The organism is Corynebacterium sp. sy017 (assembly GCF_017918135.1).
Lineage (GTDB): Bacteria > Actinomycetota > Actinomycetes > Mycobacteriales > Mycobacteriaceae > Corynebacterium.
In genome coordinates this window covers 288,358-329,577 of the sequence record NZ_RZUE01000004.1, presented here as the reverse complement: position 1 = coordinate 329,577, position 41,220 = coordinate 288,358, and the positions used below count along the sequence as shown (strand labels likewise).

The following is a 41,220-nucleotide window of genomic DNA, read 5'->3' as shown; positions in this document are numbered from 1 at the left end:
CACCCGGTCCCATTTCGAACCCGGTCGTTAAGTCTGATTGCGCTGATGGTACTGCATCTGGGAGGGTGTGGGAGAGTAGGTCGCTGCCAACATTGGTTTTTTAATATGGTTGTGGGGTGTGTGCCGTTGTGGTGCACACCCCCCTTTTTTTTGTGCTTGTTGTGTGTTGTGTGGCACACAGGGGGTGTGTGCACAAGGGGGGTGCACAGGGGGTGTATGCGTGCGGTGCGCAGGGGGTTTACATTATCCATTGTGGAGTTGATATGAAGTGGTGGGGGTGTTGGGTGAAGGGGTCGTGGAAGGAAATACTGTGGCTGTGTAGGCATAGTCGTTTATTATGGTCCTCACTTTCAGCGATGGTGAGTATGCGTGGATAAGTATCGTCACCAAGCAAGGGGGCACCGGCGGCGTGCATATGCAGCCGGAGTTGGTGAGTTTTCCCAGTTATTGGGTGTAGCTCATACAGGGCTAATTCTTCATGATCGTGTCCGTATTTTTGTTTCAGACTGGCCTGCAGGTCGGAATTAAGGATCTGAACATCATTGACGATTGTTGTGGCATTAGGCGTGCCGTCGACAATGCGTGCTTGCATGATTCCAGGTGTTTTTTCAATTCGATTGTGCCAGCGGTTACCAGGAATAATGTCAGGTCTGTATGGTGCAATGGCGTGATAGACCTTAGAGACTTTGCGGTCAGAAAAAATTTTCTGATATGCACCACGAATTTCCTTGCGTTTGGTAAAGAGAAGAACGCCTGAGGTCATACGGTCGAGACGGTGTGCTGGAGTCAGTTCATTATTTCCAGTAAGTCGACGCATCTGTACTGTTGCCGTCTGGACAATATGCTTAGCTCGTGGCATGGTCGCCATGAAAGGGGGCTTGTTGATTACTAGCAGATCGTCGTCGGAATGGATTATTTCGCAAGAAAAGGGGATGGGCTTTTCCTCGGGGGGAATGCGATAAAACCACAGGTCATTTCCTGCATGAAGAGTGTCATGAGGTGCGAGAATGGTTTTTTCCACACCGCGTACCCTGACTACTTCTGCATCGCGAAAGCGTTTGAGCAAAGCAGCCTCATCATCTTGTGGATGCCTAGAGCGCTGAGTAGCGATAAATTCTTGCAAAACTTCATAGGCACTTTGCCCGTCATACTCTTCAGGAATCCGAATCCTGGTGGGATTGAGCCCATCCTTGATGGGTAAGGGATCTTCACCACGATGGAGTCGAATTATCTTGTTCACAGTGATTTATCTTACTTGAGTGACATATCTGGCAGATAATTGTCAACCATTGGGCTTTTGCCCCTGCACTATGAGGAATAAAATAAAAGTAGAACTTCAATGTGATTGTGAGGTTGAACATGAGCGACTATATTCTCGTTGCAGTTGATGGCTCTGTTGCTTCTCAAAGAGCTGTTCAATGGGCAGCTAACACAGCGCACAAGCGTGGGGTCGTCTTGCGACTAGCAGCAGCGTATTCCATTCCAGAATTTCTCTACGCCGAGGGGCTTGCACCACCAGAGGAAGTCTATGCCGAACTCAAAGATGAGGCCATGGAAAAAATCGAGCAAGCTCGAGAGCTAGCCGTAGAAATCGCCCCTGACCTAGAGATTGACCATATGATTTCTCAACAAAGTCCCATACATATGCTTCTCGACGCCAGCGCAGATGCAAGCATGATTGTCATGGGTTCACGTGGGCTTGGTGGTTTTTCCGGCATGGTGCTTGGTTCGGTATCGGCAGCCGTCGTCAGCCATGCACAATGCCCGGTGGTGGTATTGCGTTCTGATAATGAACTAACAGAAGAAAATAAATATGGACCTGTCGTCGTAGGTATTGACGGTTCAGAAATATCGAAGAAAGCAACGGAATTTGCTTTTGCTGAGGCCAAGGCTCGTGGGGTCAAAGTGATTGCGCTGCACACATGGATAGACACTCATATGCAAGGTGCGCTTTCTGCGATGGCTCTTGGCGCCGATATTTGGGCAGACATTGAAAAAGAACAGCATAAAGTGGTTCGAGAGCAGCTCGCCCCAGCGCTTGAGCATTATCCAGATGTTGAGGTGGAAACGGTTATCACGCATGATCGTCCGGTACATGCCTTAGCGGAGATAGCGAAACAAGCACAATTATTGGTTGTGGGGTCGCATGGTCGTGGTGGCTTTAAGGGGATGCTGCTTGGCTCTACCTCGCGTGCACTTCTGCACTCTGCACCGTGTCCGCTTGTGGTGGTGCGACCAACAGAATAAATACAGATAGACCAATCTGTCGCTATAAACTAGAACACTGTGGATAGTTCATATAAGATTGCTGTGTCCACAGTGTTCTTTTGGGTGCGGCATGAAAGGGATTGAGAAATACAGTGGCTGAGGAAAAGGCAAAAAAGAGTGGTCGATCATCAGGTAATGCTGGTCGCCGTCGGAATCGTCCCAGCCCCAGGCAACGACTTTTAGATAGTGCCACCACCCTTTTCACCACAGAAGGAATACGCGTAGTAGGAATTGATCGCATTTTGCGTGAAGCGGATGTGGCAAAAGCCAGCCTCTACTCACTCTTTGGCTCTAAAGATGCACTGGTCATCGCCTATTTGCAGCAACTCGACGAACAGTGGCGTGCCCGTTACGCAAAGCGCATCGAGGATATGGAGAATCCGAGCGATAAAATCCTTGCTTTCTTCGATCAGTGCATTGAAGAAGAACCGCAAAAAGACTTCCGTGGTTCTCTATTTCGCAGTGCAGTAAATGAATACCCGTGTCCAGAGGCAGATAGTGAGAAAGCAATCGTTGCCACAGCAACCGCTCATCGACAATGGTGCTTGGATACAATTGCACAATTGCTTGAAGAAAAAAATGGTTATCCTGGCACCAGTCAGGCTCAGCAAATACTTATTTTCCTTGATGGTGGATTAGCAGGAGCACAGCTTGCACATTCAATTGAGCCATTAAACATTGCGCGCGACCTCGCCCTCATGTCTTTATCGGCTCCACCGGTCGATTACTCAATCTAATTCCTCAGGTCTACGGTGCCGCCCAGTATAATCTTTGGGTGGTTTTGCCTTGTACTGCTTATATGCAGCTGAATGTTGGCGCTGATACTCTTTGTGCGCCGTTTTAAGCTGCTTTTTGTGTTCCCGCAATTTTTTATAAAACTGGCGATATTCTGCTCGCGCTTGCGGATCGACAATGCCGGCAAGCCCTAAAATACGACGATAACTATTGATTTCCTTCTTTTGCCGCAGATAAGCTGCGCGCTGCTCTTTTGCGGCAGCTTGTGCCTGAAAATGCTCGGAACCATAAGGATATTTAATGCGAATAATGGAATAGAGTGTGATATTTTGCGCGGTTGTCCACAGGTTATTACTCACCCAATACAGAGCAACGGCAATGGGCACTGCACCACCAAGACCAGCACTGAGCAAAAGCAGTGGTGCAGCAATAAGAATACATATCACAATGCGATTGAGGTAGATTGCCACCGGTGATCCATGATCGAGAGCATAAGAATTACGTACTAGAGCAAGCAAGATATTAATAGTGGTAAAAATGCAGGCCAGTATGATTAACGGCAGGAGAAAATGTCGAACCTCAGCGACAGAGGTGCCTAATTCTGCAAGGCGTTCTGTACCCATCCGTGGAAAAGCCGATAAGGGCATTCCACTGAGTTTTGTGGCTAAAAAAGCATTCACATCATTGCTACTGAGCATACCGACGTTTTGCGTCGCGTGAGTATTATCGCTAACAGTAGAAACACGCTTGACGACGCGGTACAATCCCAAAAAAACCGGTATCTGAATGAAAATCGGTAAACAACCGGCGGCAGGGTTGTAGTTATTTTCTGCCTTAATCGTATGCTGCTTATGCTTGAGCAGGCGTAGATTCTTTTCAGTCGGATTGCGTGCATATTCGGCTTGTAATCTTCTCAGCTCTGGGCGCATAAGCACACTAATGCGTCCAGCACGTAGTTGCAGCCAAGATAATGGCGCAATAAGACCACGCACTGTGATGACTAAGCCGAAAATTGACAGCAACCATGCGTGGTTTTCATCGAGATGAAATACATGGAAGAGAAGTAAATGCCACAGTTTCATCACACCTGAGACTGGGTATGCAAATACTTCAAGCATGGTAGCTCATAGATCCTTTCTTCCCTAAGCGATAATAGCGTGCAGCTCACACCATAACAACGTATATAAGATGCAAAATGAAATTCCAAAGCACGTTTTTACCTGGCACATATCCCCAATAGAATAGAGGCAGCATAGTTCGACTTGCCGAGGGAACAGAAAAAACCCAAAAGAAAAGGATAGTCCATGCACATTAGTGTGGCACCACTGCGAAAAGTCACCCAAAATATCGCTGATACTGATATCACAGCGCATAATTATGATGCGCAGCCAGGAGCAGCCAACTTTAAGCGAGCCATGAATATCCTCACCGCTGTGCTGATCATGGCAAGTTTAGGGGCATTGGTGGGCGTCGAACGCTCTGTTGCGCTTCTTGGGGTACTGCTGTGTACCTTATTCATTGCCGCTTATACCAGCTGCATTATCCAGAATAGATATGCATGGCAACCACTGGTCAGCATGGTTATTGTGTTGATTGTTTGGATCATTATGCTGCCGATTATCCCAGTTTCGGTGTATCTCGTGTTCCCGATATTCTTTTTATGCTTGCGACTATGGCCAGATGCGCGTGGAATCATTGGTGTGCTTGGTGCAATGCTGGTGGCAATTATTAGCCAGTGGCCACATTTGACTATCGGTGCAATTATGGGTCCGGCAGTATCTGCCCTGGTGTGCATCGGTATCCACCTGACTTTTAAGGCATTGTGGAAAGCAAGCAGGGAACGCGAAAGCCTGATTGAACAACTATTGCAAACCCAACAACAACTTGCAGAAACTGAACGTGCTGCTGGTATTGCTTCAGAACGTCAACGTATCGCACACGAAATTCATGACACGCTTGCTCAGGGATTATCGAGCATTCAGATGTTATTACGAGTTGCTGAGCAGGAGATTAAGAAATCTTCCTTGAGTCAACAAGAACAAAAAGCACCACTAGAGCGCATGGCATTGGCGCGTCGAACAGCGGCAGATAATCTTTCTGAGGCGCGCGCAATGATTGCAGCTTTGCAACCTGCTGCATTATCTAAAACCTCTTTGGAGGGGGCATTGCATCGTGCTGCAGAGCATATTGTTGGCCCCGAGGTCATTATCGAGGTGGAGGGAGAAGAACAGCAATTGCCAATGCGCACAGAGGCGGCGTTGCTCAGGATTGCTCAGGGGGCATTGGGGAATGTGGCAAAACATTCGCAGGCGAGTTTATGCCATGTGACTCTCAGTTATGCTCAGGATGAAGTGCGGTTGGATGTTGTCGATAATGGGCAGGGGTTTGATCCGGAAAAATTAGCAGCACAACCTGCAGGTTTAGGGCATATCGGTATTTCTGCCATGCGGCAGCGCGCCCAGGAGCAGGGCGGAAATTTGGTGGTGGAGTCCACGCCTGGGGAGGGGACAGCTATTTCGGTTGCATTGCCGGTGGAGGCGTAAAAGTTGCCAGTGCCACAGTCACTAAGTCATTCTTTTGCGACCTAAGTGGCTAAACTAAATAATGATATAGCTAGTGCGAAAGGTGGTACTATAGCAGATGATTAGAGTTTTGCTTGCCGACGACCATGAGATAGTTCGCTTGGGACTGCGTGCGGTATTAGAAAGCGCAGAGGATATCGAGGTCATTGGAGAAGTCGCAACGGCAGAAGCAGCTATTTCTGCAGCACAAGCAGGAGGCATTGATGTTATTCTCATGGATCTACGGTTTGGCGCTGGTGTGGAAGGAACGCGTTTAGCGTCGGGGGCGGATGCCACAGCGGAGATTAAGCGCACTATGCATAAGCCACCTCATGTGCTGGTGGTCACAAACTATGACACCGATGCTGATATTCTGGGGGCAATTGAAGCAGGTGCATTGGGATACCTACTCAAAGATGCACCACCAGAAGAACTATTAGCGGCAGTACGATCTGCCGCTGAAGGCGATTCCACACTCTCACCTACGGTAGCTAACCGCTTGATGACCAGAGTCCGCGCCCCACGAACCTCGTTGACTCCGCGTGAGCTAGAAGTGTTGAAATTGGTTGCCTCAGGTTCATCGAACCGCGATATTGGCAGGCTCCTCTTGCTCTCAGAAGCAACAGTAAAGAGCCATCTGGTACATATTTATGACAAACTAGGCGTGCGTTCACGCACCTCAGCAGTGGCCGCAGCGCGTGAACAAGGCGTGCTCTAGACCCTTGTCGTAAGCCAGTGGCTTATTTAGTGAGTTTATGCTGAATCTCACGAGCGAGCGCATCTAATTCAGCAGCAATACTGCGGTGCGCGCGTTTACGCTGTTCGGTAGTCATATATTCCGCATTATCGACAGCAGCACTAAGCTCATCAAGGCGATCGTGCACATCCTGAATAAAGCCAGGAGCTAACTGAGTAGTTTTGACATGATCACGCATTTTGAGAATACGTGCCTTGAGCGGGGCACCATGCCCAGAGAATTGCCCTAGTTCTTCACTGCTGATTCCCAAACGCTGGGCACGCTTTGCGTCGAGTTGTCCGCGCACAGCAACAACACCACGGTAGAGTAGCGGCAGAATAAACGGTGCTAAGGTACGTGCAGCACCGGAATAGCGCAGCACAGTGTCCTTATTGAATTTTCCTGCTTTGAGTTTTTCTAACTCAGTTTTCGCAAGTCCTTTTTCATGCTTACGCTTTGCTTTTAGCCCTTTTTTCTCTTCTTTGAGTAGGTGCTTTTCCTGTTTAGCAAGCAATTTATCGCGCTTGAGGTCTAATTTTGCAGCTGATTTTACTTCCTGACGTGCACGTGACTTAGCCACTTTTAGCTCTTTCTTAGCCTGCGCGCGCTTTTTACGTGCTTTCTTTAGTAGTCCCATAGAAAAGATCACAACTCCTGAGTTATTTTGCTAAAACCGCAATAGCCACGGGTAGCTAGTACCTAATACCTCATTCATTATATTCATAAATGCTGTGGTCTTCATTAGCTTGGAACCGAGGTAAGCAGTTATGCTAGATAAATTGTGTGCACCGATGACTTTCTGACCCCCGATAATCTAGTAGGGTGTCGCTATCGTTTGGTGCAAAAACAACGCTACCCGCATATAGCGGCAACCACCGCAGCTATCCAGCGCAAACAGCGTCATGCCAGTGCAGCTCAGAGCGTGTTTGATCTTCTTCCTCTCAAACCTCAATTAGGTGATAATCGCCATTTTCTCAGGATAGATTTGGATAAAGAAAAAAGTGCCCAGTTGCGATTCTTTGACACGCTCGAAGCCATTGCCGCAGGGGCACATATCATCACGCACGCAGTGCTAGAGACGCTAGAACCACAGGTTAATAGTGCCTATCAGCAAAAAATGCGAGTAGAGGTAGCTGCCTTGGTGCGTCGCAAAGATGGAAGCTACTATCCAGTGGTTATCTCCCACCATCGGGTTGCGCGCCCTGACCCGACGTCGAAAGTGAAAGTAGTAGCAACTAAGCGATTAGGCTTAGGCAATTCCGCATGGGCGCACTATCGGCTCAAAAACCATGCCATCGACTCATTCCGGCTTGCTATGGCAGACCGTGCCTTAACCGATATGGGGCTGAGCTGCCATCGTGGTGGTCTGATCGGCCAAGACTCCACCTTGGTGTTTTTGCTCAACACTGACTTTTTCCAACAAGGACTAGACCGCGCTCTGGCAATACCAACTCCCACTCGCCCTCACCGAGTACGAGAATGCGCAGGATGTCGGTTCTGGCACCAATGCGAGGCAGAACTGATAGCGGCTGATGATTTGTCCTTATTCCTGAGCGGGGATCTGGCTCGCAAATATCAAAAGCGAGGAATTAACACCGTCGAGGAGCTCATTAGGGCAGATCAGGGTGAAGATTCCGTGCTGGCTTATGCGTGGCGCACTGGCATTGAGGTGCTAAAACGAGATACTTTGACCGACCGCAATAGTATTGCGCAGTTCGACGTAGAAATCGACATTGATGTGGAAGCGTATCTAGATCAAGGCGCCTATTTATGGGGAACTTACGACGGCAACCACTATCGTTGTTTCTCCTTATGGGAGCAGGTGGGCACAGAGGCAGAAGGGCATAATTTTGCCCAATTCTGGCAATGGCTATGTACTCAACGCGCTGAAGCACAGGCGGCGGGAAAAAGTTTTGGGGTTTTTTGCTACTCCGCGCATGGAGAAAATCATTGGCTGAAGTTTAGCGCCAAACGCTTTTATGGCGTAGTGCCTGGAGTGCCACATCCACAGGAGATACAAGAATTTATCAGTTCGAGCCAGTGGATAGATGTGTTTGCCTATGTGAAAAAATATCTTGCCGGCTCGCATGGGCTAGGGCTCAAACAAGTAGCACCTATCGCAGGTTTTCAATGGCGAGAACAGGGCGTTGACGGCGAAGAGAGCATGAATCTTTACCGCCAAGCAATAGGCATGGATATAGGCATGGATAGCACCGTAGCGCCACAGCAAGCTAAGGAAATGCTACTGAGCTACAATGGCGACGATTGCAAAGCAACAAGAGCAGTACGCCATTGGCTCGCCCAAGGCGCGCCTGGTGTACCGCTCTTATCGCAGGTAGAACAAGTGGTGGCTCAGTTATAGTTTTTGACTCGCGCAAAGACCCTATGCCAGGAGGTATCCAGTGCTGTGGCTGCCATACGCATTGCGAAAAAAGATACGCATATTGTGATGATGAGTTCTGCGCCTAGTCCAGCCCAGAGCAAAGCGGAAGAATCCAACTTATAGCCGAAGATAAGCAACGCGATTGCCGGTAATGAGAAGGCGATAATGAGCACGAGTCCTAGGAGAGACGCAAGGTTTTTGCTGCGCCTTGCCTTAAAGAGATTGCTGCCTGGTTTATTCGTTGGTTCTGGGAACTTGACTGCCAGATAACAGCCGAGTGCGGTAGAGAAGAACATAATGCACAGTGCCATGAAAGTGTTAATGCCCCACACGACGTTAAAGCCCTTAAAGGCGCCAACGATACTGGTGAAAACGACGATGGCAATAGTGTTGATTACGATAAGCACTCGTGCACGAGTCTGTAATAAGTCACGAGCGCGTATTCCCGCAGACATATGTACCCAATTTGAGGGACCGTCGAATCCTAGCGTGTTACTGATCATAAGGAAAGCGAATACGCTGGAAAAATAGCAGCCAATCCAGGCGAAGTGCCCAACATCACTAGCGGATAGACCAACACCAATATAAAAAATGATAGCCAATGGGTACACCAGCATGGAGTAGAGCAGGCGCTTATCGCGGACGAGATACCGAATGTATCGTGAGTAGAGTGCACCGCGGGTAGTGGCTGGTAGCGAAGGTAGGAGCAAAGAAGAATTTTTTGCGTCACGACCGCTGTCCTTGCCCTCGGACAAGACCTGAGTCAAACCGCGGCGTAAGTATTCCTTCCATAGGTAGAAAATTGCTGCCACATAAATCACAGTGAGGATTAGCATCGCGACGCCCAGCACAGGTGTTTGCGGTAAATGCGCAGCTGTGGCAACGGCGATGGCCAGCGGTGTCCATTCCCCGATGGTCTTAACTCCGGAAAGAGCCATTGACATTACGTTCTGTGCCCCAGTGCTAATCCCGACATTACTTAAGAAAGCACCACCGAGAATAATGACGATGAATACCACACCCAAAATCAAGTTGAGTGTTTCACGTTTGCCAGAGCCAATGCTGGTAGTCAAAGTGGCGGCTAGTGTTTCGCCAAGGAGAACCGTAATGACCAATTGCACTATGCAACCTAAACACCATAGTAGGGCTGCTAGAGCACCGTGCACGTGAGAAAACCCCAAGGCTCCCATGACCATCATGATGATGGTGTTAATCGTGGCGGTAATGCTGCGGGTTTGGAGGAATAACGCAATGGTATAGCCAGGAAAAATATGCTTTGCGGTCAGTGGTAGTGGTGCAAAAACACTTAGATCGGGTTGGGATTCCCCAGTAGGTAACACGAAAGCTGCAAATAGATATACCAATGTACCTAGTGCCATAACGCTAATGAAAACAGTTATGTTTTTGTCTTCTACAAGGGAGAAGTAGCTAAAAAATCCGAACGCTAGGGTGGTTAAAATGAGAGATCCTGCTTGAAGCAAGGAAAGCAGCAGCATGACTGCTTGGGTAGAGACGGAACGCCACCACAGAATAAGCTGCAGTTTTAATAAAGTGCGTGTGATACTCATGATTATTCCTCGTGTTCTGCTGCTGGTTGTGCATGGTTAAGCCAGCCCAGGCTGCCATCTGCTAGGGTCTTGCCACCAACTGCATTAACGAAACGATCAGTCAATGACATTCCGTTGCGGACTTCGTCGAGAGTGCCGGCAGCGTGTACCGTACCTTTGTTAATAATGGCGACGTGTGAGCAGATATTTTCCACCAATTCCATCACATGAGAGCTAATCACCACAGTGCCGCCAGCGGAAACGAACTGGTGAAGAATCTGGCGAATAATTTGCGCTGATACAGGGTCGACGGCTTCTAGTGGCTCGTCGAGAATCAATACCTCAGGGCTGTGCAATAGAGCAGCAGCAAGCAAAATCTTTTTGGTCATACCTGCGGAATAATCCACAATGTATTTCTTACCTGCATCTTGGAGATCAAGGGCGAGGAGTAATTCTTCCGACCGGGTCTGAATCTCTTTAGTGCCCAGTCCACGCAGATAACCAAGATATTCTAAGTATTCTTTGCCGCTGAGTCGGTCAAAGACGGGCAGACCGTCGGCAAGCAGGCCATAGGATTGTTTTGCTGCCAGGATTTCTTCTTGCGGAGCCTTTTCCCACAGTGGGTGCCCGCATACCCACGCATTTCCCTGTGAAGGTTCGAGCATTCCGGTGCCCATCATCAAGGCGGTGGTTTTGCCAGCTCCATTAGGGCCGACAATGCCATAGAAACTGCCGCGGGGGATGTCGAGGGAAAGGTTATTAACTGCTAAATGCCCGGAATAATTTTTTGTGAGATTACGTAGAGATAGCGCAGCGTTCGGGTGGCTATCCTGAGGGGTATTGAGTGTGTGATTGATCGTCATAACCTCCGATAATATCGGAAGTTCTTGAGGGATATCGGCATTACCCCTGGGGGGGGGGCTTTATTTTTTAGTGCTGCTAAAAGCAGGTTGTCGCAGACAAGAGAAACCCCCAATCTTCATTTTTGTACGAAGATGGGGGTGATAGAAAGTTAGAAATTACTGTGCGGTTGCCGCTGCGAAACGAGCTGCAACATCCTCCCAGTTAAATACATTCCAGACAGCCTTAACATAATCTGCCTTAACATTCTTGTACTGCAAGTAGAAAGCGTGCTCCCACATATCGAGCATAAGAAGTGGAGTGAGATTAACAGAAAGGTTGCCTTGCTGATCAGTCATCTGCTCAATAACGAGGCGGTTAGCAATGTGGTCATAGCCCAATACCGCCCAGCCAGAACCTTGCAAACCTAAAGCAGCAGCGCTGAAGTGATCCTTGAACTGAGCAAAAGAACCAAAATCACGCTCAATAGCTTCAGCGAGTTCACCAGTTGGCTCACCGCCGCCCTGAGGAGAAAGATTCTTCCAGAAAATAGAGTGGTTAGTGTGTCCGCCCAGGTTGAACGCTAAATCTTTAGACAAAGCAGTAACAACGGCAGCGATAGAACCATCTTTACGAGCCTGCTCTAGCTTCTCTAGGGCAGCGTTTGCACCATTAACATAATTCTGGTGGTGCTTGGTGTGGTGCAGCTCCATAATTTCTGCACTGATATGTGGCTCTAGCGCGTCATATGCATAGTCAAGCTGAGGCAATTCATAGGTAGCCATAATGAGGTTTTCCCTTTCCTAAGGTTCATGTATGTTAAGGCTGTGCATGTGTAACTCATGCACAATGATTCCAATGGTAGGGGGGTGCGAAAAAATTGGCAAGGGATATCAAGGGATATGCAGACTAGGTTAGGCAACGATATTAATTCACATTCATGGCAAGGAAATATGTGGAGAGGGTTATATAAGGCGTAGAGTAGCCACATGGGATGGATTTATGGAAAAGCACCAGAATTAGTAAGCGCTGAAGAAGCATTGGCTGGTCGTCGAGAAGCAATAGTGACTGACCCGGCACCCCATGCAGTATTAGGCACACCTATTACCGGGCCGTGGCGTGCAGAGCAGCGACGATTACTCATCGGTATTGGATGCTTTTGGGGCGCGGAAAAAATGCTCTGGGAAATCGAAGGCATAGAAGCCACATCAGTGGGATATGCAGGTGGTATTACCCCTAACCCCACGTATCGGGAAGTCTGTACCGGCAAAACAAACCACGCTGAAGTAGTAGAGGTTGTCTATGATCCAGCGCGTATCAGCTTTGAGGACTTGGTGGTACGCGCCCTTGAAGCTCACGACCCAACCCAGGGGTATCGCCAGGGTAATGACGTGGGTACTCAATATCGTTCAGCTCTGTATACCGACACTGCTGAAGAAGCAGAGCGTGCTCGAGAAATTATCAGTCAGTATGCGCCACAATTGGCTGCGGCTGGTTTTGGCGATATTACGACAGAAGTAGCGGTGCTAGCTGATACCCCGGCAGGCACATATTACCTGGCAGAGGAAGAACATCAGCAATATCTGCACAAAGTGCCTGATGGCTATTGTCCGCATCACTCTACAGGCGTAGCGTGCCGCTTGGCTTAGATGGCATACTCGAAAATAACGAGCATATGCGCGCCAAGCCAGCTGCCCAATAACAGCCATGCAGCGCCTGCAAGAATAAGGCTGCGTCGAGAGGCGTATTTGCCAATGCAAAGCGTGACTGGCAGCAATAAGATAATTGCCGGCAGGAGTAGTCGTGGTCGTGAGTGCATGATGCCATCGGACAGCACGATATTTGCGACGATCCCCGTGCCAAAGATCCATAGCGGCCAGGGGATGCGTCGAAAGCTACTAAAAACAGTGATAATCGCAGCGATAATGCACAAACTGCTCAGTACATACCCGAAGTTTTCTGAGGAACTGAGAGTTTCGCGCAGCCACTTCCAGGTGGCAACTCCAAAATCAAAATGGGAATTCCAGCCTTTGTTCTGAAGTCCGAAATAACCACCAGAGCCACGAGTTTGCGCAGAAGCATAAGCAATAAACGCAACCAAGGGGGCAAGCGCTGCGCAGGCACATGCCCATACGCGCCATTGCGTGCGGGCATAGATAAAAATAACCAGTATAAGTGTCAGCCATAGGTCGATGGCGGTGAGTCTAAAGAAACAGGAAACAAAAACCCACAGACAAGCAGAAAACCACTGGCGACGACACATCGCATAGAGCGCCCACACGCTGCATGCCATAAAAGGTGCTTCGGTATAGACCATGGTGAAAGTCAGGGACATAGGTGCTCCCAACACTAAGAGAGCAGCGCTAAGTTGTGCGGCAGAGGAACCACCAAGATGATCAACTAAAAATAGTATGCCGGCGGTAAGGATAATCCCGAATACAGTGGACAGAATAACTCCTGCCGGAATATAGTCGAGCCCGAAGAAGTGCAATAGGCGGATAAGTGCAGGCAGACCTGGAAAGAATGCAAAGCGTGTTTCCTCTATTGATAAACTGTCGCCTCCTGATTGTGGGGGAGTTACATAGCCAAGTTGGGCTAGTGCAACATAATGTTCACCATCCCACATCTTTAATAAATCCTTGAGGGGCGTGGGATCAACATTGCTGCTGCGGGCGTGACCAGTATTCACCCAAGAAAGGACGAGGAGATGAATGAGGGTGCTGAGCAGGAATAATCCGGCAGCGCTACACCAATACCTGACAGTTTTATTCATCGCGCGCAGATTATCCAGATAGCTCGGCCATGAGCGTGTGGTATGCGATGTAGCTAAACGCGAAGAAGATGAAGGAACTGCGTCTGTGGTGGGCGTATTCGATGTCATAGATGTGTTTTTCATTAAAACAAAGTGCTTTCTCAGCAAATTCTCTCTCGTAAAGTGACCGCACAATATGCGCTCATACAGCGTTTGTAGTCTAATGCCATTGCTTGTGCTTTGCTACTGATATTACGTGTGCATAGAATTATGTGTACTATGTGTCTTATGCATTCCCGCGTGTACTACGGATTACTTCTCCTTAGCTGCCGCGGCGGGTCACAGGTCTAAGATATTTTCACGGCTGGCACCCCGTCGCGGGGTTTTGTGTATGCCGGTCGTGGTTTTCTATAAACTTTTGAGGACTAATCACAATGACCCCTTCTGATTCTTTTATCTCTGCGCCAGCAGATATCACTACTCCAGCCGGAGATCGTGCCCCTGGACAACCTGCATGGAATAAGCAGCGCAATTCTGCTATGCCAGTTAAACGCTATCAAGCCTTTGCCGATGAAGTAGAAGATATTGTATTGCCGGATCGTACCTGGCCAGATAAAAAAATTACTACCGCACCACAGTGGTGTGCAGTAGACTTGCGCGATGGTAATCAGGCATTGATTGACCCAATGAGCCCAGAGCGTAAGCGTCGAATGTTTAATTTGTTGGTCAAAATGGGCTACAAGGAAATTGAAGTTGGGTTTCCTTCGGCTTCTCAAACAGATTTTGATTTTGTTCGTGAGATTATCGAGCAGAATATGATTCCCGATGATGTCACGATTCAGGTTCTAGTGCAGGCTCGTGAGCATTTGATTCGCCGCACCTTTGAGGCGTGCGCAGGTGCCAAGAACGTGATTGTGCATTTCTATAACTCTACGTCGATTTTGCAGCGTCGAGTGGTGTTCCGCAAAGATAAGGACGCTATCAAAAAATTAGCTACCGACGCAGCGGAGTTAATTAAAGAAATCGCCAAGGACTACCCAGAAACCAATTGGCGCTGGGAATACTCGCCAGAATCATACACTGGCACGGAAGTAGCCTATGCCAAAGAAGTATGTGATGCAGTGGTAGAGATCATGGATCCTACTCCAGAAAATCCCATGATTATTAACTTGCCATCCACCGTCGAGATGATCACCCCTAATGTGTACGCCGACTCTATTGAATGGATGCACCGCAATCTTAACCGACGAGACAGTATCATCTTGTCTTTGCACCCACACAATGACCGCGGCACCGGTGTAGCTACTGCAGAGTTGGGTTATCTGGCAGGTGCTGATCGCATTGAGGGTTGTCTTTTCGGTAATGGCGAGCGCACTGGAAATGTGTGTTTGGTGACCTTAGGACTGAATATGCTCACCCAAGGTGTGGACCCTCAGATTGATTTTTCTGATATCGATCAAATTCGTCGCACGGTGGAATACTGCAACCAGTTGCGGGTGCCAGAGCGTCATCCTTATGGTGGTGATTTGGTATTTACCGCGTTCTCTGGTTCGCATCAAGATGCAGTAAATAAGGGTCTAGACGCAATGGCAACCCGAGTGCGTCCAGGAGCAACGCATACCGATGTGAAGTGGGAAGAATTGCGTGAGGAACAATGGGAGGTGCCTTATCTTCCTATTGATCCTAAAGATGTTGGTCGCAGCTATGAGGCGGTGATTCGCGTGAACTCCCAATCAGGTAAGGGCGGTGTTGCCTACATCATGAAAACTGATCATGGTTTGGCTTTGCCACGTCCAATGCAGATTGAGTTCTCTAGCATTGTGCAGGAAGTGACCGACTCTGAGGGTGGCGAAGTAGATTCCAAGAATATGTGGGATATTTTCAGCCAGGCGTATTTGGATCGCACGAGTCCGTTAGAGCAAGTGTCGGTGCAGGTTGAAGCGGCTCGTAATGAAAATGATGAGGCGCATATCAAGGCAGAGCTGATTTATGAAGGCAAAGAGGTTGTTGTTGAGGGTCGGGGCAATGGTCCGGTTGCTGCTTATGCTCATGCGCTTGAATCCTTAGGCATTGCCGTCGACGTGCAGATTTATGAGCAGCACGCTCGTGCAGCAGGTGATGATGCAGAAGCAGCGGCTTATATTTTGGCTGAGGTCAATGGTTCCTTAGCTTGGGGTGTGGGTATTGCTGGTTCTATTACCTATGCGTCGCTTAAGGCGATTACCTCTGCGGTGAATCGTAGCTTGAGCAGCTAGGGTGAGTTTTGTAGCGGGCAGTCTAGAGAGCAGATTAAGGCTCTTGGCTGCCCGCTTGTGTTTTATATGCGCAGGGATTGCTGTCTTAGGGATAACTTTGGGTATCCTGAGGAAGATAAATTAGGTACGATGAAAGTTCAGTAGTACAAGAATGTACAAGAACGAATCGTTGAGAAATCCGAAAGAGGTGTCGCCCGGTGGCACTTGTGGTGCAGAAATATGGAGGTTCTTCGCTAGAGAGCGCGGAACGAATCCGACGAGTGGCGGAACGGATTGTTGCGACCAAAAAGCGTGGGCATGATGTCGTTGTTGTGTGCTCGGCTATGGGAGATACCACCGATGAGCTGCTTGATCTTGCAGCGCAAGTTAATCCGGTGCCGCCAGCTCGTGAGTTAGATATGTTGCTTACCGCAGGCGAGCGCATTTCTAATGCCTTGGTGGCAATGGCAATTGAGTCCTTTGGTGCGCAGGCGCAATCCTTTACGGGTTCGCAGGCGGGGGTGATTACTACAGAACGCCACGGTAATGCGCGTATTGTTGATGTCACTCCAGGTCGTGTGCGCGAAGCTCTCGACGAAGGAAAAATCTGCATTGTTGCTGGTTTTCAGGGGGTTAATCGTGAGTCTAAGGACATCACTACCCTTGGTCGTGGTGGTTCTGATACTACGGCTGTGGCTCTTGCTGCTGCCTTAAAAGCGGATGTGTGTGAAATTTACTCGGATGTTGATGGTGTTTATACTGCTGATCCGCGTATTGTTCCTAAGGCGCGTAAGTTAGAGCAGCTTTCTTTTGAGGAGATGCTTGAGCTTGCGGCTGTGGGCTCAAAAATTCTTGTGTTGCGTAGCGTGGAGTATGCCCGTGCTTTTGGGGTGCCGTTGCGTGTTCGTTCGTCGTATAGCAATGATCCCGGTACGTTGGTGACCGGTTCAATGGAGGATATTCCTGTGGAAGAAGCAGTATTAACTGGTGTGGCAACTGATAAGTCTGAGGCAAAAATTACGGTGTTGGGTATTCCAGACTCGCCCGGTGCTGCTGCGACGGTATTCCGTGCTCTTGCTGATGCCGAGATTAACATTGATATGGTGTTGCAGAATATCTCCTCGTTGGAAGATAATCGCACAGATATTACGTTCACTTGTCCGCGTGCCGACGGTCCGCGCGCTATGGAGTTGCTGACCCCATTAAAAGAAAAAGGTGATTGGCAAAATATCCTTTACGACGATCAAATCGGCAAGGTTTCTTTGGTGGGTGCTGGTATGAAATCGCACCCAGGTGTGACTGCAGTGTTCTGTGAGGCATTGCGCGATAAAGGTATCAACATTGAGTTGATTTCTACTTCTGAGATTCGCATTTCGGTGTTGATTCGAGAGTCTGAATTAGATGAAGCAGCACGAGCTATCCATGATGCTTTTGAGTTGGGCGGCGAGGTAGAAGCTACTGTTTATGCTGGTACCGGTCGCTAGATTCCTATAGAGGCATTCCCATAGAGATACAAGTAGAGATACGAAAAAACTGCTAGAGCCAGAAAGAAGTTTTATACATGGTTACCATTGCAATCGTTGGTGCGACGGGGCAAGTTGGACGAGTAATGCGCGACATACTAGAGGAGCGTGCTTTTCCATGTGAGGCTATTCGTTTTTTTGCCTCTGCGCGTTCTGCTGGTACAACTTTGAGTTTCCGTGGTGAGGACATCGAAGTTGAAGATGTGGCAATTCAAGATGAGCACTCATTGGCTGGTATTGATATTGCATTATTTTCTGCTGGTGGTGCTACGTCTCAGCGCTATGCACCACTTTTTGCTGCGGCAGGTGCAACTGTGGTGGATAATTCCTCTGCATGGCGCAAAGATGAGCAGGTGCCGCTGATTGTTTCCGAGGTGAACCCAGCAGATAAGAATCATTTGCCTAAGGGAATCATCGCTAACCCTAATTGCACCACTATGGCATTGATGCCTGTGGCAAAGGCATTGCATGATGTGGCTGGGTTACGCACTCTTCATGTTGCTTCTTATCAGGCGGTATCTGGTTCTGGGATCGCTGGTGTTGAGACATTGCTCAAGCAGACTGCTCAGATTGGTGATCGTGCTGCTGAGTTGGTGCGTGACGGTAGTGTGTTAGAGCCGGAGGATCTTGGTCCTTATGTGGCACCTATTGCTTTTAATGCGTTGCCTTTTGCGGGGAATCTCGTCGATGATGGTTCTTTAGAGACTGATGAGGAACAAAAACTTCGCAATGAGTCTCGTAAGATTTTGGGTCTGCCAGATCTTAGTGTTGCTGGTACGTGTGTACGTGTTCCAGTGTTTACTGGGCATACGATGGTAGTTCATGCTCAATTTGAGCGTGCGATTACCCCCGAGCAAGCCCGTGAGGTTCTCGCGCAAGCGCCAGGAGTGTTGGTTGTCGATGTGCCTACACCTCTGGCTGCTGCTGGTCGTGATGAGTCTTTGGTGGGGCGTATTCGCCAAGATCAAACTATGGCAGATAACCGTGGTTTAGTTTTTGTGGTTTCGGGTGATAATCTGCGCAAAGGCGCGGCATTGAATACCATCCAGATTGCCGAGCTATTAGTGCAGGGCTAATCACATTAGGAGAGTTTACGTTCTTGGGTGTGGTTCGGGTGCGCAGCAGCAATGATGTCTGCGCGTGCCCGTGCTACTCGAGATCGAATCGTGCCAATGCGAACATTGGCTATTTTTGCTGCTTCTTCGTAGGAGTAGCCCAGTATTTGCGTCAAAATAAGTGCTTCACGACGCTCCGGGGGAAGGTCGTCGATAAGTAGGTGAATATCTACCCATTCTGACCATGTGGCTTCGCTTATGGCGCTAACGTGTTCTACTTGGGCACTAGCTTTTTTGGGGCGCGCCATGTCGTGGCGGATATTGTCGAGCCATGCGCGTCGTGCTACGGCGAGGAGCCAGGTGCGGGCAGAGGAGCGTGCGGCAAAGCGTGGCAGTGACTTAATAACTCTCAGATATGTTTCTTGGGTGAGGTCGTCGGCACTGTCGACGCCGCCGAGGTGGGCGAGTAACCGCCATACGTCGGATTGTGTTTCTTTGATAAAAGTGTTGAGTGCTTGGCGATCGCCTTTGCCTGCTGCAAGGGCTAGTTCGGTGACATAATTATCATGTGCTGTGCGGTGATCGCCGTCGGTCATGGTTAGTGATTTTAGCAGGTATGGTGGGGCGGATTGTCATCCGCTTGCTTTCTGCTTGTTATCCACGAGGAATATTGAGGAATATCGAGGAATATATAAGCCAACCCTAATGATTTCTTATCGCTTGCTAGGTTTTTCTTTTTAATCTACGCTGGAGTGAGTAGGTAACAACTATCAATCAACACTCACCTATAAGTGTCATGGAATAATCAGTGAAGGAGCTGTAGGCACAATGTCAGCTGTCGATCCAATTCTGAGCAACGGGGAGATACCAGCCACATCTTCTCATACCACACGCCATAATGGTGCTCCAGTAGCCAGTGAAAATATCTCTATCACCCAAGGCGCTCAAGGAGCTAATGTGCTCAATGACATTCACCTCATTGAAAAATTAGCGCATTTCAATCGCGAACGTGTCCCAGAGCGCAATCCACACGCAAAAGGCCACGGCGCCTTTGGTGAACTACACATCACCGAGGATGTTTCGCGCTATACCAAAGCACAGTTATTCCAAAAAGGCGTGGTCACGCCTATGGCAGTACGCTTTTCTACCGTCGCTGGTGAACAAGGCTCCCCAGATACCTGGCGTGATGTGCACGGTTTTGCCTTAAGATTCTGGACCAAAGAAGGCAACTATGACATCGTTGGCAACAACACCCCAACTTTTTTCTTGCGCGATGGCATAAAGTTCCCAGATTTTATCCACTCCCAAAAACGCATGGGTGCAAACGGATTGCGCAATGCTGATATGCAATGGGACTTCTGGACCCGAACACCAGAATCAGCACACCAAGTTACCTATCTTATGGGGGACCGGGGAACACCAAAAACCTCGCGCCACCAGGATGGATTTGGCTCGCACACCTTCCAGTGGATCAATGCGCAAGGAACACCGGTATGGGTGAAATATCACTTTAAGACTCGCCAGGGCTGGGACTGCTTCACCGATGAACAAGCTCAAGAAATGGCAGGTAAGAATGCCGATCATCATCGTGAAGATCTCTACAATGCCATCGAAAGAGGCGACTACCCCATCTGGGATGTCAAAGTGCAAATAATGCCTTTCGAGGAGGCAAAGACTTACAAGTACAATCCTTTTGACCTCACAAAAACTTGGTCACAGCAGGATTATCCGCTTATCGACGTCGGGTATTTCATTCTCAATCGCAACCCACGTAATTTCTTTGCACAGATTGAGCAACTAGCTCTTGATCCATCCAATCTTGTTCCTGGTATTGGACTATCACCAGATAGAATGTTGCAAGCTCGTGTGTTCGCCTATGCCGATGCTCAGCGGTATCGCATTGGGGCAAATTATCGCCAACTTCCGATCAATAAGCCAATAAACACCGTCAATACTTATTCCCATGAAGGCGCTATGGCTTATGAGTTCAACCCGGCCGATGCGCCAGTGTATAGCCCTAATCGCTTTGATAAAGGTGCTGGTTATCTCGATGATGGTGCAACATCTTCCTCAGGTGTGGGATATGGTCAGGCGCATGACCTCTACATTAATCCTGACCCGCACGGTACCGATTTGGTGCGTGAGGCATATGTTAAGCATGAAGCCGATGATGATTTCATTCAGGCGGGAATTCTTTACCGTGAGGTCATGGATGAGGGCGAGAAGGAACGCCTAGCGCATAATATCGCTGGGGCGATGGTTGGTGTTTCTGAGCAGGTAGAACAGCGGGTGTACCAGTATTGGGATAACGTCGATAAGCAATTAGGTCAACGCGTTCGAGAGGTATTTGCGACCAAGAAGTAATACTATCGACGGTATGCACATTATTGCTCATCGTGGTTTTAGTGGCCGATACCCAGAAATGAGTCCGCTTGCCTACGAAAAGGCACTAGAATTGCCGATTACGGGTGTGGAATGTGATATTCGGCTCAGCCGTGATGGGCATATTGTCTGTGTGCATGATAGGGATTTGCTGCGCTTATCGGGGCGGCGGACTGTCATTTCGAGTGCCACACTGCAGGAGATTAAAGATACGCATCCTGGTGTCCTTACCCTCGATGAGCTTATCGAAATGGTGTTTTCTTATCCTGGAAAACACCTGTATATTGAGCCTAAACATCCCACGCGGGCTGGTCGTCTGGTAGAGCACCAGCTCGCGAGTTGTTTGCGCCATCATAAACTATTAACGGATGAGCGCATTCATGTTATCTCCTTTTCGCACAGTATGGTTCGTCGCATGGCAGCATTGGCGCCACAGATAGAAACTTTTTATTTGCGCAGGCATTGGGAGCATAATCTCAATCCCACAGATATATTCTTTTCTCGTCCGCATGGTGCAGGGATGAGTATTGCGCGGGCAAAACTCAGCCCAGAGCTTATCGGGGCAAAAGCAAAGCCAACCTACATTTATACCGTCAATGATCCTCAAGATATGCGCTATTGTCGTGATCGGGGAGTTGGAGTTATGGCTACAGATTTTCCAGATATTGCTCTCGACGTGCTGGGCTAATGCTTACATAATGCCAGCGAGCAGGTACATTGGTAGGCATGGCTAAAAAGAAAAAGAAAGAGCAACTGCCTGAAGGCATGAGTCGCAGGCAAGCGAAGTTGGCAGCTCGAGCAGCGCAGCGTGCTGCATTAGAGCGGGATCATCGCCCTTATGCTTCCTTCCCATTTGAGACAGAATTGGTGGCAATGCAGGAGTTTGTGCCTGCAGCACTGGCCAAAGTGCAGGTCAAAGGGGTCGAGCGTGAGGTATATCTCTGCACGGTACTTCCTGGTGGTAGTGCTGCTTTGGTTCGTGATGAGCAGGTAGGGGGCGCTGCGTTTGTGGCGTTACAAACCCAAAAGCACTCGCATAATCCTAATCGTGATTTAGCTTTTGCTTTGGACTGGGTGCGTACTGCTCAACCAGCTCAAACTCTTGAAGTGGGTATTGCCGATGGTACTCAGCCAGATATTGCAGAACTGTTGGTAGCTGAGCAGGAGTTTAAGGTTGAGGTCAAAGATGATTTTAATTGGTGGATTCCTGAGGGCTCTCAGCTGCAACCTGAGTATGCGCAGGCAATCCAGGCTGCCAATGATTCTATTTTGCCTTCTCGCAAAGTTGAGGCTGAAGTACCAGGCTCGGTGTGGTGGATTAACCCAGGCGATAAGGCGCATATTCGTTGGGTGCGCAATGAAGATGAGGATACGCTTTTGCGAGCTTTGGCGCGTATTGCTGCTCGTGGTGAGTTGAAATTGGGTGCAGAGACAAAGTTTGCTGGTGTGTTCCGAGTTAATGGTTTGGCGGTGCCAGTGTGGGATCTTGATCCACAGCGTGAGCCTTCGGATTATCGTGCTGATGTGGAAGCGCTCAATGAGAAAATTATTGCTGAGATAGATAATGATGCGCAGTTGAGTGCTGATGAGCGTCGTCAGCTGGAAAATATCAAATCGCGTCAGGTAACAATCCGCTAAGTGTATGCTTGTCGACGCTATGCCAGGGTTTTCCCTGGCATTTTTTGTTATGAGGGCAGTGGTAGGGGTAGAAAATGGCTATATTAAATCTATAACCCTATAGTTAATGGGTAGTTGAGTGATAGTCATCACGAAGGGAGCTGTTCATGTCGGAGATAATCGCTAAGGTCAATGAGATTGTCTGGTCGCCAGCATTAGTATTTCTATGCTTGGGTGCTGGTATCTTCTTCACCTTATCCACAAAGTTTCTGCAAATTCGTTGCATACCCGATATGCTCAAGCAATTAGTCAATGGCGAAAAATCAGAAAGCGGTATTTCTTCTTTCCAATCACTGATGATCTCTCTCGCTGGGCGTGTTGGCGTTGGTAATATCGGCGGAGTTGCCACTGCAATTGCCTTCGGTGGGCCAGGTGCTGTGTTTTGGATGTGGACAGTTGCATTATTGGGATCTGCAACGTCTTTCATGGAGTGCTGCCTAGCGCAGATCTATAAGGAAAAAGATCCGGATACTGGTGAGTATCGTGGTGGTCCAGCGTATTTCATTGAAAAAGCATATCGACACACCTCCGCAGCACCGTTTATGTTGTTCTACGCTATCCTTTTTGCTATTGCCATGATTGTCTCTACCAGCTATTTCTTACCTGGTGTTCAGGCTAATGGGCTTGCTACTGCAGTGCAGAATGCCTGGAATGTGGATGTGAAAATTACCGCTGTGTTCATTGCCCTTGTGGTAGCGATCATTATTATCGGCGGTGTTAAGCGTATTGCGAACTTTGCCTCTCTTGTCGTGCCGTTTATGGCAGTGGTGTACATTATCATTGCTCTTGTTGTGCTGTGTGTGAACTTCAATGAGATTCCGCACGTATTCAGCCTTATTTTTAAGTCGGCATTTAATGCTGAAGCTACTTTCTCTGGAATGTTAGGCGTTGCGATTATGTGGGGTGTCAAGCGCGGCATTTACTCCAATGAAGCAGGTCAGGGTACTGGTCCACAGGCGGCGGCAGTGGCTGAGGTATCGCATCCAGCGAAACAGGGATTCGTGCAAGCCTTTGCGGTGTACGTCGATACGCTCTTTGTGTGTTCTGCGACAGCATTCATCATCATTTCCACTGATATGTATAAGGTGTTCCGCGGTGAGAGTGAAGATGGCGCAGTAATATACCCTGGTAGTGTGCCAGCAGGGGTGGATGTTGGACCAGGTTTTGTGCAATCGGGCTTGGATTCCTTTGCCCCAGGTATTGGACCTAGTTTCGTGGCACTAGCTATTGTGTTCTTTGCCTTTACGACGATTCTCGCCTACTACTACATGGCGGAAGTTAATTTCGCTTATCTCAATAGGTGGGTGAAGAATCCGCAGGTGCGTCGTGGGTTGATTTGGGCACTGCGTATCGTGGTGATTATCTCTGTATTTGTCGGTGCAACCAGCAGCGCAGGTGATGCCTGGGCGCTAGGTGATATCGGTATGGGATCGACTGCATGGCTCAATATCGTTGCGGTGCTGTTCTTACAAGTGCCAGCGCATAAGGCGCTCAAAGATTACCTGGCGCAAAAGAAAGCTGGGCAAGATCCTGACTTCGATCCTGAGGCATTGGGCATTAAAAATGCTGATTTCTGGGTAGAACGCAAGAAAGAACACGCCAGCGCATAGCAATACAGCGCATACCTGCGTGCATACCAAGCAAGGCTCAGGCGAAATGCCTCGCCTTGCTATTTTTTAGGATCAGGCTCTGTTGCCTGGGTGAGCGTATGCGCATAGTCGCCAAGCAAGGAATGTAATGCCTGCTCAGAAGGGGTGTGTTTCTTATTGGTGAGGTAGAAAAACGCGCCAAGTAGTGCCCATGCCCCAAGAATGAGGTATTCCGCTGGAAATACTAAAGACAACCCAGAACCTGGGACAAGAGCGAGTGCGATGACCAAAACAGCACCTACCGCTCCGCATAGTGGCAATACCAAGGACCACCGTGATTCTGGCGCTAAGTGTGGATATATGCTGCGCAAGCGAATATGCGCACCGACGACGATAACCCATACCAAGCCCAGGTAAATGCCACCAGTATCCAAAAACCATACCACTGCCGCTTTGCCGAGCCATCCGAGGGCAATGGTGATGAACATAACGAAGAGCAGGGCGTTCTTTGGGGTGTTATGGCGGTGATCGAGACGAGCTAGTGCAGCAGGTAATAGCTCTACGCGTGCCATAGCAACGACGATCCTACTGGTTGCCATATAGAGTCCAAGGAATGAGGTGAGCAAGCCTAGCAGGGCAATGAGATACGCACCCCAGGACAACCATTTATGACCGGCGGTGGCAAATGCAGTGATTGTTCCCTGTTCCATAGTGGCGACTTCTTCCCAGGGCAGGATAAAAGCTGAGGCGAGTAATACTAAACAATAAAAACTACCGGCTAAGAGTACGGTAATAACCACGAGACGCCCGATTGTTTTGGGGCTGAGTTTTGCTTCCTCAGCTAAGGTGGCAACTAGCCCAAAACCAGCCATGTAGGTCATCCCTGGAACCACAAAACGCAAGGTATGTGTGAGTGGGTTATCGTCGGGGTGAAAAGCCGGCAGGAAATTATCGACAGTGCCTTGAGAAAAACCGACAAAGGCGAGGCAGAGCCCAATGAAAATGAGAATGGCGAAGAATACGGTTTGTACCTTTGCCCCAATGCTCACGCGGAACACATTAAAACAGAAGAATAACAGGGTGATACCCAAGCCACAGAGTAGCACCGGAGCGGTGACTTGCTGACCAGCAATGGAATAGAGCGGGAGACTATCCATGAATGGAAAGACACGACCAAGCAAAATGCCAAAAGCAGTGAAATAAAAAGCAAGAGAAGAAATATACGCGCCGATGAGCAACCAACCAACGAGGAACCCAACTCCTCTGCCAAGAACAGTGTAGCCAAAAACAACTTCACCACCTGCGCGTGGAAAAAGGGTGGTGAGTTTGGCGTAGGAAAGGGCGACACAGGCTGCTAATAAAGTGCCAAGGGCAAGTCCGAAAATCATGCCGCCGGCACCATAGGTATCAAAGAATGTGCCGTTGGTGTAAATCCAGCTAGAGCCAATGACTCCAGAAACACCCAGTGCAATGAGGGAAAATAGACCGAGGGAACGATGTAATTGGGTGTTTGCCATGATGATTCCTTGCCTTTCGCTATTGTGCGCCCAGGGGCGCAGTCAGTGTGGTCAGTGGCGTGTGCTAGGTATGCTGCTAGGTATGTTATTGCCGTAGTGAATCAAAAAGTTCCTGCGATTGCTGTTCGTCCCACAACAGCACATTGCCTGATTCAGTATCGGCAAAACCAGAGTAAGGAATAGTGACTGTGCGCATACCGCCACGAATTGCTAAGCCAACTTTGAGCAAATCCCAAATATGATCATCATGATCGACAGTAAAAGAACCAGCAACATTATTGGCGGTGCCAAATACCCGCAATGGATTAAGCGCTGTAGCAGGGGAAGTGAGCTTTTTGACCAGTGCCGCAAAAAACTCACGTTGGCGTGCCACGCGGTCAATATCACCTAATGCAGTAGCGCGGGTACGCACATAACCCAAGGCAGTAGGCCCATCTGCTTGCTGGCATACTGCATCAAGGGTGATTCCGGCTAGGGGATCGTCGATAGGCTCATTGGGGCAGATTTCTATCCCGCCGAGTGCGTCGACCACACTAGCTAACCCACCCATGCCGATTTCTGCATAGTGATCAATGCGCAATCCGGTAGTTTGCTCTACAGTCTGAATAAGCAGGGGTGCGCCGCCATAAGTAAAGGCAGCGTTGATTTTATCCTCGCCATAGCCAGGAATGGGAACATAAGAATCGCGTGGAATGGACATCAACGTAGGCTCAGCATTATCAGGTATATGCAGCACCATGATGGTATCGGTACGCACTGAGCCAATATCGCCGCCGGTGCCAAGGCGCGCGGCTTCTTCTTCGCTCAGACCAGTACGTGAATCTGAGCCCACAAGCAGCCAATTGGTGCCGGCAGTATCAGCAATATGTTCTGCTGGCTGCGCCTCAATGCGGTTGAGTTTGGTATCAAACCATATGATACTTGCCGCGCTAAGCACTAGCCCAATAATGAGTAACCACAAAACAGCAGTCAGACAGCCACGTGCTCGGCGTCGTACTCGAGGAGCTTTTCGACGCCCACCTGGTGCGTGACCAAGCTGAGATTGCTGCAATGCTTGGGCTTGTTGCACCTGAGGTGAGGGAATATATTGCTGTGGTCTTTGCTGATTCTGCGGCGGTGACTGGGGGTGCTGCCCCTGCGCTTGCCAGGAAGATTGCTGCGGATGTGCGAAGTCTTCTACCCGAGTCGGTTCCGGCTGCGACACAGGTGACACAGGTGCAGCCGTAGGATTACCTGTGTTGTTTGCTGCCGGACGACGGCGCACTGGTCTGCCAAAACGATCACGCACGGGATTACCTTGTGCGTCGAGTAGATACTCATCATGAGAAGACATGACAAAATTCTACAGAAATACCTACCCAGGGGAAACATTTAACTTGGGCAGCTCGCACTAGATAAAGCTCAAAAATTGCGCCAAGAAGGCATATCCAACAAAGGCAGTGGCGTCGATAAGAAAATGAGCAATGATGAGAGGCGTGACCTTTTTGGTTTTGTAGAAGAAGATACCAAAAATTATTCCCATGATGATATTGCCGACACCAGCAGAAAAACCCTGGTAAAGATGATAACTGCCGCGTAAGAGAGCGCAGATGGCAACGATGGCAATGGGAGCGAGACGAAGTTGGCTCAATCTGGTGCTCAGCCACAGCACCACCACGATTTCTTCAGCAAAGGCATTGGCGAAAGACCACAGCAATAAAATGAGCACGCTCATTATGCTGTGTGCGGCTAGCATTTGGCTGGGGATAACTTGTTTTGTTAAGTCATGATCGAGGGCAAAAAGGTATAGACCAAGCCCAGGAATACCAATAAGTGCAGCTAGGGCAGCACCATAACCTATATTCTTCAGCCCAGAGCGAAAGCGCTGTGCCGTTGTGATACGTGGGCGCGCAGCTTGTGGTGGATGCTGTGGTCGGTGCTGTGGTGGGTAATGAATGCGGAGTAGAAAAAGCGCGAGCAACCCCCAGCCGATTAGGGATGCGGCACTGCATAGTTGTAATGCGAGATCAAGCCAAGGCAGGGTTGATTGCGCACCATTGAGAGTCGTGCTCTGTTGGGACAGTGGGGTAGGGTCGAGAGCTGCGTCGATAAGTTTTAATGCAGAGCGTAGCCCTGACATACCGAAAGTAATGGTGAGCAGGAGGACTATTTCCCACAGCAGGGCACGTTTTTTAGTGCACACAATTGACCTCCTGGTGTGGGGCGGCAGCAGCATCAAGGGCATAGGCAGCAGCAAAAATATCAGCAGTGGAGCCATGTATCGCGCCAAGATGAATACCGACAGGTGGGCGACCAGAAAGAGGAACAGGCATACTCAACGCAGCACCACCAGACATATTGAACATTGTTGCCCACGGAGTCCACTGCGTTTGAGTATAAAAATCATCCGGCGGAGCCTGAGCAGCGAAAAATCCCACAGGAGGCGGATCAAAAGCCAAGGTAGGAGTGAGGAGAAGATCACAGTCCCATGCCGTGCGCAGCAAAGAATCAACAGAAAGGAAAATCTGGCGCGCCTGAGCAGCGCGTTGCTCGGATAAACTCTGACCGCGCTCACGTAACCACGACACCAAAGGCGAAGCCTCGCCACGGATAGTCGCACAGCGCAGGGATAATACATCGTGAAAAGCCTGAAAAGGCTGATCACCATAAGGACGAGCGACAGGATAAACCTCATGTCCCGCCTGACCCAAAATCCGTGCTGTGTAATCGAGCGCAATGAGCATATCCTCGCTCACCTCCACCTCGGCATGAACCGGGGTACTCAGCACACCAATGCGCAGCGGACGGTGTACCTGCGCCTTGCCAGCGACCTGCGCATTGTCAGCGCAAACTTTTGCTCTAGCCCCAGTACCAACCCCGGTCTTAGCAGCGGGCACCTGAGGATAAAGCCAAGCACAATCATGCACACTACGGCACACAAAACCCTGGACAACCGGATTAGCGCCTGCCGTATCATGAGCTGGCTTAAACCCCACAATGCCACAAGCCGCAGCAGGAACCCGAATAGAACCACCCCCATCAGAAGCATGAGCAGCACGCACCAAACCTCGTGCTACCATCGCGGCACCACCACCGGTCGAGCCACCAGGAGTCGCACCAGGATAGAGCGGATTCTCCGGAGCAGGCAGCCCCACAGGTTCGGTATAGGCACATAACCCTAATTCAGGAGTCAGAGTTTTCCCCGGCACCAGCGCGCCCTGCTGAAGATAATTGTCAATGAACTCATCAGTTTTATCTGCCCAGCGAGTGCGCTGCACACTGCCAAAAGACGTAGGTAGTCCAGCAACATCAGAAAGATCCTTAGCTGGAATTAACCAACCAGCCAACCGACCCACACGCAATGGCGAGCGATAAGAATCATCGTGGCGCTCACGCCAATGCTGATGCTCGATATATTCATGAGCATAGTCGGGAGCAAAAAAGCTATAGCCATGTTCTTGGGGCATGAGCTTATCGACGTCCTTGCGGTGGGCGTCGACAAGCTCATGAAGATCCTGAAAAGAAGGCATGGGGATAGCGTACGCGAATGATTTGAGTTTATGCTGGAACATATGAGTGTCATTGTTGCTTATCTTGGTCCACAAGGAACTTTTACAGAAGAAGCATTGTGGGCGCTGGCAGACAAAGGACAATTTGGTGCACACAAACAAGACATTGAGCTATTGGCCTGCACCAGTCCGCGCGAGGCAATCGACGCAATCCACGCAGGGCACGCGCATTTTGCCTGCGTTGCGATTGAAAACTCAGTAGATGGGGCAGTGACTCCCACATTTGATGCACTCGCTAGCGCCAACACACACCACAGTGGTGTGCAGATCTATGCAGAACTTGATCTTCCCATTGCCTTTAGTGCAATGAAACGTCAGGAAATAGTGGCAGACAAACCAACAGTAGCAACACACCCAGTGGCATATCGGCAGGTCAAGGGGTGGCTGGCGGATAATATAGGTGAGCATGAATTCCTCGCAGCATCATCTAATGCCGCTGCAGCCCATATGGTTGCTCGTGGACAAGCCGATATTGCCATTGCACCGCGTCGAGCAGCTGAAATCTGTGGTCTGAGCATCATTGCGGAGGAGGTTGCAGATGTTCCGGGGGCAAGAACACGATTTGTAGTAGTGGGACTACCTGGTCCAGTACCACAACCTACTGGAATAGATCGCACGGCAGTAATCTTCACAGTGCGTAATGAACCTGGTTCTTTGGTGCGGCTTCTCACCGAGTTTTCCCTGCGTGGAGTGGATCTAACCCGTATTGAGTCACGACCAACCACCCAAAAACTAGGAATGTACCGATTCCAGGTAGATATTGCCGGACACATCGACGACTTATCCGTAGCCGAAGCACTGCGCGCAGTGTACGTCCACTGTGATTCCATCCATTTTCTCGGCTCCTGGCCAGCAGATACCCCAGATGCTGAGAAGAAAAATGCACAAGATAATAAACTCTTAGCTAGTGCTCAGCAATGGGTACGCGATGCGCGCGCGGGACGACGCACACCCATGGTGGACTAACCCTGACAGACACAAGAGGAATGATATGGGCAGAGTAATTCTTATTCGACACGGACGCACCTTTTCTAACGCACAGCATATCCTCGACACCCGCCCACCGGGTGCAGAACTGACCGAAATAGGAAAAACCCAAGCAGACGACGCTGGTCTACAACTAGCACAGCTCAGTGATAACCTTGGCGGTATTTTCTGCTCAGTGGCAATCCGCGCCCAGCAGACCGCACTGCGTATTCGCACAGCGTATGCCCAGGCTCGGGCGATTGCGACAGAGAGTATTCCCCTCGAAGTTATGCCTGGTTTGCATGAGATTTTCGTCGGAGATTATGAAGGCAGAAATGATCAGGACGCGCATATGGCGTATGGGAATACTGCTCGGCAATGGATGTCCGGGGTGAATCAGGTACGACTTCCTGGTGGCGAGAGTGCACAAGACCTCGTAGAGCGCTATCAACCCATCATGGAAATGGCAGCGGAACGCACAGGCGATCATGTATTGGTAGTTCACGGTGGTGCCATGCGCATTGCTGGGTTATACGCCAGCGACATCGACCCACACCATGCTCAGAAAACATATATGTCGAACTGTGGTTTTATTGTGCTCGAACCCAGCGGCGAATTTGGAAAATGGCACTGCTCCCACTGGGTAACACCACTTCATAGTGCTTAAGCAACCTAAGCTGCTTAAGCTGTCTAGGCTGCTTATTGTCTGAGGGTTTTATTCCGCCGGTTCTTCTGCTACAGCTGGTTCCACAGCTTCTGGTGGGTGAACTGATGCCGCTGCCTCCGGATTTACCACAGGTGCACGTTCTGGGCGCGGTGCAGGTGGTTGCCCATTGATTAGCAAGTCATGCTTGGCGCTGCCGGTCAAAGTGCCAAAAGTAGCCTCTGGGTTAGCAAATACCAAGGCACAATTGGCACTATGTGAGCCACCAGTCCAGGAATTTTCATTGATAGCCGTCCAGAAGGGCTGCAAGGTGGAGTAATAGAGTGGATCGTCGCCACCGAGATAGTCAATAGCTGCCTGGGTGCATATATCGCGCAGGTGGCTATCTTGATCTTCAATGCTCGGCACGCCTTCAGGGAAAATCGTTTTCAGATCGACGATCTGGGTGATCTCGAGCTGATGATCCTGGGCGCAATCAACAACGCGAGTGGATTGGGCTGGGGTAATTGCTACACATTGCTCAGGAGCGTACACCCGAGATTGGTCTTGGGTTGCGGCGTTACCGGTGGTCAAAATTACTTTGCCGTTTTCGTCGGTAGCTTGGACACCACATAACAAGGTGCGGTCGCCGTTTTCCCATGCTGCTGCCGGTGGCAAAATTGAGGCAACAGAGTATTTTCCGGCTTGATCGAAGGTACCGCCAAGATAAGCCAGCGTGGGTGCTAAACACAGTTCTTCACGCAATTGTGCTTGGCGAGTAATGTCTGGCAGTGGTGCATTATCGCCGAACTCAGAGGTTGGGTAAGTAGAGAGATCTTCGCGGGAAGACACCTCAAAGCGGTGTTCATTGTCGCAGCTTGTTTGCTCAAAATCACTCACCGGTGTGCTGCCGGGATTGCTGTTACCAGCATTGTTTGTTTTGGTGCTCTCGGAATCATTCCAGGTAAGGCAGGCGCCAGCATTAGCGGTAGTAAAAGAACTATGTGCGCTGTCATCACCATCTTTTTCATTATTGGTTGCAGTGGCACCAAGAGTGGTATCTGGAGTCTCACTATTTTTATGCCGCAGGACTGTGAGAAAATACCCGGTGAAAAGGGTGGCAATGATAAGTATCACAATGACACCAATGGTGATAAGACGTTTTTTTTGCTGAGAACTGACCATAATGCTCACAATCATGCCACTTAAAAAGTTTTCGCGCTAGAAAATGCTAGAATATGGCGCGTGATTGATCTCAAGTTCCTCCGCGAAAATCCTGATATTGTCCGCCAGTCCCAGCTCACCCGTGGGGAAGACCCTGCCCTCGTGGATCAGCTCATTGCTGCCGACGAGCTGCGTCGTCAAGCAATCCAAACTGCCGACGAGTTGCGAGCTGAACAAAAAGCCTTTGGTAAGAAAATCGGGCAGGCTGATCCTGCTGAGCGTCCAGCCTTGCTACAAGGTTCTAATGAACTAAAAGCAAAGGTAAAGCAGGCAGAAGAAGATCAAAAGCACGCTGAAGAAACAGTGAGTGCATTGCAAATGCGCCTGGGGAATATCGTCGAAGGCGCACCAGCTGGTGGCGAAGACGACTATGTCGTGTTGGAACACGTCGGCCAGCAACCCACATTTGATTTTGAGGTAAAAGATCACCTTGACCTGGGTGAATCTTTGGGGCTTATCGACGTCAAGCGCGGTACAAAAGTAGGCGGTGCCAGATTCTATTACCTCACTGGTGATGGCGCTTTCCTCCAGCTGGGAATGTTGATGCTCGCTGCACAAAAAGCACGTGCTGCTGGGTTTGAGCTGATGATTCCACCAGTTCTTGTTCGCCCTGAGGTGATGCAAGGCACTGGTTTCTTGGGAGCGCACGCAGATGAGATTTATTATCTTGAGCGCGATGAATTGTATTTGGTGGGTACCTCAGAGGTGGCTCTTGCCGGCTATCATCAGGATGAGATCATTGACCTCTCTCAGGGGCCGAAGAAATATGCTGGTTGGTCATCTTGTTTCCGTCGTGAAGCTGGTTCCTATGGCAAAGATACTCGTGGTATTTTGCGCGTGCATCAATTCGATAAACTAGAGATGTTTGTGTATTGCAAGCCCGAGGAAGCACAAGCCCAGCACCAGGCGTTATTGGATATGGAAAAAGAAATGCTGGCAGCAGTGGGGGTTCCTTATCGCGTCATTGATGTTGCAGGTGGCGATTTAGGTTCCTCGGCGGCTCGTAAGTTCGACACAGAGGCGTGGGTTCCTTCTCAAGGCACTTATCGAGAGCTTACTTCTACCTCTAATTGCACCACATTCCAGGCGCGTCGTTTACAAACCAGATACCGTGATGAAAACGGAAAGACCCAGGTTGCTGCCACACTTAATGGCACACTTGCGACGACTCGCTGGTTGGTTGCCATTTTGGAGAATAATCAACAAGCAGACGGTAGCGTCGTCGTGCCTGAGGCGTTGCGACCTTTTGTTGGCAAAGAGGTTATTGAACCTGTGCGCAGCGCGAAATAATATCTAGCACAAGGCGCAAGGAATTCCATAAGCAGCTCACTACAGGGTGGTGAGCTGTTTATTTATGTACTTAAAAGGGGGTGGGGAAGGGGACGAACAAAGACGGCAGGATATTTTCTTGCCATAATTATTAAGTAGACATTAAATATATGTACCTGACCTGTACCCTTGCCGACTCGGAGCTTGATGATTATGCGTGAGAGCAAAACAATATATCGCGGTATTACTGAGATAATTCGTGGTATTACTAAACTGCAAGACATCAAGTTGCATCTTATTGGTGAGCAGCATATTCCTGAGTCCGGCGGTGCAGTTCTTGCCATTAACCACACTGGCTATTTAGATTTTATCTTCGGCGGCTTTTTGCCCCGAACCAAAGGGCGCGTGGTGCATTATCTCACTAAAGCGTCCATTTTTCAGAAACCGATTATTGGCTCACTCATGCAGATCATGGGGCATATTCCCGTTGATCGCATTGATGGGTCATCTTCCTTTGATAAAGCAGTTGCCAAAGCAAAAGCAGGCGATTTAGTTGGCATTTTCCCAGAGGGAACGATCTCGCGTAGTTTTGAGATTCGGTCATTGCGCACCGGTGCAGTCAGAATTGCCCACGAGGCAGGGGTGCCTGTTATTGTCCAAATCATTTTTGGTTCGCAGCGGATATGGACAAAAGGGCATAAGCGTAATATGGGTCGTTCGCATATCCCAATCATGGTGAAAGCCTGCCCACCTTTTTATCCAACTGGCGACGTCGAGGCAGATAATGCACAACTGCACCAGATCATGAGTGATGCGTTAGCTGAAGTATGGCAGCAGTACCAAGAGGAATGTGGTGATTTCCCTGCTGGGGCATATTGGGTTCCTGCTCGTTTAGGCGGAGGCGCGCCCAGTCTGGAAGAAATGGAGCAAAGAGATCAAGCTGTTGAAGAAGAACGCCATCGTGTTCGTCGGTTGAGCGAAGACTTAACGCGCCTGCGCAGCAAGGTTGAGGAAGCAACGCGAGCGATTTTTGCTGAGACGGCAGAGCAGAAGTCGAGACTGGCTGCAAGTAGTCAAATGACCTGGCTCAAAGAGAACTTGGATGCGGTGTTGAGTGAAACCTCGCGAGGTTTGCATGAAGGCAAGGGGCGAGTTACTGCCAGCGTACAGCAGTTGCGGGCGGAAATTGCGAGTATGTATGCCTCTTTGGCGCATACCAGTAGAGAAATTTATGAGGGGTCAGCGCTTGAAGAAGCCTTGGTCAATGTGGGGGCGTATTCGCGGCTTATCGTGTCTTCTTTGCCACACCGGGTAAAAACGGAGTTTTCTGATCTTCCTTCGGCACTTATTTGCGACGTAGAGCATACTCTTTGTCCTACTGGGGAGCCAGTGCCACAACGTACCGTTGCGGCACTAACCGATATTGCCGAGCGGGGCACCACGCTCATTTTCACGAGTGAACAAGCGCCTCGGGAAGATGTGCGTACGCTGTTCCCACAGAGTTGGTATATTGCACACAATGGTGCCTTGATTACTCATGCTGATAACACTGATAATGCTGAGGTCATTGGTATTTCTGCCGCGCATATTGAGCAAGTGACTGCGCTATTAGAAGAAAATAAATTATTGGTTTCCTGGTCTGGCGTCGATGGCATGATCCTCAGTGGCAAGGTTGAGCTTGACCCAGTACAACACAAAGATATTGTGACCAAGCTCGCGGAAATGCTGTGCGTTACCCCCTATGCAAAAGGCGTAATTGTGGGTGCGCAGGGCGTCGATAAGGCGAGTGCCTTATCGCAAGTTATGACTATGGCTGCGCGTCAGAAACAGCCATGTGCTGCAGAGGATGCAGTGCTTTTTGCTGGTACGCAGAGTGATCTGGTGCTCATGTCGCAGGTCGGAACGTGCGTTGCGCTCTATGGCAGCGCCCCAAGCGTGGTGCAGCGCGCGTCATCTTTGACGAGTGCGCGTGATGACGAAGGCGTTGCCAATATCGTGGAGTTAATTCTGAAGAATAACCAGGATACTGCTTAAAAAACTGTCAAAGGAGATTAATCATGGTGTATCTCATTATTGCCGCGCTGGCAGTAGCCGCAGTGATATATCTAATCGTGCGAAAAGTCAATGCGGCGGCATCAATTTTTGCCGTTGGTGTGATCGTGCTTATGCTTGCAGCACTGTTGGGCAAAGCGCAACCCACTACAGAGATAGAGTCTTCAGGAAATGCTTTCTACGATCAGCTTTTGGTAGTAGAAGCCCTGTTTAAGGCGCGTTTTTCTGGAATTGGCATGGCGATTATGGTGCTCTTTGGCTTTGTGTCCTATATGAGCCATATCGGTGCTGACACTAAAGCCGTGGTGATGCTTTCTAAGCCATTGCAGCGTTTTAATGGTTCGTATTGGTTGGTGCCATTGGGCTATTTCATTGGCACGTTATTGTCAATGGTGATCGCGTCTACCTCTGCGCTTTCTTTGCTTTTGGTCGCCACTCTCATGCCAGCACTTATTGCTGCTGGTTTGACCCCGTTGACTGTGGCCGCCATTGTGGTTACGTCGTCGACGATTGTGCCTACTCCTTTGGAGGCGGGACTTATTCAAGGTGCTTCTTTGGCTGATATGCCTATTTCTACCTTTGTGTATGGTTTTGTTGCCAGGTCTACTGTGCCTACCATCATCATTACTGCTTTTGTGCATATGTGGTGGCAGCGACGTTGTGATAGGAAAGAAAAAGCAGGTGCTAGTGCAGGAGCCTTGGCTCATGATGTGACTACTGCGGCGGCATTGGAGAAAGCTCAAAAACTACCTGCGTATTACGCTGTTTTGCCGCTGTTGCCTTTGGTGCTTATTGTGGTGTCTGCATTGCTTAAGAATATGGGTATTTTGTCTTTTGAGGCGGAAATTTTGCCGGTGACAGTGCTTTCTTTGTTCATTGCATTGCTTATCGAGGTGATTCGTCATCGCAATATCGCGCATAGTGTTGATTCGCTCAAGTCATTCTTCAGTGGCATGGGTGAGGGTGCTGCTGGCGTGGTGGCATTGTTGGTTGCTGCTGCGGTATTGATCGAGGGTATTACCCAGTTGGGTATTATTTCTATGCTTATCGACGCCACGGAACATACTTCTGGTGCCGCAATAATAGTGGTACTGATTTTCGTGGCTGCGACTGCTGTGATGGCATCTCTGACTGGCTCAGGCACCGCACCATACTTTGCTTTTGCTGAGGTCGTCCCCAAGATTTCTCAGCAAATGGGCATTTATCCTGCGCAAATGCTTACTGCCATCTGGGGTACTTCTAATCTTATGCGTCAGGTATCTCCGGTAAATGCAGCAGTGCTTATTGTGTGTGCTGCGATTAAAGTGGATCCGATTCGCTTAGTGAAACGCACATCAGTGCCGATGATTGTGGCGACCATTGTCAATGTGCTGCTGAGTTTCCTATTGATTAGTGCGTAGGTTGCGGGGATAGCGCAGAGGGTTAGCGTGCGGCAAGTTGCGCCGCACGCTGGTAGGAGACACCTAGGATGATGCCTATTTCTCGAACACTAAAGCCTTGTTTTTTCATTTCCGACGCTAGTTTGTGATGGGCGTCGGAGGCTTCTTTTTTTGTTTCTTCTGCTTGTTGTTTTAACAGGTCGGCATGGGTTTTTAATTCTGCCACTGCGGAAGGCAGGATTGGTTTAATGATGATTTCAACCTCGGCTGGATCAATTTTTGCTTGATACGCAATTGCTTCACGCATTTCTTCCGCTGCATGATCGAGTCTTTTGGTCTGGGAGACTGCTCCTACTTGTGCGCATTCTAAAACCCATACTGGGCTAGAGGAGCCACGTTCGGCTGTAACTGTGAATGTTGCCATTATCGCCACCATCCTTTTCCTAGTTCAGAGGCATATTGGTCAAAGAATTTCCTTGCAGTGGTATCGTCTATTTCTCGGTGTCGCCCAAGAGTTCTCGTTGTGTTACCGACACGATAGGCATCGTGACGGCTGAGCTTAATTTCTACAAATTCTAATCCTCTTCACTTTGCCTCATATCGAAGTTTTTTGATTACTGCACTTCGCTTCACATGGTCAGTCTACTAATGATAGACAACTTAATTCTATAGTGTATTGACAAATTTTCACTAAGAAAATAGTGAACAAGAAATTCAATCAGTGAGGTCTTGTGATGGGCGTCGGAGGGCGTGGGTTTGTATAGGACTTCCCCCGAAAAGGGGCGGAGTGCTACTAGTGGTTTCTATGTTTTTCTATAGAGCCAGCTTATAGGTTATATAGTGATTTGTGAGTACCATCACATACTCTTGATGTTATGTTTAGGCATACTATGTAGAACGGAATGACAAATACCTATGCACTGAAAACTGAAGAACCCGAGATAATCTATCTGCGGTATCTGCAGTATCTGGTGCACTACAACCTGGCTGAGAGGAGTTGCCATAAGATATGGCATCGACAAGCACACAGCAGTTTAATCCTGATTATTTTGCGCAGGCATGGCAAAAGTTTAGTGAAGAAGAATACGACGTAGTCATCATTGGTGGTGGCTCCGTGGGAGCAGGTGCGGCAGTAGACGCTGCAACACGTGGTCTTAAAACTGCCGTGATTGAAGCGCGTGATTTTGCCGCCGGCACCTCATCACGATCTTCTAAAATGTTCCACGGTGGACTGCGCTATCTCGCAATGCTTGACTTCCGTCTTGTTGCCGAATCACTCCATGAGCGTGAGCTCAATATGTCTACCCTGGCACCGCATTTGGTGAAGCCATTACGCTTTATCTTCCCGCTGACGCATCGCATTTGGGAACGCGTGATGATGTTTGGTGGCTTTACCTTGTACGACTTCATGGGTGGCGCGAAATCAGTACCGATGCAAAAGCACCTGAGTCGTAAGGGTGTGCTCAACATTGCACCGGGGCTCAAAAATGATGCCATCGTCGGTGGGGTGCGCTACTATGACACTCTCGTTGACGACGCTCGCCATACCATGACAGTGCTGAGAACTGCCGCGGAGTATGGGGCAACAGTGCGCACCTCGACGCAGCTAGTAGATTTTGTGAAAGAAGGCAACCGAGTAGTTGCTGCTACTTTGCGAGACAGTGACACAGGCGAACAGACCACAATCAAAGGCAAGGTCTTTATCAATGCCACCGGAGTGTGGAATGACGAAATAGAAAAACTTGCAGGTGCACAAGGCAAGTTTTCTGTTCATGCCTCTAAAGGTGTGCATATTGTGGTTCCGAAAGCAAAACTTGATGCTGAGGCAGCATTGTGTTTTGTTACTGAAAAATCAGTACTTTTTGTTATTCCGTGGGGTGAGTATTGGATTATCGGTACTACTGATACCGATTGGGAAAAACATCTATCCAAACCTGATCCAGCTCCTACCCGTGCTGACATTGATTACATCCTTGATCAGGTTAATCAGCGCGTCGCAAACCCAATTACTCATCAAGATATTGTGGGCGTGTACTCAGGTTTGCGTCCTTTGCTCAGTGGAAAATCTGATTCCACGTCGAATCTTTCTCGCAATCATGCTGTGGCAAAGGTGTTGCCTGGTTTAGTGTCGGTAGCAGGTGGCAAGTACACCACATATCGAGTTATCGGCAAAGACGCTGTGGATTTAGCTGCACAAGAATTATCTTCTGCTGTTTCTGAATCCATCACTCATCGCACCCCTATTTTGGGTGCTGATGGTTATCATGCTTTGGCTAATCAAGTGCCAGCGTTGGCGCGGCGCTATGGCATTACCGAAAAAACTGTGCAGCACCTACTCAATCGCTATGGCTCTCTTATTGCGGAAGTGCTGGCACCAGCCCAAGAAGATTCCTCTTTGCTTGAACCAGTAACAGCAGCACAGGGCTATATATGGGCTGAGGTTCGCTATGCAGTTACCCATGAAGGGGCATTGCATTTAGAGGATATTCTGAATCGTCGGTTGCGCGTGGCAATGGAATATGGCCATCGCGGTGTCGATAGTGCTGAAGACGTAGCGAAGTTCGTCGCCCCGCTATTGGGTTGGGATGACACACACATTGCAGCTGAGCTTAAAAACTTCCGTGCGCGTGTTGCGGCTGAATTAGAAGCAGAACAAGCCCTCACCGACGAGGAAGCAAATGGCATTGTCACAGCTGCGGCTGATACCAGAGCGGAAATAACCGAGCTCTAGGTCGAAGGAAAGTAGAAGTAGAAAGGCAAAAATATGTCCGGTGCATCATTGATGATGTGGGAGTTTTTTGGAACAGCAATACTGCTCTTGCTTGGCAATGGCGTATGCGCATTAAATACTTTGCGCACCTCTGCAGCCAAAAACTCTGACTGGATCGTCATCGCTTTGGGGTGGGGCATGGCAGTGTTTGTGGGTGCAAGCATTGCCGACGCGTCTGGAGCGCACCTCAACCCAGCAGTAACGCTCATGCTCGCCGTGAAAGGCAGCTTAGCGTGGTCTTTAGTGCCTTGGTATGTTGTTGGACAACTAGCTGGGGCTTTTGTCGGGGCGATTGCGGCATGGGCTGCATTTAAGCAGCTTTTCGACGCGAATAACTACGATGAGCACGGCAAAGAAACGGGCGCAAACAAAGATACCGGCGGTATCTTCTTCACTGCACCGGCACACCCACACAATGGTTGGAATGTGGTTACCGAGTTTATTGGTACATTTGTACTTCTGTCTTTTATTGCATTTGGTCCAAGTGGTGGGGAAATCGGTGGACTCAAATATGTAGCTGTGGCATTCGCAGTGGTCGGAATTGGTTTGTCCCTTGGTTCTCCTACAGGCTATGCCATCAACCCAGTGCGTGACTTTGGTCCACGCCTAGCCTATGCCTTTGTCCTGCCTATCAAAGGAAAAGGTAGCGCGAACTGGGGATATGCATGGGTTCCTATCGTTGGTCCCTTGCTTGCTGCCGTGGCAACAGGATTGCTTGCGCTTGTTGCTCTTTAAGTTCTGTGGGGCTCGGCGTGGCGTCGAAAAGCTGTGAACATAAAGCCGATAAAGCCCACAACAACCATACAAACCAAAAACGTGAAGGAAAATTATGACTAAATATGTTGGTGCGATTGACCAAGGCACTACCTCGACTCGCTTTATCATCTTTGACCACGACGGCAATCAAGTCTCAGTGGGGCAATACGAACACGAGCAGATCTTTCCGCAAAAAGGCTGGGTAGAGCATGACCCGAAAGAGATCTGGGATAACACTCGTCGCGCAGTAGGCAGCGCCCTTGCCGACGGCGATGTTTCTCCTTCTGACCTGGTTGCCATTGGCATTACCAATCAGCGTGAAACCACGGTCGTATGGGATAAAAACACTGGTGAGCCAGTGTATAACGCGATCGTGTGGCAGGACACGCGTACCACGCAGATTTGTAAAGAACTTATTGGCGACAAAGACCCTGACAAGTGGCGTCGCAAAACTGGGTTGCTGATTAATTCATACCCATCAGGTCCAAAAATCAAATGGATTCTCGACAACGTACCTGGTGCCCGCGAACGCGCCGAGGCAGGAGATCTGCTCTTTGGCACCACTGATACGTGGCTGTTGTGGAACCTCACCGGTGGTGCTGAAGGCGATAATGGTCATGAAGCACTCCATGCTACCGACGTAACGAATGCCTCACGTACCCTCTTGATGGATATTGAGACGCTGCAATGGGATACCGAACTATGTGCGGCTATGGGTATTCCTATGTCAATGTTGCCGGAAATTCGCCCGTCGGTAGGCGATTTCCACCAAGTTCGGGAACGTGGTTCACTCAGCGGCGTGCCGATTAAGGCA

At 49.3% G+C, this 41,220-nt stretch carries 35 protein-coding genes and 1 rRNA gene (1 of these 36 only partly in view); 22 read left to right on the top strand and 14 right to left on the bottom strand.

What is annotated here, in order from left to right; all coding sequences use genetic code 11:
- Window positions 1-92, top strand: a 5S ribosomal RNA gene (gene rrf / locus EML15_RS10090); the annotation flags it as partial.
- A 146-nt stretch (window positions 93-238) separates the two neighbouring features.
- Here rrf and EML15_RS10085 read toward each other — a convergent pair.
- On the bottom strand, window positions 239-1,240 hold the full coding sequence (locus tag EML15_RS10085; RefSeq protein ID WP_349236858.1) for a pseudouridine synthase: 1,002 nt from the start codon (window positions 1,238-1,240) through the stop codon (window positions 239-241).
- A 119-nt stretch (window positions 1,241-1,359) separates the two neighbouring features.
- Between EML15_RS10085 and EML15_RS10080 the strand changes: the two genes are divergently transcribed.
- Both EML15_RS10080 and EML15_RS10075 read left to right on the top strand, forming a co-directional pair.
- Window positions 1,360-2,247, top strand: coding sequence for a universal stress protein (locus EML15_RS10080; protein WP_144275007.1), 888 nt, complete (start codon window positions 1,360-1,362; stop codon window positions 2,245-2,247).
- 113 nt (window positions 2,248-2,360) lie between these two features.
- Complete coding sequence (locus EML15_RS10075; RefSeq protein ID WP_144275009.1) at window positions 2,361-3,005, top strand: TetR/AcrR family transcriptional regulator; 645 nt, start codon at window positions 2,361-2,363, stop codon at window positions 3,003-3,005.
- On the opposite strand, the gene yidC is transcribed toward EML15_RS10075, so the two are convergent.
- Window positions 2,997-4,121 carry a membrane protein insertase YidC gene (yidC, locus tag EML15_RS10070; protein ID WP_144275011.1) on the bottom strand — a complete coding sequence of 375 codons (1,125 nt, stop codon included), beginning with the start codon at window positions 4,119-4,121 and terminating at the stop codon, window positions 2,997-2,999. The two genes, EML15_RS10075 and yidC, sit on opposite strands and share 9 nt — an antisense overlap.
- 297 nt (window positions 4,122-4,418) lie before the next feature.
- Between yidC and EML15_RS10065 the strand changes: the two genes are divergently transcribed.
- Together EML15_RS10065 and EML15_RS10060 are read left to right on the top strand one after the other, a co-directional pair.
- Window positions 4,419-5,546, top strand: coding sequence for a sensor histidine kinase (locus tag EML15_RS10065; protein ID WP_246847016.1), 1,128 nt, complete (start codon window positions 4,419-4,421; stop codon window positions 5,544-5,546).
- 97 nt (window positions 5,547-5,643) lie between these two features.
- Window positions 5,644-6,282 carry a response regulator transcription factor gene (locus EML15_RS10060; RefSeq protein WP_144275015.1) on the top strand — a complete coding sequence of 213 codons (639 nt, stop codon included), beginning with the start codon at window positions 5,644-5,646 and terminating at the stop codon, window positions 6,280-6,282.
- A gap of 22 nt (window positions 6,283-6,304) precedes the next feature.
- Here the strand turns inward: EML15_RS10060 and EML15_RS10055 are convergent, their stop codons facing one another.
- Window positions 6,305-6,937 carry a DUF6474 family protein gene (locus EML15_RS10055; RefSeq protein ID WP_144275016.1) on the bottom strand — a complete coding sequence of 211 codons (633 nt, stop codon included), beginning with the start codon at window positions 6,935-6,937 and terminating at the stop codon, window positions 6,305-6,307.
- Between the two features lie 144 nt (window positions 6,938-7,081).
- Here EML15_RS10055 and EML15_RS10050 point away from each other — a divergent pair, with 144 nt between their 5' ends.
- Window positions 7,082-8,662, top strand: a complete 1,581-nt coding sequence (locus EML15_RS10050) for a TM0106 family RecB-like putative nuclease (RefSeq protein WP_144275018.1) — start codon at window positions 7,082-7,084, stop codon at window positions 8,660-8,662.
- Here the strand turns inward: EML15_RS10050 and EML15_RS10045 are convergent.
- The 3 genes from EML15_RS10045 to EML15_RS10035 all read right to left on the bottom strand — a co-directional run bounded on the left by EML15_RS10045 (window position 8,653) and on the right by EML15_RS10035 (window position 11,855).
- Window positions 8,653-10,251, bottom strand: coding sequence for a hypothetical protein (locus EML15_RS10045; RefSeq protein WP_144275020.1), 1,599 nt, complete (start codon window positions 10,249-10,251; stop codon window positions 8,653-8,655). The genes EML15_RS10050 and EML15_RS10045 overlap by 10 nt on opposite strands.
- A gap of 2 nt (window positions 10,252-10,253) precedes the next feature.
- Window positions 10,254-11,093, bottom strand: coding sequence for an ABC transporter ATP-binding protein (locus EML15_RS10040; RefSeq protein ID WP_144275022.1), 840 nt, complete (start codon window positions 11,091-11,093; stop codon window positions 10,254-10,256).
- A gap of 156 nt (window positions 11,094-11,249) precedes the next feature.
- Window positions 11,250-11,855, bottom strand: coding sequence for a superoxide dismutase (locus tag EML15_RS10035; protein WP_144275024.1), 606 nt, complete (start codon window positions 11,853-11,855; stop codon window positions 11,250-11,252).
- A 204-nt stretch (window positions 11,856-12,059) separates the two neighbouring features.
- On the opposite strand from EML15_RS10035, the gene msrA reads away from it, so the two are divergent.
- The gene (msrA, locus tag EML15_RS10030; protein ID WP_144275026.1) at window positions 12,060-12,719 is read left to right on the top strand and encodes a peptide-methionine (S)-S-oxide reductase MsrA; all 660 of its coding nucleotides are present in this window, start codon (window positions 12,060-12,062) and stop codon (window positions 12,717-12,719) included.
- Here msrA and EML15_RS10025 read toward each other — a convergent pair.
- Window positions 12,716-13,951, bottom strand: a complete 1,236-nt coding sequence (locus EML15_RS10025) for a glycosyltransferase family 39 protein (protein WP_144275028.1) — start codon at window positions 13,949-13,951, stop codon at window positions 12,716-12,718. The two genes, msrA and EML15_RS10025, sit on opposite strands and share 4 nt — an antisense overlap.
- A 305-nt stretch (window positions 13,952-14,256) precedes the next feature.
- Between EML15_RS10025 and leuA the strand changes: the two genes are divergently transcribed.
- The 3 genes from leuA (at window position 14,257) to EML15_RS10010 (ending at window position 18,655) form a co-directional block, all read left to right on the top strand.
- A complete protein-coding gene (gene leuA, locus EML15_RS10020; protein ID WP_144275030.1) occupies window positions 14,257-16,077 on the top strand; it encodes a 2-isopropylmalate synthase in 1,821 nt (606 codons plus the stop codon).
- Between the two features lie 197 nt (window positions 16,078-16,274).
- Window positions 16,275-17,540 (top strand): aspartate kinase, encoded by a 1,266-nt coding sequence (locus EML15_RS10015; protein WP_144275032.1) that lies wholly within the window; start codon window positions 16,275-16,277, stop codon window positions 17,538-17,540.
- Window positions 17,541-17,617: 77 nt separating this feature from the next.
- Window positions 17,618-18,655, top strand: a complete 1,038-nt coding sequence (locus tag EML15_RS10010) for an aspartate-semialdehyde dehydrogenase (protein WP_144275034.1) — start codon at window positions 17,618-17,620, stop codon at window positions 18,653-18,655.
- Window positions 18,656-18,660: 5 nt separating this feature from the next.
- On the opposite strand, the gene EML15_RS10005 is transcribed toward EML15_RS10010, so the two are convergent.
- On the bottom strand, window positions 18,661-19,230 hold the full coding sequence (locus tag EML15_RS10005; protein WP_144275036.1) for an RNA polymerase sigma factor: 570 nt from the start codon (window positions 19,228-19,230) through the stop codon (window positions 18,661-18,663).
- A gap of 232 nt (window positions 19,231-19,462) precedes the next feature.
- Here EML15_RS10005 and EML15_RS10000 point away from each other — a divergent pair, with 232 nt between their 5' ends.
- The 4 genes from EML15_RS10000 to EML15_RS09985 all read left to right on the top strand — a co-directional run bounded on the left by EML15_RS10000 (window position 19,463) and on the right by EML15_RS09985 (window position 24,303).
- The gene (locus EML15_RS10000; protein ID WP_144275037.1) at window positions 19,463-20,998 is read left to right on the top strand and encodes a catalase; all 1,536 of its coding nucleotides are present in this window, start codon (window positions 19,463-19,465) and stop codon (window positions 20,996-20,998) included.
- Window positions 20,999-21,011: 13 nt separating this feature from the next.
- A complete protein-coding gene (locus tag EML15_RS09995) occupies window positions 21,012-21,704 on the top strand; it encodes a glycerophosphodiester phosphodiesterase family protein (protein ID WP_144275039.1) in 693 nt (230 codons plus the stop codon).
- Window positions 21,705-21,742: 38 nt separating this feature from the next.
- Complete coding sequence (locus EML15_RS09990; RefSeq protein ID WP_144275041.1) at window positions 21,743-22,654, top strand: DUF5926 family protein; 912 nt, start codon at window positions 21,743-21,745, stop codon at window positions 22,652-22,654.
- A gap of 146 nt (window positions 22,655-22,800) precedes the next feature.
- Window positions 22,801-24,303 (top strand): alanine/glycine:cation symporter family protein, encoded by a 1,503-nt coding sequence (locus EML15_RS09985; RefSeq protein ID WP_144275043.1) that lies wholly within the window; start codon window positions 22,801-22,803, stop codon window positions 24,301-24,303.
- A 59-nt stretch (window positions 24,304-24,362) separates the two neighbouring features.
- On the opposite strand, the gene EML15_RS09980 is transcribed toward EML15_RS09985, so the two are convergent.
- From EML15_RS09980 to EML15_RS09965, 4 genes are all read right to left on the bottom strand, one after another.
- Complete coding sequence (locus EML15_RS09980; protein ID WP_210415244.1) at window positions 24,363-25,799, bottom strand: APC family permease; 1,437 nt, start codon at window positions 25,797-25,799, stop codon at window positions 24,363-24,365.
- 85 nt (window positions 25,800-25,884) lie between these two features.
- Window positions 25,885-27,132, bottom strand: coding sequence for an LCP family protein (locus EML15_RS09975; RefSeq protein WP_144275047.1), 1,248 nt, complete (start codon window positions 27,130-27,132; stop codon window positions 25,885-25,887).
- Between the two features lie 57 nt (window positions 27,133-27,189).
- Window positions 27,190-27,918 (bottom strand): CPBP family intramembrane glutamic endopeptidase, encoded by a 729-nt coding sequence (locus EML15_RS09970; protein ID WP_246858279.1) that lies wholly within the window; start codon window positions 27,916-27,918, stop codon window positions 27,190-27,192.
- A 52-nt stretch (window positions 27,919-27,970) separates the two neighbouring features.
- Entirely contained in the window at window positions 27,971-29,245 is a 1,275-nt protein-coding gene (locus tag EML15_RS09965; protein WP_246858278.1) for an amidase, read from the bottom strand.
- Window positions 29,246-29,350: 105 nt separating this feature from the next.
- Here EML15_RS09965 and pheA point away from each other — a divergent pair, with 105 nt between their 5' ends.
- Together pheA and EML15_RS09955 are read left to right on the top strand one after the other, a co-directional pair.
- The gene (gene pheA / locus EML15_RS09960; RefSeq protein WP_144275051.1) at window positions 29,351-30,313 is read left to right on the top strand and encodes a prephenate dehydratase; all 963 of its coding nucleotides are present in this window, start codon (window positions 29,351-29,353) and stop codon (window positions 30,311-30,313) included.
- Window positions 30,314-30,338: 25 nt separating this feature from the next.
- Window positions 30,339-30,980 (top strand): histidine phosphatase family protein, encoded by a 642-nt coding sequence (locus EML15_RS09955; protein WP_185967228.1) that lies wholly within the window; start codon window positions 30,339-30,341, stop codon window positions 30,978-30,980.
- 48 nt (window positions 30,981-31,028) lie between these two features.
- Here EML15_RS09955 and EML15_RS09950 read toward each other — a convergent pair whose 3' ends face one another.
- Window positions 31,029-32,156 (bottom strand): septum formation family protein, encoded by a 1,128-nt coding sequence (locus EML15_RS09950; protein ID WP_246858248.1) that lies wholly within the window; start codon window positions 32,154-32,156, stop codon window positions 31,029-31,031.
- A gap of 45 nt (window positions 32,157-32,201) precedes the next feature.
- Between EML15_RS09950 and serS the strand changes: the two genes are divergently transcribed.
- From serS to dcuC, 3 genes are all read left to right on the top strand, one after another.
- Window positions 32,202-33,470: a serine--tRNA ligase gene (gene serS / locus EML15_RS09945; RefSeq protein WP_144275055.1), complete on the top strand. Its 1,269-nt coding sequence runs from the start codon at window positions 32,202-32,204 to the stop codon at window positions 33,468-33,470.
- A gap of 192 nt (window positions 33,471-33,662) precedes the next feature.
- Window positions 33,663-35,483, top strand: a complete 1,821-nt coding sequence (locus tag EML15_RS09940) for a 1-acyl-sn-glycerol-3-phosphate acyltransferase (RefSeq protein WP_185967229.1) — start codon at window positions 33,663-33,665, stop codon at window positions 35,481-35,483.
- Window positions 35,484-35,506: 23 nt separating this feature from the next.
- Window positions 35,507-36,901, top strand: a complete 1,395-nt coding sequence (gene dcuC, locus EML15_RS09935) for a C4-dicarboxylate transporter DcuC (RefSeq protein WP_144275059.1) — start codon at window positions 35,507-35,509, stop codon at window positions 36,899-36,901.
- Between the two features lie 22 nt (window positions 36,902-36,923).
- Here dcuC and EML15_RS09930 read toward each other — a convergent pair whose 3' ends face one another.
- Window positions 36,924-37,304 carry a hypothetical protein gene (locus EML15_RS09930; protein WP_246846922.1) on the bottom strand — a complete coding sequence of 127 codons (381 nt, stop codon included), beginning with the start codon at window positions 37,302-37,304 and terminating at the stop codon, window positions 36,924-36,926.
- A 585-nt stretch (window positions 37,305-37,889) separates the two neighbouring features.
- On the opposite strand from EML15_RS09930, the gene EML15_RS09925 reads away from it, so the two are divergent.
- The 3 genes from EML15_RS09925 to glpK all read left to right on the top strand — a co-directional run.
- A complete protein-coding gene (locus EML15_RS09925) occupies window positions 37,890-39,611 on the top strand; it encodes a glycerol-3-phosphate dehydrogenase/oxidase (RefSeq protein ID WP_144275061.1) in 1,722 nt (573 codons plus the stop codon).
- A 33-nt stretch (window positions 39,612-39,644) separates the two neighbouring features.
- A complete protein-coding gene (locus EML15_RS09920; RefSeq protein WP_144275063.1) occupies window positions 39,645-40,385 on the top strand; it encodes an MIP/aquaporin family protein in 741 nt (246 codons plus the stop codon).
- 94 nt (window positions 40,386-40,479) lie between these two features.
- On the top strand, window positions 40,480-41,220 hold the beginning of the coding sequence (glpK, locus tag EML15_RS09915; protein ID WP_144275065.1) for a glycerol kinase GlpK. 798 nt of this gene lie beyond the right edge of the window; only the first 741 of its 1,539 coding nucleotides appear in the window; it begins with the start codon at window positions 40,480-40,482; its stop codon lies off the right edge, out of view.

What these genes read in the sequence shown, in the direction of transcription:
- EML15_RS10080 (WP_144275007.1), top strand. Translation starts at nt 1,360, where the DNA reads ATGAGCGACTATATTCTCGTTGCAGTTGATGGCTCTGTTGCTTCTCAA.
- yidC (WP_144275011.1), bottom strand. Translation starts at nt 4,121, where the DNA reads ATGCTTGAAGTATTTGCATACCCAGTCTCAGGTGTGATGAAACTGTGG.
- EML15_RS10065 (WP_246847016.1), top strand. Translation starts at nt 4,419, where the DNA reads ATGAATATCCTCACCGCTGTGCTGATCATGGCAAGTTTAGGGGCATTG.
- EML15_RS10060 (WP_144275015.1), top strand. Translation starts at nt 5,644, where the DNA reads ATGATTAGAGTTTTGCTTGCCGACGACCATGAGATAGTTCGCTTGGGA.
- EML15_RS10055 (WP_144275016.1), bottom strand. Translation starts at nt 6,937, where the DNA reads ATGGGACTACTAAAGAAAGCACGTAAAAAGCGCGCGCAGGCTAAGAAA.
- EML15_RS10045 (WP_144275020.1), bottom strand. Translation starts at nt 10,251, where the DNA reads ATGAGTATCACACGCACTTTATTAAAACTGCAGCTTATTCTGTGGTGG.
- EML15_RS10040 (WP_144275022.1), bottom strand. Translation starts at nt 11,093, where the DNA reads ATGACGATCAATCACACACTCAATACCCCTCAGGATAGCCACCCGAAC.
- EML15_RS10035 (WP_144275024.1), bottom strand. Translation starts at nt 11,855, where the DNA reads ATGGCTACCTATGAATTGCCTCAGCTTGACTATGCATATGACGCGCTA.
- msrA (WP_144275026.1), top strand. Translation starts at nt 12,060, where the DNA reads ATGGGATGGATTTATGGAAAAGCACCAGAATTAGTAAGCGCTGAAGAA.
- EML15_RS10025 (WP_144275028.1), bottom strand. Translation starts at nt 13,951, where the DNA reads ATGACATCGAATACGCCCACCACAGACGCAGTTCCTTCATCTTCTTCG.
- leuA (WP_144275030.1), top strand. Translation starts at nt 14,257, where the DNA reads ATGACCCCTTCTGATTCTTTTATCTCTGCGCCAGCAGATATCACTACT.
- EML15_RS10010 (WP_144275034.1), top strand. Translation starts at nt 17,618, where the DNA reads ATGGTTACCATTGCAATCGTTGGTGCGACGGGGCAAGTTGGACGAGTA.
- EML15_RS10005 (WP_144275036.1), bottom strand. Translation starts at nt 19,230, where the DNA reads ATGACCGACGGCGATCACCGCACAGCACATGATAATTATGTCACCGAA.
- EML15_RS10000 (WP_144275037.1), top strand. Translation starts at nt 19,463, where the DNA reads ATGTCAGCTGTCGATCCAATTCTGAGCAACGGGGAGATACCAGCCACA.
- EML15_RS09995 (WP_144275039.1), top strand. Translation starts at nt 21,012, where the DNA reads ATGCACATTATTGCTCATCGTGGTTTTAGTGGCCGATACCCAGAAATG.
- EML15_RS09990 (WP_144275041.1), top strand. Translation starts at nt 21,743, where the DNA reads ATGGCTAAAAAGAAAAAGAAAGAGCAACTGCCTGAAGGCATGAGTCGC.
- EML15_RS09985 (WP_144275043.1), top strand. Translation starts at nt 22,801, where the DNA reads ATGTCGGAGATAATCGCTAAGGTCAATGAGATTGTCTGGTCGCCAGCA.
- EML15_RS09980 (WP_210415244.1), bottom strand. Translation starts at nt 25,799, where the DNA reads ATGGCAAACACCCAATTACATCGTTCCCTCGGTCTATTTTCCCTCATT.
- EML15_RS09975 (WP_144275047.1), bottom strand. Translation starts at nt 27,132, where the DNA reads ATGTCTTCTCATGATGAGTATCTACTCGACGCACAAGGTAATCCCGTG.
- EML15_RS09970 (WP_246858279.1), bottom strand. Translation starts at nt 27,918, where the DNA reads ATGTCAGGGCTACGCTCTGCATTAAAACTTATCGACGCAGCTCTCGAC.
- EML15_RS09965 (WP_246858278.1), bottom strand. Translation starts at nt 29,245, where the DNA reads ATGCCCCAAGAACATGGCTATAGCTTTTTTGCTCCCGACTATGCTCAT.
- pheA (WP_144275051.1), top strand. Translation starts at nt 29,351, where the DNA reads ATGAGTGTCATTGTTGCTTATCTTGGTCCACAAGGAACTTTTACAGAA.
- EML15_RS09955 (WP_185967228.1), top strand. Translation starts at nt 30,339, where the DNA reads ATGGGCAGAGTAATTCTTATTCGACACGGACGCACCTTTTCTAACGCA.
- EML15_RS09950 (WP_246858248.1), bottom strand. Translation starts at nt 32,156, where the DNA reads ATGATTGTGAGCATTATGGTCAGTTCTCAGCAAAAAAAACGTCTTATC.
- EML15_RS09940 (WP_185967229.1), top strand. Translation starts at nt 33,663, where the DNA reads ATGCGTGAGAGCAAAACAATATATCGCGGTATTACTGAGATAATTCGT.
- dcuC (WP_144275059.1), top strand. Translation starts at nt 35,507, where the DNA reads ATGGTGTATCTCATTATTGCCGCGCTGGCAGTAGCCGCAGTGATATAT.
- EML15_RS09930 (WP_246846922.1), bottom strand. Translation starts at nt 37,304, where the DNA reads ATGGCAACATTCACAGTTACAGCCGAACGTGGCTCCTCTAGCCCAGTA.
- EML15_RS09925 (WP_144275061.1), top strand. Translation starts at nt 37,890, where the DNA reads ATGGCATCGACAAGCACACAGCAGTTTAATCCTGATTATTTTGCGCAG.
- EML15_RS09920 (WP_144275063.1), top strand. Translation starts at nt 39,645, where the DNA reads ATGTCCGGTGCATCATTGATGATGTGGGAGTTTTTTGGAACAGCAATA.